The sequence below is a fragment of the Mesorhizobium sp. WSM4833 genome, assembly GCF_055811095.1.
Window position 1 is genome coordinate 61521 of the sequence record NZ_JBVVQG010000014.1, and the last position, 57671, is coordinate 119191.

Here is a 57671-nt window from a genome sequence, read left to right on the forward strand (position 1 = left end):
GCGTCCTCGCTGATGCTGTTGGTGTCGTTGACCGCATTGGGCACGTCGTCGACGATGTCGATGACGATGGCTGCCGGAGCCGACGACGAGGTGCCGTCAGAGACGGTGAGCGAGAAGCTGTCGGTCTCGGTGACTGCGGGAACGTCCGTGGTCGGGCTGGTCAGCGTGTACTGATAGGCAGCAACGCCGGTTGCCGGGTTGTAGCCGGTGATCAGCAGCGTGCCGTGGTCGCCCTGGAAGACCGAACCGTTAAGGCTGCCAATGGCAACCGTGACGCCGCCGATGGTGACGCTCTGCACGTCATCGAGCCCGTCGGCGTCCGACACCGTGAAGGTGCCTGTCGCAACCGTGCTGCCGTCGCCGGCCGCCGAACCCGCCGCCAGACCTGCTTCATAGACCTGGTCATGCGCGCCGGCCGGATTGCCCTGGTCGACGACGACCTGTGGCACGTCGTTGGTGCCGTTGATGGTGATCTCGACCGTTGTCGTCGAGGTGTCGCCGTCGCCATCGGTCAGCGTATAGGTGAACGTGTCCGTCAGATGCTGGCCGGTGGTCAGCGCCTGGACCGCCGCAGCGCCGTTGTTCAGCGTGTAGCTGTAGTGGCCGTCCGCATCGATCGTGATCGAACCGTAACTGCCCGCCACGGCCGACCCGACATGGCCCGAGGCCGATGCAACCGTGCCTGCCTCGACGCCCGTTACCGTCGCCCCGTCCGCGCCCTTAACGTCGGCGACGCCGTCCGTCACATTCGCGTCCGCGCCGCCGCTGGCCGTGATCACGTTGCCGTCCGCGACCGTCGCGCCGTCTTCCGTCACGCTGTCCGTATCGGCAACCGCTGTCGGCACGTCGTCGACAATGGCGACGGCAAAGGTGGTGCTGGCCGAATCGCCGTCGACGTCCGTGACAGTGATGCTGAAATTGTCCGGAACCGTGTCGTTGGGATCGAACCCGTTCGTGTGCTCGGGATGAGTGACCGATTCGGTCACCGTGTAGTTATATTCGATGGCGCCGGTGCTCGGATTGTAGGAGACGATCGTCAGAAAGCCGAAATCGCCAGGAATCTGCTGGCCGACGCCGGTGACGGCGACACCGTTGATAACGATCGACCCGATTCCATCCGGTGCGTCGATGCTGATCGTTCCGATGCCTGAGGTTTCGGAATTGCTTGGCGCGTCGCTGCCGGGCGATTGTGTCTGGTTGCCATCGAGGCCGGTTTCACTGGCCGCTTCGGTCGGGGCAAGCAGTGACGTGGCCACCACTGAAACCGGCCTGTCGACGATGGACGGGAACAGTTCGCGGCGATCCAGAAGCCCAAACTGCAAGGCGGTCGGCGGCAGCAATGCCGACAGGTCGAACCCGTCGCCGATGCCGCCGGGGGGAACCGAGAAATCACCGCCTGCGCTTGAATTCGAACCGCCGGGGCCGGCCGAGATGGAACCGTCGGCGCCGAAGGCGACATCGACATGGCTGGCTTCCAGCGCCGCCAGCAGCGCAACGCGCGGCACCTCGACGTCGCCGATGATGAAGGTCGGCACGTTCAGGGCGCCATCCTTGATCACGATCACCGAGCCGTCGGCCTGCTCGAGCACAAGGTTTTGGCCGTCGACCTTAATGTTGTCGATGGAGGCGTTGGCCGGAAGCCTTACCACGTGGCTGGCGTCGGCTACATATTCGTGCTGCGCAGCTGCCGGCAGCGTCTTCGCTTCCGCGGGGGCTTCCGGCTTGACGGGCGCTCCGCCGCCGACATCGACCGGCACCGGTTCGGACGCTGCCGGTGCGGCCTGCTGCGTCGAATTTGCCTGTGCGACCCGGATCTCCGCCGGCGATGCCTGATCGCCGTGTTCACTGGACGCGGAATGCTCGTTCAAGGAACCCGAAAAGCTGTCCAACTCGATATTGTTCGTCATGGCTGAAACCCCTCCGATATTTACCGGATAGAGACAGCGGCCATTTCTACTTTGCAACTGCCCCCTAATCTATTTCATATATTATGATATGCATTGCTCGGCATTTTTTACACGTGGTAAACCGCGACAATATAACCTGATATATGCTGGCTCCCAGAGGCTTCCCTGACGGAGTACTGGCCGGGATTTTTTGGTAAATCAAAGTATAAAATTGAATAGAATTTTAAATAAAATAGATGAAGACAGTTGCTGGATATTTATCCACCTTCCTTTCCAATAATTTGAGACAAGATTGGTAGCGTCCACAGTCAAAGGTGGGCGTTATGAAAAAGCAAAAATCGGTTCCGGGAAAAACCGGGCTCCAGATGCTCCTGCTGGCAATCGGGCTTGTCGGCCTGGCGGGGCCGTCATTCGCCAGCGATATCCCCGCACCCGGCAGGCCTCAGGAGAAGGTCCAGACGCCGCCCTGTCTCGGCGGTGTTTCACTGACGAGGCCCCAGCCCTGGCAGCCTGCGGACGCTTACCGGATCGGCATGGTCACCGGCAGCTATGGCCCGGATGTCGGCCGCGGGGACGGCTCGTCAACGGCGCGAGATGACGCCGGGATAGATCCGGTGCAGACCGCGTCGATTATTCCAGGGGTCTTCGGATCGGTTGCCTTGTCCATGCGCAATTTTCCCGTCGCGGCGCGCTGGGCGCCTGTCTACCGGGCAATCACCGCCTGCTCGGCAGGCAGCCCCTGCGAGCACAAGAGCACGGCTTTTGCCGGCATGATCGCCGCCGCTCAAGGCAAGGGATTCAGCGAGAAGCTGTCCTTCGTCAACAGCAGCGTCAATCGCCTGATCGCCTACAGGAAAGACAGCCTCGTCTACGGCAAGCTCGACTATTGGGCGAAGCCTTCGGAGATTCTCGATCGGCGAGCCGGCGATTGCGAGGATTTTGCCATCCTCAAGATGACGGCCCTGCTGAGGGCCGGCATTCCGACGCAAAGCATGGCGCTTGTCGTCCTCCAGGATCGCAAGAGAGGCTTCTTTCACGCAGTGCTGTCGGTGAGCACAGGCAGCGGCACCTTCATTCTCGACAGCCTCAGCAACACCGTTATGCGTGACAGCGATCTCCCGGATTACGTCCCGCTCTATTCGTTCAGCACCGACCGGGCCTGGATCCACGGTTCAAGACCGGGCGGCGCCCAGATGGCCGACATCAAGGGCGGTTTCGCAACCGTCGCACCCGGCGAAGGTTTTCAGCCATAGGGTTTCGGCCAGTCCAAGCCATAGGTTCTCGCCAAGGACTGGCGGGCATTCAGCCGCCGAAGACGAACGCCATCAGCAGCTCCGGCTCGAGCACCGGAGCCCGCACCGCATTCAATTGCCCCCGGTAACGACGGTCACCCGCGCCGATGACAAAACCGGTGGCCACCGGCGATTCGCCATTGGCGTCGAGCCGCGTGAAGATGTCGGCCACATTGAGATCCAGCGCCAGCTTGAGGTCGTGCCGTGCGTCATCGCTTGGGGCGATCGGCAATTGGCGCTTGACCAGTTGCTGGAACGGCGCGTTGAACGACAGTATCTTCTTCGAAGAAGCCAGGGCAAAGGCCGGAGACGGGCACGCGACCAGTATGGCGTTGATGGTGTTGATCGATGCAAGCCTTCGCAAGGTCAGGTTTTCGTCCCCCAACCCACGCATGCAGGCCACCCGGATCGCGGATGTCAGATTGCCTGTCTGGGCCTGGCTTTCGGCGATCTCGTCGATGAGCATTCCGATCGTGCACTTCCTGCTTTCGGCCATCTGCTTCAGCGACATCCAGAATGCCCGCTCCAGACGAATGCCGCGCCGTATGCCGCCTCGCGCCACGACCCGAAACTCCAGCCCGAAATCCTCGGCGGCGACTGGCGCAAGCAGCCGCTCGCGATCGGAATGATGAGGGCTGGCGCTACCGCTCACTCATCGCCTCCTCACGCGCCTTGTTGATCGGCTTCAGGAGGTAGTGCAGGATCGTCTTGCGCCCGGTCTTGATGTCGACCGAGCAGATCATTCCGGGGATGATCGAATAGGCCTTGCCGTCTCTTTGAAGCGTCGATTTGTCCGTCGCCACGCGCACCTGATAATAGGGCTCCCCCGTTTTCTGATCGACCAGGCTGTCGGCTGTGATGTTGGAGACCTTGCCCTCGATGCCGCCGAAGATCGAGAAATCATAGGCGGTGACCTTGATAAGGGCTTCCTGGTCGGGCCGGATGAAGGCGACATCCCGCGGCGAGACCCGTGCCTCCACCAGCAACGTTTCGGAGGTTGGCACGATGCCGGCCACGACGGCGCCAGGCTGGACGAAGGCGCCGACCGTGTTCAGTTCCAGCGTGTTGACGATGCCGTCCACGGGAGACCGGATATCGGTGCGCGCGACCTTGTCGGTGGCTCCCCTTATGGTCTCATCCACCACCGAAAGGTCCGCCAGCGCCTGGGTAAGGTCGTCCAGCGCCTCCTGCTGCAGTTGCAGGCCGAGTTCCTCGACCTGAAGCTGAGCTTCCGTGATCGACGATTTGATCTTCTTTATCGTTTCGCCGGCAAGGTTCAGCTGGCCGTTGAGTTCGGTCTGCTCGCGCTCTACCCGGAGCTGCTCGGTCCTTGCCATCAGGCCTTTCTTGACCATCGCGTCGACGAGTTTTGCCTCCTGGTCGCTGACGACCAGGTTCTTAGAAAGACGATCGGAATTGGCCTCCGCCTCGGCAAGTTCCTTCTCGCGCTGATCGAGGCGTGACTTGAGCACGGACAGCTTGTTGTCGAAGTTCCCGCGCCGGGCGATGAGCAGCTTCTGTTCATTGTCGCAGATTTGCGGAGCGACCGACTGGATGTCCTGCGGGCACGGAAATGGGCCCGAGAGATTGCCGGCCTGTTCGTATTTCAGCCTTGCTATGCGCACTTCGAGCGCGCGCGCCTTGGCCTGCTGCTCGCCAAGGCTGGACGTGTTGAGCGTGTTGTCCAGGCGGATGATGAGATCGTTCTTCTTGACGACCTGGCCGATCGTCACGGCGATTTCCTGAACCACACCGGCCTCGCTCGCCTGGATGATCTGGGTCTTGGAAGCAGGTATGACCTTGCCGTCGCCGCGTGCGATCTCATCGACTTCGGCAAAGGACGCCCAGGCGACAAAAACGACGAAGAGCGCTCCGATGATGAATATGGACGCCGACGCAAACAGCGGCGGCCGATCTTCCCTGGCAAGCATTTCCCACGCCCCAACGCATTGGATGCAGCAATAATTGTTTTGTCAGGCGCTTGTTTTCTGCAACGCCTGTATGACTTGGTCCTTCGGTCCGTCGGCAACGATTTTGCCCTGTTCGATAACGATCAGGCGGTCGGCCAGTTCAAGCATGCTGAACCGATGTGTGGAGACGATCAGCGTCGTGTCGCGGTCAAAGGCGACTTTGAGCTGCTTGATCAACTGGCGTTCGGAAGCAAGATCCATCGAGCCCGACGGCTCGTCCAGAAAGACGATTTTCGGTTTGGTCAGCAGCAGGCGCGCGATCGCCACCGTCTGCCTTTGGCCGCCGGAAAGATTGGTGCCGCGCTCGCCGACATTCATGTCGTAGCCGCGCGGGTGGCGTGAAACGAAATCATCGACGCCGGCAGCCTTTGCCGCTTCGATGATCTGTTCGTCTGTAGCCTCGGGGCATGCCATCAGGAGGTTTTCCTTGATGGTGCCCGAGAACAGGTCGCCGGCCTGCGCAACGATGCCGACCGCGGCGCGAACCTCGGACGGGTGATACTGGCGAATGTCGATCCCATCCAGCAGCAACTCACCGGAAGTCGGCAGGAAGAGCCGGCCGACCAGCCGACCCATCGTCGTCTTTCCCGATCCTATGCGGCCGATGATGCCGATCCGCTCACCCGGCTTGACCGAGAAATTCAGGCCGGTCAAAACTTCGTTTTCCGAGCCTGGATAGACAAACCCGACATTCCTGAACACCATCGCCCCCTTGCGGATGGGGCGGTTGACGAAGCCCACCGTGTCGGGTCGATCTTCCGGTTGAGCCATGATCGAATTCACCATCCTCAGCGAGAGCATGGCCTGGCGGAACCGGGACAACGTTATGGCGATCTGGCCGAGCGGCGCCACGGCCCTGCTCGCCAGCATCACCGTTCCTATGATTGCTCCTGTCGAAACATGCCCTTCCGAGAAGGCATAGGCGCCGGCCACGACCAGGGCGACGGTCACCAGCTGCTGTATGGACTGGGTGATGTTGCCCGCTGCCGCCGAAAGCTGCTTGATCTTCTCGGACGTGTTGGCGGCGTTCTTGGAGTGCTCTCCCCATTTCCGCAGCAGATACGCCTCGGCGCGCAGCGACTTGATGGTCTCCAGCGTCGAGATGGATTCGACCAGCAGGGCCTGGCGCTGCGATGCTTCGTTCATCGAGGCTGCGACGCGCTTGCCGATGCGGCGCTGGGTGACCAGGCCGACGATGACGGACATCACGAAGGCCAGCGCCGGTATGATCACCAGCCAGCCGCCTATTGCATAGATCACAAGGAGAAAGACGAAGACGAATGCCGTGTCGATGAACACGCTTATGGTGTTGGAGGTGAAGAACTCCCTGACGAACTCATATTGCGTGACCCTGTTTGCGTATTCACCGGTCGAGCCGGGGCGCGCCGAAAGCGACGAGTTCAGCACTTTTTCGAACAGCAGATAGGATATCCGCAGATCCGCCTTGCGCCCGGCATAGTCGATGAGGGAAGCCCTGGCCGTCTTCAAAAGCAGGTCGAACAGGATGACCGCACCGATGCCGAGAGCCAGGACCCACAGTGTCGATATTGCCTTGTTCGGCAGGATCCTGTCGTAGACGTTCATGGTGAAGATCGGCGAGGCTATGGCCAGCAGATTGATGAACACCGCCGCCAGGACGACTTTCGAGTAGGTGCGCCAGAAAGCGCCCATCGTCCCCGTAAGCCAATGTCTTCGCTCGATCCTGGCCGCCGAGCCGACCGACATGGTCTCGGCGGCATTGGCATAGGTGATCGAAAAGGAAGCGCCGCCGCTGATGTAGCTGGCGGCCAGTTCCGACCGGCCGATCGTGGTGCGGCCGTCTTCCTGGGGCGCGGTGATATACGCATCGCCTTCGCCTAGAGCCAGCAGGGCGACGGGCAATTGGCTGACGCGAAAAACGATGGCCGGCAGGTCGATACGCCCCCTGAGAAAATCGCGATGATTGAACTCGGTGACTTCCAGGCCGATGCGTTCGGCAAGGTGCCTGATGTCGTCGGCCGCAATTCGCGTGTCCGAGAGCGGCACGCCGGCAAACAGCACGGTCTCCGCGCTCGGCCTGCCGAGATATCCGGCAACGGCCGAGAAGCAGGCCTTGAACGCCTCCTTCGGGGAGAGGATGTTGGGTTGCTGGTTCACGATCTGCCCGTCAGGACGCTCGCTGGACCTTGTGCTGTCCTATTTCTTCCTCACCGGAGCGAGAATATCGAATGGCAGGTCGTTCTTCTGCTCCGATGGCGTCCGCGCATAGGTTTCTGTGTCCGCGGTTTCCGGTGCTGCGAACTCGGTGCGTGCATAGGCCGTCGCTTGCTTTGCCGGCTCGAGATTCATCGTTTTCAGCAACTGTCCGGTCGCGGCCAGGAGCCGGTACTGGGCAAACAGCGATGCGTAGGACGCGGTATCCGCCAGCGTTGCCGTGTTGAACCGTGTATTCTGCGCATCGAGCACGTCGAGCAGCGAGCGCTGTCCGACCTTGAACTGCTCGCGATAGGAAGCAACCAGCTTCTCATTGGCAGCGGCTTGTTGCCTCAGGGTCTTTGCCAGATCGGCTTGCCGGAAACGGCGATCCCATGAGGTGCGAACGGCTTCCTCGATTTCACGCTGGACCTGATGCAGCGCGAGACGCTGTTCACTGGTGCGGCGGATCTGTTCCTGCTCGTTGGCCTTGTCGATGCCACCGCGGTAGAGGTTCCAGCGCAGGACCACGCGCGCCTGCAGGTCGGTGGTGTCGCCATCGTCGCCGTCAATGTCGGTTCCTGCCCGGGCCCGACCTTCAGCGATGATGGAGGGGCCAAATTTTGCCCGCGCAGCGTCCACGAGGGAGGCCGCCGCGTCGATGTCGCTGTTGGCCATGTGTACGCGCGGATTGCTTTCCCGCGCCAACCCTATCGCGTCGTCGAGCGAGCGCGGGAGTGCGGCCGAGACATCGCCGGGCCTCGAAGGGCTGGTCAGTGGCTTTCCGACGGTTTTGAAGAAGCGGATCTTGGCCGCTTCCAGTTCCTCGGTCGCCTCCTGCATGCGCGCCTTGGCGGCGAACAGCCGTTCCTCGGCCTGTTGCCGGTCGGCCTCGTTCAGCGCGCCGCCCGAGATGCCTTGCCGGATGTCGCCGAGAATTGCCTGGTGGAAGCCGAGATTCTTCTTCGCTTCGGCAACGATCGAGGCCTGCAGCATGTATTCCAGATAGTCCTGGACAACGGACAACCCGATGAATTCGGACCGTTCCAGAACGCGGAACGAAGCGCCGTCGACGCGCGATGCCTGACGGTTCAATTCGGCCCGCCTTCCGCCGCTGTCATAAAGCGTCTGCGAAACGGTAAGATCCGTTTCAGCCGGATAGAGCGCATCGCCTTCGATGGAAAGAGAGCGCCGGGACGGATTGTCGAGCCGGCGAACGCCAGCCGATGCCTCGACATCGACACTGGGAAGATAAAGGCCCTTGGCCTGCCGCAACTCGAACTCGATGGCTTCGCGATTTTCGATCGCCTGTCCAATCTCGGGATTGGACTCCACCGCGACAGCCATCGCCTCCTTGAGCGTGAGCGCGTGAGCACTGCCGCAGGTCAGCATGGTGGCCGCCATCAAAAGACCAAGGCGCCTGCCTATGGTCGACATGTTTGTCGTATTCATTAATCCCACCCTAACGTTTCCCCAGCGTCCTTTTCAGAGCGCTAACCAAGCCAAGGCCTGCCCGTCGGTGGATTATTCACAGATTCACGAAATATGTGAGCGATTATTGATTTAGATATCGCTAAATAGCCTTTTTGGGCAACAAGGCTGCGAGATGTAGCAAAAATAGCACATAACGTCGGCTCGCTGCGGTTGTATCCGGACGCCGCATTCAGTGGGAAAGCACAAAAAACGGCAGGCCAGTGGGCCGGTATGGCCAGAATCATGGCCGGTTCGGATAGCGGCTGTCGATGATCCAACCTGAAGTTGAGCCCTTTTTCAGGCGCGTCCCTTTGGATGCCGCGTCCAAAAATACTCCATCGCGGCGGCCGGCGTACGTTTCATGTGGCTCACTGCGGCCAAAAGCTGGTCAGCGCGCACCCTAATTTGCGCTCAACGCCACCATGCGGTCGAGCGCCGCGGTCAGGCCGCGAAGCGACACAGGGAAGCTCAGCGGGGTCTCGGCGTCCGTCGTGACATTGAGCTTCAGCACCGAGCCTCCCCTCAGCTTTCCAAGCGTCGGCCGATCGACCGTAAAGACGGAGACGCAACCCGTCGGCAGGCAGGTCCTGAAGCGCTGCGGGGACAGCGGCGGTTGATCGTCGATCTGCAGCGTCACGCCCGGATCAAGGAGGATGCCGAAGGGCAGAAGCAGGGTAGCCGTCGTCGAACCGTCCGGGCGTGCCGCGATCTCCATGGCAAGAAGCCTCTGCCCGTTCTGCTGGACCTGGTCTTGCGCAAGCGAGCACACTCTCGCCTTTTCCCGTACCGAACAGGTCACGCTCCAGTCCTGATAGACCTCACGCAGCGATGAGGGTCCATCCGGGACAGCCGCCACCTGTTGCTGGGCAGACGCCGGCGACATCAATGAGAATAGAATTGCTCCACATGCGGAGACGGCCTTCGGGCCAAGCTTCATGTGCAGACCCATTCGCGGATCTTGCATTTCTCTCCCGTCGCCTCGCAGGCCTGCAAAGCGAGATCCTCCGCTTCCCGACGGGTCTCGGCCGAGTTCACGCCCCAGGGCGTGAAACGGTTCTCCACTTTGTCTGCCACGGCAAGCGCACCGCAGTGCTTGTAGGGAAAGCCGGTCTCGTCGTCATCATTCCAATGGCGATGGTTGCGGAAGACGGTGACGACGTTGCAGGCCTTTCCGCCTGCGTTCTCGCAATATTTCTGTGCGATGTCCTTCGCTTCCTGCCGCTTGTCGGCGCCCCAGAAGAAGCCGTATTTGCTATCGGCCTGCGAATAGGCAATGGCCGCCCATATGCCTTTTTCCTCCTGTTGCGGTTCCGATGGGGCCACAAGGTCGGCTGAGACGACTTGTCCGCTCCACAAAAAGGTCAAGCCCAAAACTGCCAAAGCCTGCAATCTCATGGTCGGCATCCTTTCCTTGACCTCACTCGCTTCGCGTCCTACTTCGCCGCCGAAGCAAGGGAGATCACCACACAGCTTTTGCCCGTCGGCAGGAGAAGCGCTTCACCGGCATTGCCGCCGAGCTCGTAGACCTCGACCTGCCCGAGATGGTCGGTGATCTTGCTGCCCTGCGGCAGGATGGATGGGATGTCGGCGCACGGGCTGGCGAATGGCGCCACCCGCACCATCGCCCCTTCGCAACCCGTGGCGGTGGGCGATGCGAAGACGATGCCGGCGGCCGGGCCGCTATAGCGTTCCGACGCATAGTCCATGCCGACAAAGGCCTGGATGGCGTGCTTGTCGGCGGCCTGGTCGTTCCACAGGGATTTGACGCTGTATTTCGTGCCGGTCGTCAGGATCTGTCCGAGCACTGGATAGACGGTCGAGCAGGCCTGCACACCGGCCTGCTTGACATGCTCGAGGAAGGGCGTGTCCGGAAGCACGGGGGCCGCCGCTGTTGCTGCAGGTGCGGCCGTCGCGCCGCCGACCAGATTGGCGACCGCGGCGTAATTCCCGGCGGCGAAGCCAAGCCCCGCCACGACCAATCCCAGCAGTGAATATCCGGCCGCGCGTGGCCAGCGCCTTGGGGGCTCGGCCCGCCTCTGCCGATCCGCCTCGACGCTCGGAGTGCGTTTGGCGGACGTGAACTGGTCCTGCTGGCTCATGGTGGCGCCTCGGTTATTTGAGTGGTGAAAGGGCGTCTGACAGCCCCTTGAGCGTTGCGGTAACGGTGATCGTCTGCCCATCGACCGTCGAGTAGGAGATCGCCGGCGTCGCGTTCTGCGATATCTGCCGGCGCATGACGGGGCCGACCGGCAACATGCCGACACAGACCATTTCGTTGCAGCCGTTCAGCTGCACGTCGATCGGCTGCTTCTGTCCATCGAATTTCACGGACACAAGGCCATCGCTCCTGGCGTTCGGGGCGGTGCGCAGGATCATGTACGGCTTGCCGTCCTGGGTGGCGGCAAGCGACCAGCTGAAGGCCATCTTGCCGGACGCGTCCTCGATGATCTGCGAGACGTTGCAGACCTTCTTGCGGGCTTTGAGGTTCTCGTCGCAGATCAGCGTCCAGTTGTCGAATGGGCGTATGGTGCGCTGGTAGTCTCCGAGCTTCACCTCGGGCGGGAGCACCACGTCCGAAGGCTTGATCCTGTAGGTCGACGCAACCTGCCCGGCGGCAGGCACGAGGCCGCCGCAAAGCGCCAGGCAGGTCAGGGCAACAAGTCCTTTCATCCCTGCCTCAGTTCAAGGTGAAGCTGATGCCGGCGCCGACGCCGACATGCCCACCCGCTGCCGTGCCCGACAGGTTGCCGCGGATGCGGCCGTCCTCGCTGGTGTAGCCCGCACCGAAGGCGAATGCGCCTGCGTCGCGCCAGAGGCCGCCACCCGCCGCGACGCTCAGCTTTCCGGGCCGGTCGTCGTAGCGCAGCGAGGCGGCGGCGAGACCTATCGCGGCCGCCTGCCTGGCCTCGTCGCGGATGCCGTTGATGTCCGAATTGAGCTGACCGAGCTTCTGGTCGGTATAGTCGTTGGCCTGCTGCAGGGTCGTGGCGGCTACCTTGTCGGTGTAGTCGTTGGACGTATCGATAGCGTAAGCCACGCGGTTGTCCGTATAGCTCTTGCCGGCGGTCAGGCCCTGGTTCATCTGGTCGACATTGACCGCATCGGTCCCTTTGACGCCGGGGCCGACATTGGAGATGACGACCGGCGCGTTGACGTCGCCACCCTGCAGCGTGATGGTGTTCGACTTGACGCCGCCCGGGGCGTCATAGGTCACCGCGTTCTGGGTGAGGTTTCCGACGCCGGCTTTCAAATCCTCGATCGCCGTGTTGGTGGCGTAGAGCTGCGAGCCGTTGATCGCATCCGTGCTGCCGGCATCGACGCGCCCGGCGGCGACATTGGTGATCGTCCGCTCGGCGCCGGCATCGCCGACGCTGACGGTTCCGGTCGGAGTCGTTCCGGCGAAGGTGTAGGTCTTGCCGCCGATTACGGTGCTGGAGGTGCCGACGGCTGTCTGCGTCACCGAGCCGGAGCCGAGCGCCACATCGTTGGCGTTGTTGGCCTGCGCACCCTGGCCGAGCGCGACGGCGCCCGCCCCGGTAGCCGTCGAGCCATGGCCCGCAGCCACGCTCTCGGCGCCGCTCGCCACGCTTTCCGGCCCGATCGCCACCGCGTTGGTGCCGCCGGCGATGCTGTCGGCCAGCGTCGAATTGGCGTGGAAGTATTTGATGCCGCCGCCATTGCTGATGGTGGTCAGGGCATTGTCGACGGCCGTCAGGCCGTCATAGACGGTCGAGTAGTTGTTGCCCTGGATAGTGTAGGTCGGGCCGGTGATCGAGCCGTCGGGATTGATCGTGGTAACGCCGCCGAACAGGTCGGTGACGTTTTTCGTCACGCCGCGCAACTGCGAGACGTTGACGCCGTCGGTATCGGCCGAACCCGCTGCGACATTGGTCAGCTTGCGTTCGGCCCCGGCGGCGCCGATCGACACCTCGCCGACCGAGGTCTGCGGACCGGCGAGCGCGAAGGCCGTGTAGCCGGCCTGCGCGCCGACCGTGGTGATGGATTGCGCACCGAGCGCCACGCTGTTGATGAAGGTGCTCTGGGCGCCGGCGCCGAGCGCCACCGACTGGACCCCGGACGCCAGCGAATTGGTGCCGAGCGCCAGGCCGTCGGCCAGCAACACATGGGCGTTCTGGCCGATGGCCGTTCCGCCGGGCGCTGTCAGGTCGACGATGGCGCCATTGCCGATGCCGATGCCATTGTCGCCGTTGACGACAGTCGTCGGGCCGACCGCGACCGATTCCGCGCCGACCGCGAGCGAGTCGCCCGCCGCCGAATTGGCGTGGAAGTATTTCGTCGAGGTAACCGATACGGCAGCGATGGCGCCGGCGAGCTGGCGCACCGTCACTGCGTCCTGGTCCTGCGTGCCGTCGGCCACGTTGGTGATCTGCCGGTAGGAGTTGACATCGCCGACCGAAACGGCGCCGAGCAGCGTCTTGTCGCTCGTGTTGTACTGGATGAAGTTGGACGGACCGGCCGCGATCTGGCCGGTGGCCGGAGCGATCGCGCGATCGGAGATCGAACCCGAGCCCAGCGCCACGCTGCCGTCGATGCTGGCCTTGCTGTCGCGGCCGAGCGACAGCGCGCTGACGCCGGTCGCGGTCGCATTGTAGCCGACCGCTGTGGACCCGACGCCTTGGGCGAAGGAATCGGTCTGCGCCAGCCCGGCCTCGTTGGTGCGGGCGTAGCGGATGCCTATGCCATTGGCATCGGTATAGGCCGTCGAGGTGTCGCCGGCGATGTTGTTGAACGTGTTGCCGAGATTGGTGACGCCACTGCCGATATTGGCGATATCGGTGGTGTTCTGCGTCACCTGCTGGTTGGTGGCGAAGAGCTGCGAGCCGTTGACCGCGTCCGTCGAGCCGCCGTTCAACTGTCCGGCCGCGACGTTCTGGATCTGGCGCTCGGCTCCCGCCGACCCGACAGAGAAAGCGCCGGCCGGCGTGGTGCCCGCGAAGGTGTAGTTGACACCGCCGATCGTCGTTCCGGCGACATTTGTCGTTGCGCCAGACGTGGAATTCAGGCCGATCGCCACATCGCCGGCATTGTTGGCCACCGCATTCGGGCCGACGGCGACGGAATCGGTTCCCAGTGCCTGGGAATCCGCCAGCGTCGAGTTGGCGTGGAAGTACTTGATGCCGCCGCCGACATTGATGTTGTTGAGCGTGACGCCGATGGCGTCGACTGCCTGGTTGGTGGCGAAGAGCTGCGAGCCGTTGATCGCATCGGTCGAGAGCGCGCTGATCCGCCCCGCCGCCAGATTGGTAATGGTGCGCTCCGCGCCTGGTGCACCGATACTGACCGTCGAGGTCGGGTTGGTGCCCTGGAAGGCGTAGGTGGTGCCGTTGACCACCCCGCTGGCCGTGCCGACCGCCGTGGTGGTCACAGAGCCGGAGCCGAGCGCCACGTCGCCGGAGCTTGCCGCCGCCGTCGCGCCATCGCCCAGTGCGACATTCCCGGCGAGGCCGGCCGCACCCGCCGTCGAGCCATTGCCCAGCGCCACGGAACCTTGCCCGATCGCCTTGTTGCTGTTGCCGATGGCGACAGCGCCGTTGGCCATATTGGCGGCGGTGGCCGTCGCCGTGCCGTCGCTGTTGGCGATGTTGTTGGCGCCGCCGGTGAAGGCGCCGGTGCCGCTGGCGTAGCTGGGATCGCCGATCGAAACCGCGCCATCGCCGTAAGCGACGTTGTCGGCGCCGATTGCGACGGCCTTCCCCCCGCTTGCGAACGCCCTGGTGCCGATGGCGACGGAGTCGGCGGTCTCAGCAAAGGACTGGAGACCGACCGCGATGGCGTTGGTTGCAGTCGCAAAGCTTTCGCGTCCCATCGCGATCGCGTCGTCTCCGGATGACGTCACGTCCGTGCCGACGGCGATGGCGCTCTGTCCGCTGGCGCTTGTCGCAAAGCTGCTCTGGCCGACATAGACGGAGTTTATCCCGGACGCACTTGTCCCAGCGCCGACAGCGACGGCATTCAGGGCGGTGGTTCGGGCACCGTTGCCGAGCGCGGTACTGCCGGCTCCGCTGGCACCGGAGTTGATGCCGGCCGCGAGGGTATTGTTTCCCGTCGCGCTGGACAGGACGCCGACCGCGGTCGCGTTGACGCCCGACGCAGTGCTGCTCAAGCCGAGGCCGGTGGACCAGGTGCCCGTTGCCTTGCTCGCGACGCCGACAGCCGTGCCGCCCTGCCCCGTGGCGACCGAGCTGTTGCCGATCGCGGTCGCTTCGAAGGATGTGAAGCCGCCGGGAAGCGCCGTGCCCGAAGCGCCGCTCGCATTGGCGAAAGCGCCGATGGCGGTCGGTGAACCGCTGCCGGTGGCAACCGCATTGGCGCCGATGCCCATGGCGATCGCCCCAGCGCCGGGGACGCCGCCGGAGGCGGTCGCCTGGGCGCCGATCGCGATCGCCGCGCCTGTCTGCGCATTGGCCTGGTTGCCAAGCGCCACCGATTGCGCGCCGGCCGAGCTGGCGCTGACGCCGGCAGCGAGAGAATTGTCGCCTGCCGCGATCGTCCCGGACCCGAATGAAGAGGCGTTTGCGCCGCTGGCAACGGCCGTGTTGCCAATCGCCGTGCTGGCTGAGCCACTCGCAACCGAGGTTGCGCCCATCGCGGTGGCGAAAGCGCCGGAAGAGAGCGAATTGGTGCCGATGGCGATGCTGTTGGGCAGGGCCGTGTTGGCCTGCACGCCTGCCTGCGCGCCGACACCGAACGCGATCGACTGGTTGCCCCAGGCGCTGGCGGTGTTGCCCATCGCCGTTGCGCCCGTTCCCGTTGCTTTGGTCAGGACGCCTATGGCGACGCTTCTTACCTGGGATGCCACCACATCCGTACCAAGAGCGATGGCGCCCTGTGCAGTAGCGCCCGCTCCTGCAAGAGTGCGTCCGCCGATGTTGATAGCGTTGATATCGGACGCCACCGCCTGAAAGCCGATAGCGATGGCATTCTGGTTGCTTGCGCTGGCCGAGTTGCCCTGGGCGAAGGCATCCAATCCCGATGCGTTTGCCTGAAACCCAAGCGCGGTGGCGCGCAGCCCGGTCGCCCGGGTAACATAGCCGATCGCCGTCGAGCTCGTTCCGTCGGCACGCGCATTGTTGCCAAAGGCGGCCGCGCCTGTGGTTGCAACCGAATTGACGCCAATGGCGCTTGCCGCGTCCCCGTTGGCATGGGCGTTTCCGCCCAGGGCGAGGGCATTGACGCCAGTTGCGCCTGCGAAGACGCCTATGCCTATGGAATTGAGGCCATTGACACCCATCGCATAGCCGATGGCGATCGTGCCGTCGCCCGTTGCACTGTTGGAACTGCCCAACGCCACGCTGTTATTGCCATTCGTCGCGGTGCCGTTACCGATGGCTACGGCGTTGCCGCCGGTCGCCGAACCGCCACCGGCCTGATATTGCGCCAGGGCCGGCGTCGCAGCCATGCCGATCGCGAAGGCGCTCAGCACCGCGGCCGCCGCCGACATCCCGCCGACGCCGAGCGTTCCCAGGCCAAGGCGCCTGCGCCCCATGCCGAGCACGCTATGCGCCATCCGCAGCACCGCCATCAGACGGCGGCGAACCGAGCGAGAGCTCAGATCGGCCCCCGCGATCCACTGCCCGGCGAAATGCGCCGTGCGACGCCGAACAAACGAACCGCTCGAAATCTGGCCGTTCGAAATCTGGTTGTCGGTCATGGTCCCTCTCCGCTGGCCGGCACGAAATGTCTGACAATTCCGCTCCATCGCAGGAAGACATGATTCCTGCGTGCGGTATTTCACGATATTGCTGTCTTGTGAGAAAAGAGGCGAGCAAACGGGCATAGGTTAACGGCTCGTTACCCCTGCCAATGCTTTAGAAACAAGTAATCAAGCAACTCCCTAAGCGCCGTCTCATCTAAACTTGGCGCTAAGCTTTCCCATCCGCGCCTGCAGCGGCGTCATCTGCCGGTATTTCTTCATCACGGTGGTAAAATGGCTCTGGCTCGAAAATCCGCTGGAGTGAGCGATGTCGGCGATCGTCATGCCGCTGTCGGCAAGCAACCTTTCAGCGAAATCCAGCCGCAGACCGAGCACGTACTGATGCGGCGGCATCCCGAACGTCCTCGAGAAAGCCCGCACAAAATGATAGGGTGAAAGACCGCAAACCGCGGCCATCTCGGCAAGCGCCAGCTTGCGCGTAAAGTTCTCGTCCAGGAATTGCCGCACGCGGCTCGCGGCGCGGACGGAAAGCCCGCCTTTTGCGTTGAGCGTCGGTTGTCGCGAATTGGGTCCGGAAACCGGTCCGGGGACACCATCCTCACCCGGCATTTCTTGGCCTCCTGATTCGTCCCGGATGAGGTTCAACCCTAGGCTTCCTTCCGCGTTCCCCTGAAAAACAATTCGTGATTGATCGAAGCCGACCGGCATCGCCAACCCCATTCATGAGAGCGTTCCGGTCGGACGGCGTACAACGCGCGGACTGCATGACATTCCAGACGATTCCTGCGGAGCTTGGGGCGGATTTGCAGCAAGATGTATTCTGGAAAACGCCGCAAGGCGCCTGTTGCGGCCTGGGTGGGTGCGCAGCAGATCGGCCGGGTCGACCGTGCCGAAAGCAGGCGGATCGAGTTCGGCGAGATCGAATTCCTGCGCGGCCAATTGCGCCAGCGCTTCGGGAGCGATGGAAACGACGGCGTTCTCCCGGGTCAGGGACCAGGCCGGCTTGCTGTCCACACCCGCCGGATTGACGACGCGACATCCGGTCGGCGTATCGTACCGCGTGATCCGGTCGCTGCCGAGCAAGGCTCTCGATCGGCGTGCGGGCCGCAGCGCAATTCCAGTGGAATGCTCTTTGGCCGGGAATGTCTGCGAGACGGGATCGCGGGCGGAGTCTATGACACTCCGCGCCGCGGTGGCCCTCCAGGGGCCTGCGCTTTCAGGGATTATGTCCAGGACATATCGAGCTGTCCGTTCTCGATTGACGCCCTGGGAATTGCCGCCTTCCCGAGCATCGTCCGTATTTTCCATTGCTGGCCTCAGCCGCTTGTCTGTCGCCTGAAATCCCCCTTAGCCGACCCGGATCCAACGTAACGCACATGCTGCGGATAGTGAATAACATCCGTACGCAAACAAAAAATTTTGTTCGGGATAAAAGCCCCTCGGGGCGAGGAACCCAGGCCTTTAGGTCGCGACTACGGGTCAACAGGTCCCTTTTGACCCTTCGGCGCATTGGCTGACGGAGCATCAAACGAAAAACCCGCCTGCTCGGCGGGTCACTGGCGCAAATCAGCACCATGCACGAATATATACCTTAGCTGAGATCACCGTGTCAAGAAAAAATTCCTATCGCGAAAAGCTGCCGACGCAAAAGCCGCGACACCGCCAGCAATGCAGAGCTACCAGATTGGCTACCGGTCATTGCAGATCGTCGCGACGATTCTCATACAAATCCCATGCAAGTTCGACAAACCCCAGAAGAACGTCCTCCTCGCTCCATCCGGCAGCGACGGCCGCCTGGACGATCTCGCGGACGAGAGGCAGCAATTGGCGTTGGCATTCTGCCGACGTGTCGGCAACTATGTCATCGCCGGGAGGTTCATCGAAGTTGAATTTCATCGTTAGGCGCCCCCCTCGCCATCAATCAAAGTGTTCATATCATTAAGTTCATTCATCCTGATATACAATAGAGGTCGCACCAAAGCATAAGAGGCTTCGGAGGCTCTGAGCAGAACAGGATGATGCCAGGCTCTATGCTTCCGCTAGGTCAGGTTTGTCCTTCTGAACAGGGTCCGTTGGGAAGCTTCTACCCATCAATCTCTGCGGCTGGTCGAAACCTTCGGCCAGGGCCGCATGCCACCATCCGGCGAATGCGCGGCAGGACCGGCCGCATTGCCTTCTGCAACCGCTCGCTGGATAGTCTCGGCATGTTGGCGACCCTGGCGACTCACTGGCCGCAAATTCTGGCGATCATCTCCGTGGCGATGGCGACGGTCGGCATCGTCCATGCCGTCATGACCAAGGAAGATGTGCGCGCCGCCACCGGCTGGGTCGGCGTGATGGTGCTGTCCCCAATCCTCGGCGTGCTGATCTACGCCGTCGCCGGCATCAATCGCATCCGCCGTGCCACGATCACCGCCCAGCGCCCGTTTGCCGACGGCGTGGTGTCCGCCAAGCATGAGCGCGACGTCGCTGTCGAAGAGGCCCTGATCGTCGAGCGATACGGGCAACGGTTCACGGGCTTGCGGACACTCGGCGACAGGGTGGCGCGGCGCGCGCTCAACCCTGGAAACGCAATCGATGTGCTGGAGACCGGCGACGAGGCCTATGCCGCCATGTGCGCGGCGATCGACGGCGCCGAGCGCAGCGTCCTGCTCGAGACCTATATTTTCGACAATGACGCCGTCGGCCTGCTCTTCGTCGAGGCGCTGGCCGGCGCCGTCCGGCGCGGCGTCACCGTCCGCGTGCTGATCGATGCCGTCGGCGCCCGCTACTCGGTGCCGAGCATCCTGGGGCATTTGCGCGAGGCCAACATCCCCGCCGATGTCTTCAACGGCAACATCGTCATGGGCCTGCGCCTGCCCTACGCCAATCTGAGGACCCACCGGAAGATCCTGGTGGTCGACGGCATCGCCGCCTTCACCGGCGGCATGAACATCCGAAAAGGCTTCTCCGCCGAATTCGCCGGCTCCAACAGCGCCAGGGACACACATTTCCGGGTGACCGGCCCGATCGTCGCCGACCTCTTTTCGGTCGCCGCCGAGGACTGGCGCTTCGCCACCAACGAGGCGCTGAAGGGCGACGCCTGGCGCATTGCCCCGCTGTCGCCGTCGCCAGGCGCACCGATGATGGTGCGGGCGGTCGCTTCCGGCCCGGATGCCAGCAACGAGACCAACCACAAGCTGCTGATCGGTGCGTTCTCGGTCGCCCGCAAGTCCATACGCGTGATGTCGCCCTATTTCCTGCCGGATCGGGAACTGATCAGCGCCCTGATCACCGCCGGCAGGCGCGGGGTCGAGATAGACATCGTGGTGCCGGCGGTGAACAATCTTTTCCTCGTCGACCGCGCGATGATGGCGCAGTTCGATCAGGTGCTCAAACACTATTGCCGTGTCTGGCGAACCGAGGGACCATTCGACCATTCGAAGCTGCTTTCGATCGACGGCGTGTGGGCCTATGTCGGATCTTCCAATCTTGACGCCCGATCGCTGCGGCTCAATTTCGAGATCGACTTGGAGGTGGTCGATGCCGGCTTTGCCAGCGAGATCGAGGCGCGGATCGGGTCGGCGATTGCCTCCGCCGTGCCGGTAACGCTGGAAGCCTTGCGAGCCCGGCCGTTCCTTATCAGGCTGTTCGACCGGGCATTGTGGCTCGGTTCACCCTATCTCTAAGGCGGAGGTGCGCTTGAGGAACTCGTCTGTCATGGAACATACGCCGAAATTGCCTATTTTGACTGTATCCGGCTTCTGAATTGAAGCCAGCGAGAACGAGCAGCACAGATGCACAGAATTGGACGCAGCCTCCCGGCAAGCATGCTTCTGTCCCTTCGTGACCGCCGGATGCAGAAAGCTAACGCCGCCGCACTCAAGACGACAGCCACCACCGGCACGCTGGTTGCCTCCTACAATGTCCACAAATGCATCGGCGTCGACAGGAAGTTCGATCCGGACCGGACCATCCGCGTCATCCGCGAAATCGATCCGGATGTCATTGCCCTGCAGGAAGCCGACAACCGCTTCGGCGACCGTGATGGTCTTCTCGACCTGCCGCGGCTCGAACGGGAAACCGGACTGGTTCCGGTGCCGATTTCCGCCACCGGCAAGGGCCATGGCTGGCATGGCAACGTCTTGCTGTTCAAGAAGGGCGTCGTTCGCGACGTGCACCAGATCAAGCTTCCGGGGCTGGAGCCGCGCGGCGCGGTGGTGGCGGAGATCGACCTCGATGGAAGCCGGACGCTGCGCATCATCGCCGCCCATCTTGGCCTGCTGCGTCGCTCCCGCTCCCAGCAGGCGCGCGTCGTGCTCGACCTGATGAACAGCCCGGACGAAAGACCGACCCTGCTGCTCGGCGACCTCAACGAATGGCGGCTCGGCAACCGCTCCGCTCTCAACACGCTGCATGCGACGTTCGGCCCGCAGCCGCCGGCGGTCCCCACCTTCCCGTCGAACCTGCCGCTGCTGGCGCTCGACCGGATCATGGCCAACCGGCATGGCATGATTGCCGCCATCGACGCGCATGACACGCCGCTTTCACGCGTTGCCTCCGACCACCTGCCGCTGACGGCTTTCGTGCGCCTGGAGCGGGTGGACGATAACGCCTTGATGTCTCCCGCGTCGCAAAGAGTGTAAAATTAGTCGGAACGCCCAGTTCTTCCGCGAGTTACCATGTCTTGAACGTGTAGGAGGACGAGATGAAGAAGTTGATTCTGGCTTCCCTGTTGGCATTGGCCGCGACAGCGGCGATCACTGCGCCGACGCGAGCGGCAAGCGTGACCATCCAGTCCGACGACGATCGATATTTGCCGGACGACGATTCCGACAGTGGGATCGTTATTCGCCGTCATCACCGCGATCGCTATTCCGACAATCAGTATGATGGCGACCGGAACGTTCAGTATGACGATGGCGAATACCGGTACGGCGAATATCGCCGCCACCACCGGCATCATCGCTGCCATATCGAACTGGTCAAGCACTGGCGCCACCACCACAGGGTGATCGAAGAGGTTCGCGTCTGCGGCTGATCCCGATCGTACCAACCGGCCGGCGAAAGCCGGCCGGTTTCATCGCGTATGGTGGCGAGAGATGCCGCCATCGACAGTTGGAAATGCTACTGCAGACGACTGACGCGCAGCGCTGTCGCGCAGCTGGATTACCTGGCTGATGTTGTCGCGATTGCGCTTCGCTGACTCACTCTCCACCATCCCCGTCAAGCCGCACCGGCCCGCTTCCCAGGGCATAGCAATCGGTTAGCGGATCCCACCATGCACCGGTCGTTGCCCGACCCGTGTTCGGGTTGGGCTTGCTCTTCGCATTTGGTGCCTCTGGACACAGCCGTGGAAGGCTGAAAAATGTGGAGCGCAACTCGGCTTTTTGAGTTGAACCGGAACACCAGGAGGATGGCGCTGAAGTTCGAAGAGATTGCCGGCCATCCGGCGTTGCATCGCTACGTTCAGGAACAGTCCCTGGCGCTGATCCGAATCTATGAGGAGAGCCCTCGCCTGGCTTCCATTTTCGCCACGCAGCAGCGTTGGCTGATGGGTCATGTCGGCCTCGCCATGCATTTCAGGCGCGATCCGCACGACCGCCGCAAGGAACTGACGGTATCGCGGTTCATCGAGTTCGTGCACCAGCATGCGGTCGCCAGCCGCAACACGGCGGACGCTTTCATCAAGGAGATGCTGCACTACCACATCGCCGAGTATGTGTCGGGTGGCGACGGCCGTACGCACCCTTTGCAGCCGACGGCGGCAACCGTGCAGACCTTTACCGGCTGGGTCCTTGCCCATCTGCGGACGCTGGATCGCCTCGACGGCGCTGACCGCTTGACCAGGTTCCTCGAACACCCCGAGATGGTTGCCGGGCTGCAGCCTCTGGTGGCGGACGGCCTGCTTGCCTCCAAGCCGGTGCGCGAACCCAACCAGACCTTTTCCCTGTTCATCTGGCTCAACAATGGCGGCATCGTCATGGACTGGCTGATGTCGGGCATCGACCCCGATCACGCCGGCCTGGACCAGATTCCGACCAGCGTGGTTTCGATCGGAGATTTCGCCAAATGGCTCAAGCTCTCGCGGACCCATCTGGCCCGCAAGCTGCGCGCTGCCGAGAATCTCGGCAGCATCGGCTGGCTCGGCCAGCGCGGCCATTCGGTGATGTGGGTGTCGAATACATTCTACCAGGAATACATGACAGTCCAGGCGGCCAAACTGGCCATCGTCGACACCGCTTTCAATGCCTGTTTTCCGCCGGCTGGAAGCTGATCGGTGCGGCATCCCCGTAACGGGGATGCCTTTCAATGCGGGCGATCAAAATCCCGAAGTTTTCAGTCGATGTCGAACGACACGCCCTGGGCGAGCGGCAGCGCCTTGGAATAGTTCACCGTGTTGGTGGCGCGCCGCATATAGGCCTTCCATGCGTCGGAGCCGCTCTCGCGGCCGCCGCCGGTTTCCTTTTCGCCGCCAAAGGCACCGCCGATCTCGGCGCCCGAGGTACCGATGTTGACATTGGCAATGCCGCAATCCGATCCGTCGACACCCAGGAAACGCTCGGATTCCTGCAGGTCGCGGGTGAAGATCGACGACGACAGGCCTGCGCCCACGGCATTGTGCTCGTCGAGCACGGCGTCGAAATCCGAATATTTCATCACATAGAGGATCGGCGCGAAGGTCTCTTCCGTGACAGGGGCCACCTGCTTGGGCATCTCGACCAGCGCCGGGTGCACGTAATAGGCATCCGGATGACCGTTCTCGACCCGCGTGCCGCCGGTCACCTTGCCGCCATGGGCGGCGGCTTCCTTCAGCGCCTTCTGCATGGCCTCGTATGCCGCCTTGTCGATCAGCGGCCCGACCAGCGAGGAGGTCTCCAGCGGATTGCCGACAGACACACTCTCGTAGGCCTTCTTGAGGCGCGGAACCAGGGCGTCGTAGACGCTGTCATGCACGAACAGGCGCCGCAGCGTCGTGCAGCGCTGGCCGGCCGTGCCCATCGCTCCAAAGGCAATCGCGCGCAGCGCCATGTCGAGATCGGCGCTCGGGCAGACGATGCCGGCATTGTTGCCACCGAGTTCGAGCACTGCGCGGGCAAAGCGCTTGGCCAGCCGCGGGCCGACGTCGCGGCCCATGCGGGTCGAGCCGGTCGCCGAAACCAACGGCACTTTGGGGTGATCGACCAGGATCTCGCCGACGGCGCGGTCGCCGATCAGCACCGGCGCCAGGCCATCAGGTGCGTCCGCGCCGAAGCGCTTGACCGCACGCTTGAAGATGGCCTCGCAGGCAAGTGCGGTCAGCGGCGTCTTTTCCGACGGCTTCCACACCACCGCGTCGCCGCAGACAAGCGCCAGGGCGGCATTCCAGGACCACACGGCGACCGGGAAATTGAAGGCGGAAATGACGCCGACGACGCCGAGCGGATGCCAGGTTTCCATCATCCGATGGCCCGGGCGCTCGGTGGCGATGGTCAGGCCGTACAATTGCCGGGAGAGGCCTACGGCGAAATCGCAGATGTCGATCATCTCCTGCACTTCGCCGAGCCCCTCGGACGGGATCTTGCCGACCTCGATCGAAACCAGCCGGCCAAGCTCGGCCTTGTGCGCGCGCAGTTCCTCGCCGAGCAGCCGCACCAGTTCGCCACGCCGCGGGCCCGGCACCATGCGCCAGGCCTGGAAGGCCTTGTGCGCGGCATCGATCACCTTGGCCGCGTCAGCCGGTGAGATCGTCTTCAGCGCCGCGATCTGCTCGCCCGTCACCGGGCTGCGCACGATCAGGTCGCCGCCGACGAGCGCCTCCTTGGCCACGCCCAGTTTCGCCAGCAGTTCGGTCGTTTCCTTGCCTATCGTCATTCTTGTCCCTTTCAGATCCCGTCGCCATCATATGGCGCTGGGTTAAGCCTTCGCCGTGTCGCCCGTGTGCCGAAAGGCACTTCAGGCGCAGTCATGGCGTGGCATTACTCGTTTCAGGGGAAAATCGCCACCCCGGCATGGTCCAAGCCCAAACTACACGATTGAGCCAGATGGGGAGGTGACGCTCAGTTTGCCTTTTTCGCCGGTGGGCGCACCGCACCGTCCTTGATCAACCGGTCGATATGCATGCGGATATGGGCAGCCTCTGCCGCCGTGTTCGCAAGCGCTATGGCGCGGTCGAAGGCGACGCGCGCCTCGTCGCCCCGGTCGAGCTGCATCAAGAGGCCCCCCTTGAGCCCGAAAAAGTGGAAATAGCCGGAAAGCCGTTCTTCCAGCGGCTCGATCATGGCCAGCGCCTCCCCCGGTCCACGCACCTTCGAGACCGCGACGGCCCGGTTGAGCGTGACCACCGGCGACGGCTGCATCTGCTCCAGCAAGCGGTAGAGCAGGTCGATCTCGTTCCAGTCGGTATCCTCGGCCTTTTCGGCCCGCGCATGCAGCGCGGCAATCGCCGCCTGCACCTGGTAAGGGCCGGGCTTGCGATGGCGCAGCGCCTTGTCGACCAGTGCCAGCCCCTCATCGATCATCTTGCGGCTCCACAGGCTGCGATCCTGGTCTTCGAGCAGCACGATCTCGCCGCTCTCGTCGAAACGGGCCGGTGCGCGCGCATGCTGCAGAAGCAACAGCGCCGTCAGCCCCATGATCTCCGGCTCGGTCTGGAACAGCCGCAGCAACAGCCGTGCCAGTCGGATCGCCTCCTCGCACAGCGGCGCGCGCGCCGGCGCCTCGCCGCTGTTGGTCGAATAGCCCTCGTTGAAGACCAGGTAGACCATGGCGGCGACGGCGGCGAGCCGTTCCGAGCGCTCGACCGCGCCAGGCGTCTCGAACGGCACGCCGGCGTCCGCAATGCGCGCCTTGGCGCGAGTGATGCGCTGCTCCATGGCGCTTTCGCCAACCAGGAAGGCGCGCGCGATCTGCTTGACCGTGAGACCGGAGACGATGCGCAGCGCCACCGCGATCTGCTGCGTTGCCGGCAGATCGGGATGGCAGCAGATGAACAGCAGCCGCAATATGTCGTCGCGGTAGTGCGCCCCGTCCAGCCGCTCGGCGATATCGCTCTCGGCGTCTTCCAGATCGGAAACCTGGTCTTCCTCCGGCATCGGCGCCTGCTTGGCGCGCTTGCGCACCGCATCGATGCCGCTGTTGCGGCCGACGAAGATCAGCCAGGCCGCCGGGTCGCGCGGCGGCCCGTTCTGCGGCCAGTTCTTCAACGCCCTGAGGCACGCGTCCTGGAAAGCTTCCTCCGCCGTATCGAGATCGCGGAAATAACGCAGCAGCGCGCCCATCGCCTGCGGGCGGGCGGCGCTGATCGCGGAGCTGATCCAGGCCATTTCGGTCATGCGGAAACCGTTGTTGGGTTGAAGACCGAAACCGGCCGGATTTCATAGGAGCCGCCGCTCGGGTTGACCTCGGAAAGTTCGCGGGCGAACTCCACCGCCTCGTCGAGATCGGCGCATTCGAGCGTGTAGAAGCCGAGAAACTGTTCCTTGGTCTCGGCGAACGGCCCGTCGATGACGACCGATTCGCCTTTGACCTTCCTCAACGTCGTCGCGGCCGTGGTCGGCAGAAGCCGTGCCACCGGGCCGAGCCGACCAGCCTTGGCGTACTTGTCCTGAACGTCGAGGAGATTGGCCATGACCTCGTCGTCCTGTGCCTTGCTCCAGGAGCAGACGACATCTTCGGAGGCATAGCAGAGGATTGCGTAGAGCATGGCTGGTCCTTTTCTCTGTCAAAGGACGAAACAGTAAGACCGATCCCGACATGACGTCGATAAAAAAATCCAGATGTGACGGATTTGGCCACCGTCGGCCGCGTCGGTTAGCTTTCTCCCAGTTTCAGCCATCGCAGCACGAGAGCTTCCTCGTCATCGAGACCGGCAATCGCCCGTTTGCGCTTGTTGGCCTGCGCCATTTCATCCAGCAACCGTCCCTCGGACCACGCTTCGAAGACCCGCGGATGGATATAGCATTTGCGGCAGACGGCACGCGTATTGCCCAGCCGTTCGGCAACCTTGTCGATGACGCTGTTCATCGCCCTGTTTCGCTGCGCCTGGCTTTGCGGCAGTTCCGTTTGCGCAAACAGCGACGCGGCGTGAATGGTGCCGCCCCAGGTGCGGAAATGCTTCGAACTGAAGGCGTCACCGACCGCCTCACGGATATAGCGGTTGACGTCCTCGGAGCGGACCGGCCGCCTGTCGCCGTCCTCATTGAGATACTGGAACAGCTTCTGGCCTGGCAGGTCCTGCGCGCCACGCACAATCCTGGCGATGCGGCGGTCGGCCAGCTTCAGCTTCCACTCCTTGCCCGACTTGCCCTTGAAGGCAAAGCGCAGGCTTGAACCGACAATATCGACATGCCGGTCGCGCAACGTGGTCAGCCCGAAACTCTTGTTGTCGCGGGCGTAGGCGGCATTGCCGACGCGGATCATCGTGTTGTCGAGCAGCCAGACAACCGCGGCGACGACCCGCTCGAACGGCAAGCCACGACGGCGCAGATCGCTGTCGATCCTGTGCCGCAGGTCCGGCAGGCTCTCGGCGAAAGCGACAAGGCTCGAATATTTGGCACCATCGCGTTCTTCGGCCCATTGCGGATGATAACGATATTGCTTGCGTCCCCGCTGGTCCCTGCCTGTTGCCTGGATATGGCCGTCCGCGTCGGGCGAAATCCACACATCCGTCCAGGCCGGCGGAATGACGATCGCCTCGATGCGGGCCTTGGTGGCGTCCGAAACCGTCCGTCCGTCCGGTCCCTTGTAGGAAAACCCCTTGCCTGTCTTCAGCCGCCGGATACCAGGCTCGGCATCGCTGACATAACTAAGCGACGCATGATCGGCCGAGCTTTGTGCCCCGTTTTTGAACACACCATCTGGCGATACAGCGTCCTCGCCAGCCGGTCGGCCGGGCGACATTCCGGATTTCTGCAACATGTCGGCTCCACGCGAATTCCGTAGATAAGCCACTGGCCGACCGCTGGTTCCACGCGCCGTCCGAAAACGGTGTCGAGCCTGCTTTCAGGCTTTCTCGAGCACAACCGGAATGACATCGACAGCCTGCTCGCCGACCTGTCCCCCCGTGGTCTTGAGCACGCCGACGATCGGCGCCACGTCCGAATAGTCGCGGCCGTAGCCGACGGTGATATGGTCGTTGCTGGCCCGCATGCCGTTGGTTGGATCGAATTCCTGCCAGCCTGCGTCGCGCCCGCACCAGGCCTTGACCCAGGCATGCATGGCATCGGCGCCTTCCAGCCGGGGCTTGCCCTTCGGCGGGATGGTGCGCAGGAAGCCGCTGACATAGCCAGCGGGAATGCCGAGCCCGCGCAGGCCGGCGATCATGATATGCGAAAAGTCCTGGCAGACACCGCGCTTCAGCCTGAAAGCATCGCTGGCCCGGGTCCGCACCGTCGTCGCCTCGCCGTCATAGGTGAAATCACGATGAATGCGATGGCACAGGTTCATGGCCGTGCTGGCGGCGGAACCGGCGATGCTGCTGCGTGCGTAGGCAGTGATCGCATCGTCGATGCCGGCATGGGTGCTGGCCGTCAGGAAATGGTGCGGTGCATCAGGTGCCAGAGACCGCACCGCGGCGAGTTCCTGCCTGAGCCGGGCGATATCGGGCGACACGTCGAGCCCGGGCTCGGGCCGAGACACCGACACGCGGGCGCTCATCCTGATGTCGAGCGCATCATGCGCATCGCGAAAGGCGATCGAGGTGACGTTGTTGCCGAAGAAATCGGAAAAGTCGGAACGCTCGTTGGGCGCCGGCGCAAAGGACAGTGATGCGGCGATGACGCGCTGCACGCCTGATATCGTCGACGGCAGCACGCGCACCTGATGACGACCGCCGCCGGCAGCGGAAGCGTAATCATAGTGGAGATGAAGCCTGATATCGTAGAGCATGATTTATCCGAAATAGGCTTTGGCGAGGCTGTTGTAGAGGCCGCCGATTTCGTGGGCGAGCTCGTCCAGCGCCTTTGCCGTCATATCCGAAGGCTCCTTGATGGCGATCTGGGTGTTGAGCTGCAGGATTTCCTTCGCCGCCGGCGACATTTGCCCCTCCCCGCCGAGCGACGGCAACAGGCCGATTTCGGCTTTCAGCCTTTCGAGCTGGAACAGGATGGAGCGCGGGTTAAGCGGATCGAGCGCCAGCAGGTCGATCACCGTGCGCCGGCCGGCCTGCACCGGATATTGGCGGCGATGGGTCATCACGCTGTCGCCGATCTCCAGCATCATGTCGAGCGCGCCGTCCGGCGCCTTGGCGCTGGTCAGCCGCGACAGCGTGCGGGAGATCTGGATGCCGCGCTCCAGCCGGCGGCCGATCTCGAGGAAGCGCCAACCGGCGAAGCGGTACATGTTTTCGTGCAGCAGGCCGGAAAAGCCGGCGAGCTTACGCAGGATGACTGTCATCGCCCGGGTCGCGTCGTCGCCGGGCGCGACCGTCGTTGCGAACTGATGGATGGTTTTCGACAGGTCCTTCAGCGCCAGCCAGCCATCGGGCGAGAAGCGGTCGCGAATCTGCCCGGCGCTGTAGACCGCGCTATCCAGCGTGCCGATCAGCCCTGACGGGATCGCCGTCTCGACGTCGATGCCGAAAGGTTCGAGATAATCCCTGATGTCGGCGAGCAGCGGCATGTCCGGGTCGGACGTTTCGGCGAGCCGCACATGGTAGGCGCGCAGGATGCGCACCGTGTCTTCCGAGCGCTCGATGTAGCGGCCGAGCCAGGTCAGGTTCTCCGCCGCGCGACTGGGCAGGCTGCCGGGCCTGGTGCGGCTGAAACTGTCGCCTTCCTGCGGCAGCAGCGTCTCGCGCTCCACCGGTTTGTCGCTGACAACCCAGACATCCGCCGCCTGGCCGCCACGCTGCATGCGATCGCCGTCGGGTCGAGCGACAGTCCGATGCGGGCAAAACCGCCCGGCATCACCGTCCAGCCCTCCGGCGTTCGCGCCAGGTAGACGCGCAGGCTCGCTGGCCGCGGCTCCAGCCACCCGCCGACATAGACGGGCGTCGTCGAAAGCGTCACCGCTTCCTGGCCGACGAAATCGCCGCCATCGCGTTCGATGCGCGCCACCAGCTCCGCCCGCTCTCCGGCCGACAGCGCCGAGCCGAGCTTCGTTGAATCGTCATCCTCGAAGGCAAGTCTCGTCGACAGCGCCGGCCCGATCACCATGCGATCGATGTTGGCCAGCACATGCGCGCGTTCGGTTGCTTGCCCGCACCACCATGTCGCGACGCTTGGCAGCAGCAATTCCTCGCCCCGCAAGGCCCGTGAAATCTTGGGCAGGAAGGCGAGCAGCGCACGCGTCTCCATCAGGCCGGAGCCAAGCGCATTGACGGTAGCAACCGCGCCCTGGCGGATCGCCTCGACCAGGCCCGGCGTGCCGATCTGCGAATCCGGGCGCAGTTCGAGCGGGTCGGCGAAGGCGGCATCGAGCCGCCGCCACAACACGCTGATCGGCATCAGGCCGGAAACCGTGCGCACCATGAGCCGGCCGCCTGAAACGGTCAAATCCTCGCCTTCGAGCAGCATGATGCCAAGGTAGCGGGCGATGTAGGCGTGTTCGTAATAGGTTTCGTTGAGCGGCCCCGGCGTGAGGATGGCGACGCGGCCGTCGGTCTCCTTGGCCATGCCGATCAGCGCGTCGCGAAAACGGCGGAAAAAGCCGGCAAGGCGGTGCACATGCATCTCGCCATAGATGTCGGACAGCGCGCGTGTGGTGGCGACGCGGTTTTCCAGTGCGAAGCCGGCGCCGGACGGCGCCTGCGTGCGATCGCCAAGCACCCACCACTGGCCGTCAGGTCCACGGCCGAGCTCGAAGGCGCAGAAATGCAGGAAGTGGCCGCCGGCCGGCTTGGTGCCGACGACAGGCCGCAAATATTCGGGGCTGGCGGCGATCAATCCCGCCGGCAGGATGCCTTTTTCGACCAGCCGGTTCGGCCCGTATATATCGGCGATGGTTTCCTCGAACAGTTCGGCGCGCTGCACGAGGCCGGCGCTGATCGCCGCCCACTCGCTCTCTTCGATGAGAACCGGGACATGCGCCAGCGGCCATTCGCGTTCGTTGGCGCCGGCCTTGTCATAGACGCGGTAATAAACGCCGGCATCGCGCAGATACTGGTCGGCGCGGGCAAAGCGCTGGCCGAGCTTTTCAGCACCGAGTTCCTCGAGCGCCTCGACAAAATGCTTCCAGGCCGGGCGAGGATTGCCCGATGCGTCGACCATCTCGTCGACGACGCCGTCTATGGGCTGGTAGTGCTCCAGCAGGCTGTGGGTCTGCGGCTTGCCGCGTCCCCTCTTGTGATTCCCCTTTGCCATTGCTGATCAGAGTCTTGCCGGCCGCCGAAGGTCAAGGGTCATCGGGAAATCTTCCGCCGGTTGTTCTTCACGGATCACATAGGCGGATGGCGTATGGCCACGCGGTTCGAAGCGGGCGAGCCGCCGAGCTTCCGCCTCGTTGCCATTGACCGGAAAGGTGTCGTAATTGCGCCCGCCGGGATGGGCGACATGGTAGACGCAGCCGCCGACCGCACGGCCCGACCATCGGTCATAGATGTCGAAGACCAGCGGCGTGTTGACCGGCAGCGCCGGATGCAGGCCCGATGCCGGCTGCCAGGCTTTGAAGCGCACGCCTGCCACCGCCACTTCGCGATTGTCAGTGACCTTCATCGGCACGATGCGGCCGTTGCAGACGACTGCGTGGCGCTCCGGGTTCAGCCCTTCGGTCTTGACCTGCAGCCGTTCGACCGAGGAATCGACGAAGCGCACGGTGCCGCCGATGGCGCCTTGCTCGCCCATCACATGCCACGGCTCCAGCGCCTGGCGCAGTTCCAGCTTGATGCCGGCATGCTGAACCTCGCCGCAGAACGGGAAGCGGAATTCGAGCTGGGCGTCGAACCATTCGGGACGGAACTCAAAACCATTGAGCTTGAGGTCGTCGAGCACGTCGAGGAAATCGGCCCAGACATGATGCGGCAGCATGAAGCGGTCATGCAGCGATGTGCCCCAACGCACGAAACGGCCGTCGAGCGGGCTCTTCCAGGCACGGGCAATGATAGCGCGGACCAAAAGTTGCTGCGCGAGGCTCATGCGCGCATTGGGCGGCATCTCGAAGCCGCGGAATTCGACCAGCCCCAGCCGGCCGGTCGGTCCGTCGGGCGAGAACAGCTTGTCGATGCAGATTTCCGAACGATGCGTATTCCCGGTGACGTCGGTCAACAAATTGCGGAACAGCCGGTCGACCAGCCATGGCAAGGGTGCGTTGCCCTGGTCTGGATGCGGCACCTGCGCCATAGCGATCTCAAGCTCGTAGAGCGAGTCGTGACGTGCCTCGTCGAAGCGTGGCGCCTGGCTGGTCGGCCCGATGAACAGGCCGGAGAACAGGTAGGACAGCGACGGATGGCGCTGCCATTGCAGCACCAGGCTCTTCAGCAGGTCCGGCCTTCGCAGGAACGGGCTGTCATTGGGTGTCGCACCGCCGACCACGACATGGTTGCCGCCGCCGGTGCCGGTGTGGCGGCCATCGATCATGAACTTGTCTGCGCCAAGCCGTGTCTGCCGCGCCTCCTCGTAGATCGCCGTCGTCGTCGCCACGCAATCCTGCCAGTTGGAAGCAGGATGGATGTTTACCTCGATGACGCCTGGGTCAGGCGCGACGCGGATGACGTTGAGGCGCGGATCGTGCGGCGGGCCATAGCCTTCGATGTGCACGGGAAGGCCTATCGCCTTCGCCGCGTTCTCGGCCGCCGCGACCAGTTCGAGATAGTCTTCCAGCGCCTCGACCGGCGGCATGAACACGCAAAGCCGCCCATCACGCGGCTCGACCGAAAGTGCGGTGCGCACCGCGCCGCCGATCTCGGTGATCTCCTGCTCGACCCGCTCCTGCTGGCCGGTCGCAGCGGTGAACGATGCCGCCTGCTGGCGGCGCGCCATCTCGTCGGCGCCTTCCAGTTCGGCTGGAGCCGGTCCGGCCAGTATGGCTTCACGCGCGGGCAGCGGGCCGCGTGGCAGTGACGGATCGACCGGCACGATATAAGGGAATTGCTCCGGCGGCACATAGGGCAACGTGCCGAGCGGCAGCCGGTAGCCGACCGGTGAATCGCCTGGCACCAGGAACAGCCGGCCACGCCGCGTCTTCCATTTTTCCGAACGCCAGCGCGGATCCGATGCCTGGCTGTTCCAGCGCTGGACGGGGAGCACATAGCCGGACGGTTTGGTCAGCCCGCGTTCGAACACTTTCGCCATGCGGCTGCGTTCTTCCGGATCCTCCAGCCTGGAGTTGGACGGATCGACATTGTCGGGCAGCTTGCCTTCCTTGAGCAGCCATTCGGCCGGATCCTCATAGGCTTCGCTGACCATGGCTTTGTCGATGCCGAGCTCGCCGGCAATCGCGGTGAGCAGGCTTTCAGCCTGCTTCGGGCCGATATCGGCCTCGCTCTTTTCGCGTGCGATCAGCGACGGATCGCTCCACACCGGCTGGCCGTCGGCACGCCAGTAGAGCGAAAAGGTCCAGCGCGGCAGGCTTTCGCCCGGATACCATTTGCCCTGGCCGTAATGGAGAAAGCCGCCCGGCGCAAAGCGCTCGCGCAGTTTACGGATCAGTTCGTCGGCCTTTTCGCGCTTGGTGGGACCGACGGCGGCGGTGTTCCATTCGGCCGACTCGAAATCGTCGATCGACACGAAAGTCGGCTCGCCGCCCATCGTCAGCCGCACGTCGCCGGCGGCAAGTGCTTTATCGACCTTGTTGCCCAGAGCGTCGAGCGCCTGCCAGCTTTCGTCCGAAAATGGCTTGGTGATGCGCGGATGTTCGGCGATGCGGTCGACCCGCATCTCGAAGCCGAATTCGACATTGGCGAAGCTCGCCATGCCGGAAATCGGGGCCGCGTTGCGGAAATGCGGCGTGGCGGCCAGCGGCACATGGCTCTCGCCGGTGAGCAGGCCCGAGGTCGGATCGAAGCCGATCCAGCCGGCGCCGGGAAGATAGACCTCGCACCACGCATGCAGATCGGTGAAGTCGACGGCGGTTCCGGCTGGACCGTCCAGCGCCACCAGATCGGGCTTCAACTGGACCAGATAGCCGGAAACGAAGCGCGCCGCGATGCCGAGATTGCGCAGGATCTGCACCAGCAGCCAGCTCGAATCCCGGCACGATCCCTTTTTCGCGGCCAAGGTCTCTTCCGGCGAGAACACACCGGTTTCCATGCGCACGATATAGGCGATCTCGCGCTGCAGCCGCGCGTTGAGATCGACCAGGAAATTGACGGTGTTGGCAGCGCTGCGATCGATGGTCTTCAGCAGCGCCGACAGCAGCGGTCCCGCCGGCTCCGGAGTGCGATAGATGGCGAGATCGTCGCGTATTTCTTCCGGATACTCGAACGGAAACGCCTCGGCCGACGGCTCGACGAAGAAATCGAACGGATTGTAGACCGTCATGTCGGCGACGAGGTCAACCTCGATCTTCAACTCCGTCACCGGCTCCGGAAAGACGAAGCGGGCGAGGAAATTGCCGTAAGGATCCTGCTGCAGATTGACGAAGTGGTTCGCCGGCTCGACCTTGAGCGAATGGCTCAGCACCTTGGTACGGGAATGCGGCGCCGGCTGCAGCCGGATGATCTGGGGCCCGAGAACCACCGGCCGGTCGTATTTGTAATGGGTCAGGTGGTAGACGGCTGCCAGAATTGCCATGGGGCCCCGGAATTCAGCGTTTCAAACGATTTCGCTGAACCCTGACACATCTGGCGACCATTCTCCAAGCAGATGTTGCGGTGCACCTAATTTAAGCAACGGTTACCGGCTCAGAAAAATGCCTGCAACCCCGTCTGCGCCCTTCCCAGGATCAGCGCATGCACGTCATGCGTGCCTTCATAGGTGTTGACCGTCTCCAGGTTCTGCGCGTGGCGCATGACGTGGTAGCCGATCTGGATGCCGTTGCCGCCATGCATGTCGCGGGCCTGGCGGGCGATGTCCAGCGCCTTGCCGCAATTGTTGCGCTTGACGATCGAGATCATTTCCGGCGCCATCTTGCCTTCATCCAGCAGCCGCCCGACGCGCAAGGACGCCTGCAATCCCAACGCAATTTCGGTCTGCATGTCGGCAAGCTTCTTCTGGTAGAGCTGCGTCCCGGCCAGCGGCTTGCCGAACTGCTTGCGGTCGAGACCGTATTGGCGGGCGCGGTGCCAGCAATCCTCGGCGGCGCCCATCGAGCCCCAGGAAATGCCAAAGCGAGCCCGGTTGAGGCATCCGAACGGTCCGCCAAGGCCCTTTGCGTTGGGCAGCAGCGCGTCCTCGCCGACCTCGACGCCTTCCATCACCACTTCGCCGGTGATCGACGCCCGCAGCGACAGCTTGCCGCCGATCTTCGGCGCCGAAAGCCCTTTCATGCCCTTTTCCAGCACGAAGCCACGGATCTCGTCCTTGCCGTTCTCCCCCTTCAGCTTCGCCCAGACGACGAACACATCGGCGACGGGCGCGTTGGAAATCCACATCTTCGAACCGGACAGCTTGTAGCCGTTGGCGGTCCTCTCGGCGCGCGTCTTCATACCGCCCGGGTCGGAGCCTGCATCCGGCTCGGTCAGGCCGAAACAGCCGATCCACTCGCCGCTGGCGAGCTTGGGCAGGTACTTCTTGCGCTGTTCGTCCGAGCCATAGGCATAGATCGGATACATCACCAGCGACGACTGCACTGACATCATCGACCGATAGCCGGAATCGACGCGCTCTACTTCGCGTGAGACCAGCCCATAGGTGACGTAGTTCGCGCCAAGCCCGCCGAATTCTTCAGGGATGTCGATGCCGAGCAGGCCGGCCTCGCCCATTTCACGGAAGATCGCGGTGTCGAAGGTCTCGTTGAGGTAGGCGTCCTCGATCCGCGGCGCCAGTCTGTCGGCGGCGAAGGCGGCCGCCCCGTCGCGCACCATGCGCTCGTCTTCCGAAAGCTGGCCCTCGATCAGGAACGGGTCTTCCCAGACGAATGCGTTCTTGTCGGCGGCCATGACGTTCTCCCAAACCAATGCATGTCGCTCAAAACGATGACACGCATGAAGCAAAATGTTGGCCCGTTCTATCGGCCTGTGCCTCGAAAAAATCAAACGAAATTGATTCACCGATCAATGAGCATTAAGAATGGATCATGAGTGTCCAGCGCCGCCTTTTGCCCAACATCAGCGCCCTTGCCGCCTTCGAGGCTGTGGCCCGGCTCGGCAGTTTCACCGCCGCCGCCCAGGAGCTCGATCTGACCCAGGGCGCGGTCAGCCGCCAGATCAAACTTCTGGAAGATCAGTTCGGCCGCCGGCTGTTCGAACGCGACAGCCGCAATGTCAGGCTGTCGACATCGGGCGAGATCTACGCCGAGGCGGTGCGTTCAGCACTTGGGCAATTGCGTGACGCAGCCCTTGGATTGATGAGCAATCGGCATAGTGGTATCCTGAACCTTGCCATTTTGCCGACCTTCGGCACGCGCTGGCTGATGCCGATGATCCCCGATTTCGTCGAAAACAATCCCGATATCACCATCAACTTCGTCACCCGCGTCGGCCGCTTCGATTTCGCCAGGGAGAGGCTGGATGCCGCCATCCACTACGGCCTGCCGGACTGGCCGGAGGCCGACTCGACACTGTTGGTGCGCGAAACCGTGGCGCCGGTCGTGTCGCCCGAATTCCTCGCCGGCCGCGCCATCGCCTCACCGGCCGATATCGGCCGCCTGCCGCTGCTGCACATGGCGACGCGTCCTGGCGCCTGGACCGAATGGTTCGAGCATCAGGGCCTGAGCGCGCCGACCGGACCCGGCATGCAGTTCGAACAGTTCGGCACCGCTGCCCAGGCCTGCATGGCGGGGCTCGGTGTGGCGCTGCTGCCGTTGATCCTCATTGCAGGCGAATTGCAGCGCGGCCAGCTGGTGCCGGCGCCAGGCCAGCCCATGCAAAGCCGCAGTGCCTACTATCTCGTCGTCCCGCACGACAAGCGCGGCCATCCGCCGGTCGCCAGTTTTCGCGACTGGCTGCTGGGTCAGGTCGCACGTCAAATTTGACTTGGCCGGTTTATCAAAAATTGATAATATTGGATAAAGCGAAAGGAGAGACCATGCCTGCAAGCTACAGCATCGGCACCCGCTATGAGACATTGGTTCGCGAGTTGGTGGAAAGCGGCCGCTATGCCAGCGCCAGTGAGGTTATGCGCGATAGCCTGCGCCTGCTGGAAGAGCGCGAAGAACAGCGCAAGGCAAAGCTTGCTGCGTTGCGCGCGGATATCCGCAAAGGCGTGGAAAGCGGCCCAGGTATCCCTGCCGAAGAGGTATTTCAGCGGCTGGAAGCAAAATACCGCGGCGGAAAGCCGTGAACTATGGCGGTCATATTTGCGCCAGCCGCCGCGCAGGACGTCGAAGAGATCAGCGACTACATCCATGCTGAAAATCCGGCTGCGGGTCGGCGCTTCATTGCCGCGCTCAGGGAACGCTGTAGCCGCATTGCAGACGTGCCGCATGGCGGCGTCCCCCGCCCGACCCTATGGCCCGGCCTGCGCTCCTTTGCATTTCATCGCTATGTTATTTTCTACACCACCGACGGCGATGAGGTGCGTGTCGAGCGCGTCTTGCATGGTGCCCGCGACATCCCAACTATTCTTGAGGGAGGACAGCCACTCAATGGCTCTTGAACTCCACGCCTCCCTGTCTCGTTGGGCTGGAACACTCATAGGGCTCGTCGCAGAATAGCTACTTTCGCTTCAGCGCATCCGCCAAAGCAGCACCGAACGCTCCCTGTTGCGCCGGCCGCTCCGGCTGGCGTTGCTGGGGTGCCGGCGAACGTGGTGCCGGCCTGCCGCCACCATTGTCGCGCGGTCCGCTGCGCGGAGCACCACCCTCGCCGCTATCCTTGCGCATGGAAAGCGCGATGCGCTTGCGCTTGATGTCGACATCGACGACCCGCACCTTCACCACGTCGCCGGCCTTGACCACCTCATGCGCATCCTTGATGAACCGATCGGCCAGCTGCGAGACATGCACCAGCCCGTCCTGATGCACGCCGATATCGACGAAGGCGCCGAAGGCGGCCACGTTGGTGACCGTGCCTTCCAGCAGCATGCCGGGCTTCAGATCCTTGATGTCGTCGATGCCGTCGGCGAAGGTCGCCGTCTTGAAGCCTGGGCGCGGGTCGCGGCCGGGCTTTTCCAGCTCCGCCAGGATATCGCGCACCGTCGGCAAGCCGAAACGCTCGTCGACGAAGACGCGTGGGTCGAGTGCCTTGAGCGCGGCGCTATCGCCCATCAACGACCGCACATCGCGCCCGCAGGCAGCGACGATCTTCTTCGCCACGCCATAGGCCTCCCGGATGCACCGACGAGGCGTCGAGCGGCTCGCTGCCATTGGCAATGCGCAGGAACCCGGCGGATTGTTCGAAGGCCCGAGGTCCGAGCCGCGGCACCTTGAGCAGGTCCTTCCGGCTGGCGAAGGGCCCGGTCGCATCGCGATGCGCAACGATCGCGTCGGCCAGCGATGCGCCCAGACCTGAAACGCGCGCCAAAAGCGGCGCCGAGGCAGTGTTGAGATCGACGCCGACGGCATTGACCGCGTCCTCGACCACCGCTTCCAGCGAGCGGCCGAGCCGGTACTGGTCGACATCGTGCTGGTACTGGCCGACGCCGATCGATTTGGGTTCGATCTTGACCAGTTCGGCCAGCGGATCCTGCAGCCGCCGGGCGATCGACACGGCGCCGCGCAACGACACGTCGAGGCCGGGGAATTCCGCCGCCGCCGTCGCCGATGCCGAATAGACAGAGGCGCCGGCCTCGCTGACGATCACTTTCAGTGGCTTGGGGCCACCGTCCGCCGGCATGTCGGAAAGCATGTCCGCCACCAGCTTTTCCGTCTCACGGCTGCCGGTGCCGTTGCCGATCGAAATCAGCTCGACCTTGTGCAGGCGGATGAGCGTGGCGAGTTCCGCCTGCGTGCCACGCACATCGTTTCTGGGCGGAAATGGATAGACCGTCGTCGTTGTCAGCACCTTGCCAGTGCCGTCGACCACCGCCACCTTGACGCCGGTGCGGATGCCGGGGTCGAGCCCCATCGTGGCGCGCGAGCCGGCGGGAGCGGCCAGCAGTAGATCCTTGAGGTTGCGGGCAAAGACGTGGATCGCTTCCTCCTCCGCCCGCTCGCGCAGATCGCGCATCAAATCGAGCGTCAGGTGCAGCGACAGTTTTATACGCCAGGTCCAGCCCGCCACCTCCATCAGCCATCTGTCACCCGGAAGGCTGCCGCCGATGGCATAGGCATTGGCGATCATCCGCTCGACCGGCTTCACCGGTGAGGTGTCATCGGCATCGACCTCGATGTCGAGCGACAGCACTTCCTCGTTGCGGCCGCGCAGCATCGCCAGCGCGCGATGGCTCGGCACATTTGCCCAACGCTCGACATGGTCGAAATAATCGGAGAATTTCGCGCCGGCCTCCTGCTTGCCGTCGACCACCCTGGCCCGCATGAAGGCGCGCTCCTTCATGTAGCTGCGCAATTTGCCGACCAGATCGGCATTCTCGGCGAATTGTTCCGACAGGATGTCGCGCGCGCCCTCGAGCGCCGCCTTGGTATCGGCCACCTCTTCGTTGACATAGGCCAGCGCCAGTTCGGCAGGCACCAATGAGCGGTTCGCCAAGATGGCTTCGGCCAGCGGCCCCAGCCCGCGCTCCCTGGCGATCTCGGCCTTGGTCCGGCGTTTGGGCTTGTAGGGCAGGTAGATGTCCTCAAGTTCCGCCTTGGTGGTGGCGGCGACGATCTTGCCTTCAAGCTCCTCGGTCAGCTTGCCCTGTTCGCGGATCGAGCCAAGAATGGTGTCGCGGCGCGCGTCGAGCTCGCGCAGATAGGCAAGGCGTTCGGCAAGATCGCGCAATTGCGTGTCGTCGAGCCCGCCGGTGACTTCCTTGCGGTAGCGCGCCACGAACGGCACTGTCGCGCCCTCATCGAGCAGTTCGATCGCCGCGGCCGCCTGTTCGGGCCGCGCGCTGATCTCGGCCGCGATGATGGCTGCAATGCGCTTGATGTCGGATGCCATGTCGTTCCTGCTCTCATCCAAAGAGCGGCGACCATAGGCGCAGACGTCCGGCCCGCCAACCGCCGCGCTTCGATCAGCCCGGCGGGTCCACAGGAAAGCGTGCGCCAATGTGGCGATCGCGGCGCGCCTAGATCAGCCGGCTCAGCGCCTCGAAGAACGCGACGATCTCGATATCGAGCGGATCGTCGACAGGCTCCGGCTGCGACGACATCTTGGCGATCACCACTTCGGTCCTGGGATCGACATACAGCCACTGGCCATGAATACCGATGCCGCAATAGGCGCCGTTCTCGTGTCCAGTCTGGTACCATTTGTTGCGGTAACGGCCCTTGGGAAACAGTGGCAGCATCGCGCCGCGCTGCCAGGCGTCCGCACTGCCGCCAGTGCTGGTCGTGTCGCGCACCCAGGCTTCCGGTACGATGCGGCGGCCATTGGCCATGCCACCTTGCCGCATCATCTCGCCGACACGCGCCAGATCGCGCGGCGTCACCGAAATGCCGCCGGCCGTGCGCGCCGTGCCTTCCATGTCGACGCCGATCGAGGCTTCGCTGACAGCGCCGAGCGGCAGCCACAGCTTCTCGCGCATCAGGTCGGTGAACCGCTGGCCCGACGCACGCTCGAGCAGCAGGCCGAGCAGGTCGGAATTCGGCGAGCGGTAGCGGAAGGTCTGGCCATGCGGCTCTGCAAGACGTTGCAGGGTCAGGATGAATTCGCGCAGGCTCTCCGTACCGCCGCCCGGATTCCACAGCGTGGCACGGCGATAGCGGGCGAAAGCACTTTCCGGATCGAGATAGGCTTCCTCGAAATCGAGACTGACGCTCATATCGAGCACATGCCGCACGCTCGCATCGCCATAGGCCGAGCCGGCGGCTTCGGGGATGTAGGCCGTCACCGGCGCTTCCGGGTCGAACACCCCCTCGCCTTCTAGTATGCCGGCAATGATGGCGGTCAGCGACTTGCTGATCGAAAAGATGATGTGGCGGGCGCCGAAATCCATATGCGGCGCGAACCAGTCGCCGACGATCCTGCCGCCTTTCATCACCGTCAGTGCGTCGGTGCTCGAACGTGCGAGAAAATCAGCCACCGTCTCCGGTGTGCCGGCGATCGCGACCTTCTCGCCGAGCAGGCCGCCCATATCGCGCACGGGGATTTCGACAACGCTCGACGTCGCCGCCACCCGGGCGGTCGGCACCAGTTCGCCGAGATTCTGGAACGACCATCGGTTGAACGGGTTCTCGCGCCAATTGGCGAGCACCACCTGGTTGCGCCGGAAGCCGTAGCGGGTCTCGAACACGGTTTTGCCGGTCATGGCGTTTCCTTCCGGGTCGTTTCTTCTTTGTGGGGCTCAGCGAAGCGCCGTGGCGATAGCGTGCACGGCTTTCAGCGTCGCTATGGAATAGGCACCATTGGCGAAATCCGGCCATGTCGAAAGCTTCACCACGACCATTCCGGTGTTCCAGTCGATATGGATCATCTGACCGAACACGCCACGGCACATCAGTGCGCGCGAGCGCGGGTCCTCGATCCAGAACTGGTTGCGATAGCTGCCCTCCGGCAGGCTGGGGCTGAAGTCCGGCCCATGCCTGCCGTTGCGCGTCGCCTCGACCCAGCCGGCCGGCACGACGCCGCCACCATTGTCGAGGATCAACTGGCCGAAGCGGCCATAATCGCGCAGCGTCGCGTTGAAACCACCGTCGGCCACCGCATAGCCGGCGCTGTCGACCGTGAAGCAGGCGCTTTCATCAGCACCGAGCTTTTGCCAGAGTTCTTCCGAAACCAGTTGCGGCAGCCGTTTGCCTGTCACCCGCTCCATGATGAAAGCAAGCACGTCGGTCTCGATCGACCGGTATTCGAATTGAGCCCCGTGCGGGCGGATCGTGTCCTTCAAGCCCAGGATCAGCTCGAACATGTGCGAGGGCCAGCGAAAATCCGGATCGCTGCCCGGCGGCACCGGCTTCCAGCCGGTGGCGACATCGACCTGGCCGATGTCGGAATAGCGGTCGGTATATTCCTCGGAGAAACGCACGCCGCTGGTCATGTCCAGCACATGCTGCACATTGGCGCCGGCCCAGCCGGTAGCGCCGAGTTCCGGCAGGTAGTCGCTTACCGGTCTGGCCGGATCGATCAGGCCGCGCCCGACCAGTATGCCGAACACCGAACCGGTGACGGACTTCGCCATCGACTGCGACAGGTGCAGCGTGCGCTCGTCTATGCCGTTGAAATAGCGCTCATAGGCGATCTTGCCGTCCTTGAGCACCAGAAAACCGTCCGTATAGGTCTCGTCGAGCAGCCCGGCGAGTGTCGTCGGCTTGCCCTCGCTGTCCTCGACCGCCAGCCCGTCAAGATCGACCTCGGCGCGTTCGAGACGGCGGCGATGGCCGTTGCCGCGCCAGACTTCGGCGGTCGGCAGAATTTCACGGATGTGCTGGAACGCCCAGCGGTTCCACGGCGGCCGGTCCCAGTCGAGCTTCGGCGGCACCATGGCGGGCGGCGAGCCCTGCATGATCGGCGGCCGCGGATCGCTGTTGCGATAGGAGTCCATGAAAGGCCATTCCCGGAAAAGAAAAGACCCGGCGGCATGTGCCGCCGGGTCTCTCATGCAGCGGTTACTTCTGCAGTTCGGTCCAGATCTTGGTGTAGAGTTCCTGCGTTTCCGGCGGGCACATCTTCTGGAATTCGCCTTTCGGCTTGGCATCGGCCGGAATGACGACTTCCGGCGCGTCCTTCATGTCGGCAGGCATGTACTTGTCAGAGCCGTTGATGGCATTGGCATAGCGGTGGAAGGCCGAGAGGCCCGCCGCGTTTTCCGGATCCATGATGAAGTTCTGGAACAGCTTGGCATTGTCGACGTTCTTGGCTTCCTTCAGAACGACGACGTTGTCGCTCCACAGGCCAAAGCCTTCCTTCGGATAGTTGTAGTGGATAGCCGGATTGGCCAGCCGCTGGCGCAGCGCCGAGCCGTTCCAGTCGCTGGTCGCCTTGAAATCGCCGGCGCCCATCTTCTCGATGGTGTTGTATTCCATCGCGATCCAGTTCGGCTTGGCCGCCACCAGAAGGTCGCGCACCTTCTTCAGCACCGCCTTGTCGTCGGTGCACTGCTGGCCGCCGACATATTTGATCGCCGCGAAGATGACGTCGCCCATCTCCGGAACGACGTTGACCTTGCCCTTCAGCTCGTCTGGCGTGTTGAAGACGATGCCCCAGCTGTCGGCCGGACCCTTGTAGGCATCGGTGTTGACGACGACGCCGATCGTGCCCCAGGCCCACGGCACCGAATATTTGCGGCCCGGATCGAACTCGGGATTGGCCCATTCCGGCGCGACGTTCTTGAAGTTCTCCATCTTGCCCGGATCCGTCTCGAGCAGGAGACCTTCCTTGATCCAGATCGGCACGTAGGTCTGCGACGGCACCGCGATGTCGAAGCCGGTGCCGCCCTGGCGAACCTTGGCCAGCGCGGTGTCGTTGGAATCGTAATCGGTGATGGTCACCTTGACGTTGTATTTGGCCTCGAACTTCTTGATCACGTCGGGGCTGGTGTAGTTGCCCCAATTGTAGATGTTGAGCACGCCGTCGGCGCGGGCCAAGCCCGTCGAGGCGAGCAACGCCAACCCCATGGCGGTTGCTGTTGTCTTCCAGTTCATGGTTTTAACTCCCATTTTTCGGTTCAGTCTCGTTTCCTGCTGACGAAGAAAAACAACGTGACGATGGCAACCGAGAGCAGCAGGAAGGCGGTCGATATCGCGTTGATCTCGGGTGTGATGCCGCGGCGGATCTGGCCGAGCATGTAGGTGGGCAGCGTGTCCTGGCCGCCCGATTTGACGAACTCGGTGATGACGACGTCGTCGAGCGAAATGACGAAGGCCAGCATCAGCCCGGCCAGGATGCCGGGCCACAGGAGCGGCAGCGTGATGCGCCGGAACGTCTTCCAGGGCGTCGCGTAGAGGTCGGCTGCGGCACGCTCCAGCGTCAGGTCCATATTCTCAAGCCGCGCCCGGATCGGCAAATAGGCAAAGGGAATGCAGAACGCCGTGTGCGCGGCGACCAGATAGCCGATGCCGGAATAGCCGGTGAAGATCTTGATGCGCGAGAAGAAGATCAGCAGCGCCACGCCGGTGACGATCTCGGGCACCATCAGCGGCTGGTTGATCGCCGCATACTTGAAGGTGAGGCCGGGATAGGACGCGGTGCGGGTGGTGGCGAGCGCCGCCATGGTGGCAAAGATCGTGGAGAGCACCGCCGCAATGGAGCCGATCTGGAAGGAACGCAGCGTGGCATCGACGACCTGCGTGTTCTGCCATGCCGACTGGAACCATTTCAGCGAAAAGCCGCCCCATTCGGAGGTCGAGCTCGCCGCGTTGAAGGCATAGATGACCAGCACGATGATCGGCAGATACAGCACGATAAAGCAGGTCGCGGCGATCGCGCTGAATCCTGGCTGGTGCTTGATGGAAAAGTTCTTAGCCATGACGCACCCCCGACTTGCCGGCATTGCGCACATAGGCAAGCAGCGCCACCATGACGATGATCATGACGGCGATCGACAGCGCCGAGCCGAGTGGCCAGTTGCGGCCCTGCCCGAACTGCAATTCGATCAGGTTGGACAGCATCATGTTCTTGCCGCCGCCAAGCACGCTCGGCGTCACATAGGCGCCAAGCGCTGGAATGAAGACCAGGATGGAGCCGGCGATGACGCCCGGCTTGACCATCGGAAAGATAATCCGCCGCAGCACCTGGAAGCGCGTGGCGTAAAGGTCATAGCCCGCCTCGACCAGCCGGAAATCGAGCTTTTCCATACTGGCGTAGATCGGCAGCACCATCAGCGGCAGGTAGACATAGGCCATGCCGATCAGGATCGCCGTGTCGGTGTAGAGGATCTGGATCGGCGCCGAGATGATGCCGAGCTTGAGCAGCATTGTGTTGATGATGCCTTCGTTGCGGATGATCTGCAGCACTGCGAAGGTGCGGATCAAAAGGTTGGTCCAGAACGGAATGGTGATCAGGAACAGCCAGAGATCGCGGGTCTTTTCGCTGCGCGTCGCCATGAAATAGGCGGTCGGGAAACCAAGCACCAAGGTGGCGATCGTCGTCACCACCGAGAGCTTGATCGAGCGCAGGAAGATGGTGACGTGGGCGGCGGCGATCGAAAGCGTGTCGTCGAAGATATCGCGTTCCAGAAACACCGCTATCCAGGCTTCCGGCGAGAACTGCCACTTCACGTCGCCATAGGAGCCTGGCGTCAGGAACGAGTACACGAGCACGATCAGCAAAGGGCCGGTCGCGGCGAGGAAAATGACCAGCAGCGCTGGTGCTGACAAAAGCCAGCGGTCACGGACATCGCGCCGCTCCGCTGCCTTGGCGACTTCTTCCGCGGTCGCCATCGTCAGTCCTTCAGGACCTGGGCGGCATCGCTGCCGATGAGGATGCCGACCGCGTCGCCCTTCTCGAAACCGCAGCCCGCGCTGCGCGTGTTCTGCTGGCGTACGGTGAAGAGTTCGCCGCTGTCGAGATGAACATGGATGTGGGTGTCGGTACCGAAATAGACGATATTATCGACCCTCCCCGACAGTTCGCCCTTGGCCTTGGTCAGCTTGGCGTGTTCAGGCCGAACCACGACCGTGGCATTGGGCTTGGGCTGGAAACCCTGGGCCACGGTCGCCTCGATGGTCGCACCGGACTTGAGCGTGGCGCGCGCCTTGCCGTTGGCCATCTCGCTGATGGCGGCCGTCAGGAAGTTGGTTTCACCGATAAAGTCGGCGACGAAGCGTTCGGCCGGCTTGTCGTAGATATCCCAGGGCGAACCGACCTGGAGGATCTTGCCCGATGACATGACCGCGATGCGGTCGGACATGGTCAGCGCTTCTTCCTGGTCGTGGGTGACGAAGATGAAGGTGATGCCGGTCTCGTGCTGCAGCCGCTTCAACTCGATCTGCATCTCCTTGCGCAGCTTGTAGTCGAGCGCCGACAGTGGCTCGTCGAGCAAAAGCACCTTCGGCTGCGGTGCCAAGGCGCGGGCCAAGGCCACGCGCTGCTGCTGGCCGCCGGAGATCTGGCTGGTGCGACGACCGGCGAGTGCCTCCATCTTGACCAGCTTCAGCATCTCGGCGACGCGCGCCTTGATCTCGGCCTTCGGCTTACCCAGCATTTCCAGGCCAAAGCCGATATTGTCGGCGACCGTCATGTGCGGGAACAGCGCATAGGACTGGAAAACGGTGTTGACCGGCCGCTTGAAGGGCGGCAGCGGCGCGATGTCCTGGCCGTAGAGAAGGATTTCACCGGCGGTTGGAAAGTCGAAGCCGGCGATCAGCCTGAGCAACGTCGTCTTGCCGCAGCCGGATGGCCCCAGCAACGTGAAGAATTCGTTCTCGCGGATAGATACCGAGACCGTGTCGAGGGCAGCCACCTGCCCCTCACCTGATCCGAAAATTTTGCTGACGTTTACTACTTCAATCGCATTCCGATCCGGTTTGTCCGGCACGATTACGCCTCACTGTTGACCCCGCTCTTGCTGGCGGAGCTCTTCCCCTGTTCGATGTGACCACATGGCCGGTGGGTTGGCAAGCCCGGCATTGGGTCACAGTTCAGTCAGTCATTGAGACCTGCAAGCCCCATGCCATAGTCAGGCCTGATAGGTGATCTTGCCGCCGCAAATCGTCGTCACCGGCCGCACCTTGTGCAGATCGGCCGGGGCGGTGTTCTCGATATCCATCGACAAAACCACCAGATCGGCCATGTAGCCCGATCTCAGCGTGCCCTTGCGGTGCTCGGCGAATTCGGCGTAGGCGCCCTCGATCGTGTAACCGGCGATCGCTTCATGCAGTGAGAAACTCTGGTCCGGGTCGCTTTCTGCCCATGGTTTGCGCAACACTGCCGCCTGAATGCCCAGGATCGGATCGATCGGCGACACCGGCCAATCGGATGCGAAGACGACATGCGCGCCGGCATCCTTCAAGGTCCGCCAGGCATAGCTCAGCGGCCAGCGTGCCGGCCCGATGCGCGACACCGTCGGCTCCAGCGGAAAATCCATGGCGCCGGGCGGATGCGGCGGTTGCATGGAGGCAATGACGCCGAGTTCGGCGAAACGCGGCACGTCCGAGGCGGTGGTGACCTCGATGTGCTCGACCCGGTGACGGCTGTCGCGCTTGCCGTTCGCCTTCTGCGCCGCCTCATAACCGTCGAGCACCGCGCGCACGGCGCCGTCGCCGATCGAATGCACGGCGATCTGCAGCCCGCGCCTGTCGGCCGCGACGGCCAGATCGATGAATTGTTGCGGCGTGAACAGCGGCTCGCCCACCCAGTCGGGCCGGTCGGCGTATGGCTCGACCATGACAGCTGTCCAGGAGTCGAGCACCCCGTCGTAGAACACCTTGACCATGCCCGACGACAGCCATTCGCTGTTGTAGCTTTCGGCCATACCAGATGCCTTGTCGAGCATGTCGAGCGTCATGAAATTCTTGTAGTGGAACGGGATCTTGACGCGGCAGGGCAAGCCTTCCTCGGCTTCGATCTCGGCCAGCAGCTCAAGCTGATAGAGGTTGCCGTCCATGTTCTGGATCGAGGTGATGCCGTGGCGGGCGCACCAGGCGAGCCCGCGCCGCATAATGTCGCGATCGGCGTCCCGCTCGGCCGCCGTCGGCATCGGGTCCGGCTCGCCGCCGGTCGACAGCCCCAGCCGCACCCGGCTTTCGCCGGCAAGGTCGAGCACCGGGCCAAAGGCCTCGCCTTCGCGCAATTCGCCGGCGGCCAGTCCATCGTCACCCATGACAATCTCATTGCCAGGGCCGAGCGTGCGCCCCTGCAGGATGCCGGCCATTTCCAACGCCTTGGTGTTGGCCCACATGGTGTGATGGTCGGGCGCCGCCATGCAGAACGGACGATCGGGCAAAATGGCGTCGAGGTGATGGCGCGTCACGCGCTCGCTGCCGAGCACGGTGTAGTCGACGCCTTGGCCGACCAGCATCTTCGCGTCGGGCCGGGTAGGCGCATAGTCGCGGATCGCCTTCTGCAGCGCCTCGAAGCCATGGATACCGGTGAGTTGAAGGTGGGCAAGTTCAGCCCCGCCCGAAAACAGATGCATGTGGGCTTCGATGAAACCCGGCAGGACGGAGCCGCCCTTGGCGTCGATTACCTTGGTGGCCGGTCCCTTGAACTCTTCGATGGAGGCGCGGCTGCCGATGGCGATGATTGCGCCGTCCTTGACGGCGACGGCCTCGGCGGTGGGATTGTCGTCGTCGATGGTCAGTACACGACCATTGATGACGATCAGATCCGCATTGTGACCTGCACCTGTGACAGACATCGCGACTCCGCGCTTTTGACGACTGACTGAGACCGACAACCTCTTGGCCAACGACCTGCCACTCCACCGGAGCGGCGCCATGGGACGAAAAAGAATGCCAGCGCGCTGTCTTGGAAATTCCCCTTGTCATCCCAAGAGGCAGCGTGGATAAAGAATGCGACTGATTATTCGCGTTTGTCAACATACCGAATCTGGAATGTGTCGTGGACAGCAAGCTCCCACCATGTTGAGACCGGGCGGGGAACGAGGACATCGGACGGTGAAGCGCAGTCTCGACCTCAAAACCAGGATAGCGCTCGAACCGCGCAAACAGCCGCGGCAACAACGCTCCAGCAAGGTGGTCGACCGGATTCTCGACGCAGCGCTGGTCTTGACGCGGGAGCAAGGAACCAAAACGCCGACGACGCTCGCCATTGCGCAGCGCGCAGGCTTGTCGGTTGGTTCGATCTACCAATACTTTCCCAACAAGGAAGCCATTCTTCTGGACCTCGCCCGGCGCTGGCTGTCATCCTTTCCCGAGGTGATCGCCAAGCGTATCAAGGTCGCCCCGCCCACCAACCGTGAAGAGTTTCGGCAGGAAGTGCGCAAGCTCTTCATCGACACGTCCAGACTCTACCTCGAAAACGCCAGCCTGATGCCGGTGATCGAGGCCATTTCAGGCAACGCCGACCTCAGGCCGATCCAGAACGAATATGACGAGCAGATCATCGCGCTCTACGCCGCATGGCTGCAGCATGTGAACCCGGCGCTTGAAGACAAGATCGCCAGCCGGCTCGGCGTGCTGATGATGGACGTCGGGCACGCCTGCCGGCTTGTCGGGCTGAAAAGAGACCGCAAGACATACGACCTCATCGAGGACGATGTGGAAAGAATGTGGCTCGCTCTGGTGAGCCCTTATCTCAATCTTGAATCTTGACTGATTTCGCACTTCGAGAGGAATTTATGAAGACTGTTTTCTCCCCCCTTCACGCCGGCCATGCCGGTCAAATGGAATTGGTCACATCAGCCATCGTGCCGGGTTTCGAGAAGCCATCGAGGGCCGAATTCATCAAGGCTCGGGTCGAAAGCGAGAAACTGGGTCCCATCATCGCGCCGCACGAACATGACCTCGCCGCCGCCAAGCGCATCCACAAATCAGACTATATCGACTTTCTCCCGACGGTCTGGCCGCAATGGCTGGAAGCAGGCCTCACAGGCACGGCGATGCCCTTCACCTGGCCGACGCGCGGCCTGCGCGGCGACGTGCCGCCAAAGCGCGTCGACGCGCTGCTCGGCTATTATTCCTTCGATGCCGGCGCCACTTTCGTCGAAGGCACGTGGGCCGCGATCAAGTCTTCCTACGACGTAGCGCTGACCGCCGCCGGCCTGCTCAAGGATGGCGAGGCTTCCGCCTTCGCGCTCTGCCGTCCGCCCGGCCACCATGCCGGGGCTGGCTTCATGGGCGGCTATTGCTACATCAACAACGCCGCCGTCGCCGCGCAATGGTTCCGCGACCACGGCGCCAAACGCATCTCGATCCTCGATGTCGACTACCATCACGGCAACGGTACGCAGGAGATCTTCTACGACCGTGCCGACGTCCAGGTGCTCAATCTGCATGGCGATCCGATGGTCGAGTACCCGTTCTTCCTCGGCCATGCCGACGAACGCGGCGCGGGTGCCGGCGAAGGCTTCAACATCAACTATCCGATGCCCTTCGGCACCGACTGGGATGCCTGGAACGCCTCGCTCGAGGATGCCTGCGGCAGGCTCGCCGCTTATGCACCGGATGTCGTCATCGTCTCGCTGGGTGTCGATACGTTCGAGAAGGACCCGATCAGCCAGTTCAAGCTGAAGACGTCTGATTATCCCAAGATCGGCCGCCGCATCGCCAGGCTCGGCCTGCCGACGCTGTTCGTCATGGAAGGCGGCTATGCCGTCGAGGAGATCGGCATCAACGCGGTCGGCGTGCTGACCGGGTTCGAGGATCGGTAAATGCCTGTCGTCCAGGAGCATCTGGCGGTTTTGGGACAACGACAGGCATAAGCAAAGGACCACCGGGACCGGGCGGCAACATCGCCCGGCTCCCACTATCGGGCCAAGGCACCAGTCTTCGGCACAGCAACCGGCGCGCCCGTCTGTCCAATGCTCCCGACCCTGGCGAAATCGACCAGCCGCCGAGGTGGCCGGCGAAGATTTTCGCGTCCCGGTCTTCTGTCCAGGGTGCGAAAACCGACTTGTGAGTCGCACATGAGTCCACCGGATTCGATTTTGTCAAATCGCGTTTGATGTCAGATTCAACTGCGGGTAGATTAGACCCGAATCAGCCGGTCCTGGGGGGCGCGGCGACCACCCAAAGTCTTTTGTTCCGGAGCTTTTCCGGCACCAGACGCGGACGGCTTCGCGTTCCCTGAATGGATTCGGGATTTGGTTCGGTGCAGCCCTGCGCCACGCGTGTGTCTTCGTCAAAGTAATGCGTATTCGGGTTCGGCGGCTGGCTTCCAGTATCCGGACAGCAGAAACGATTCCGGCCAAAAGCAACAAGAATGAGCAGTCCCGCCGCACGTCTTCAATCCGACACATTGGGCTCGCGCCTGACGTCGCGCGGCGATCTCACCAGCTTTTTCATGCAACTGACCGCCGAGATCGGCGCCGACAGCTACATGTTGGTCGCCATCGTCCACGACCAGGACCGCAACGATGCGCGCATCGTCTCCTCCAACTGGATTTTCGATGCCATCGAGCTGATCGGCAAGCGATTGATCGCCGGGCTTGCGCAAGGCGCGCTCACCGTCGCGCCAGGCATCCGCCCACAGCCGCTGGTGGCATCTCAAGCACCAGAAGCAGACGGATTGGTCACCGGCGAGGAAGCCCGCCTTCTCGACGTGCTCGGCCATGCCGAAATCTATTCGCTGCGCCTCAATGTCGGCCGCCAGCGCCTGTTTGCCCTGTTCTCTGCGGCGACCGCCGGCAGCATCGACCAGCCGGCGCTGATGCGCGCGCAGCTGAAATGCTGCTACGCGCTCTCGCACATCCCGCAACTGATTGCCGCCGCCGCCATGCAGGACCCGTTGTCGGATCGCGAGCGCGAATGCCTGTTCTGGGTTTCCGAAGGCAAGACCACCGACGAGGTCGCCGTCATCCTTGGCGTCTCCTCCAACACCGTCAACAGCTACATCACCCACGCCATCCAGAAATTCGCGGCCAGCAACCGCGCGATGGCCATCGCCACGGCGATCAGGAGCGGCATCATTTGAAACACGCCGATATCAAGGAAACGGCCGAAGCCCTTTTCAACGAGCAGCGCAACCCGTTCGGGGCCTTCACCCTTGGCTCCGAAACCCATCACGCGGTCACCATTCCCGATGCCGTGCGCCGCTGCCGCTGGATCGCCGTTGACATGAATGCCTCGGCTTTCGGCCTCTTCTTCGTAAGCCCCTCGCCCGAGCGGGCGCGGCTCGTGCCATGCTTCGATTCCGATTATCCCGGCATTGCCGTGGCGACCAAGTTCATCTCAGGCGCCAACGGCGAGGAGATCGTGCGCCACACCCGCATCTCGACCGAACCGCGCTGGTGGACGGATGACGGCGTCCCTGCCACGGCGGAGCTGTTTGGCGATTTCGCCTGGACCGAGCGGATGGCGGCGCTGGTGCCCGGAACCAGCGGCATCGCTTTTCCCGTGCACGCCGACCGCGGCCAATGCGGTCTTGTCGTGTTCCTGGGCTCGGAGATGACCTTGCAGCAGGATGCGCTCTACGAAATACACGCCCGCTGCTTTTCGCTGTTCGCCGCCGTCGCCCGCATCCGTCCGGGCGATGCCGGCCGCATGCGTGCAATCTCCAAGCGCGAACTCGAATGCCTGAAGCTGACCGCCAACGGCAACACCAGCGAAGAGATCGCGCGACTCCTGAAATTGTCGGTGCACACCGCCAACCAGTATCTGACCCAATCGACCCAGAAGCTCAACGCCGTCAATCGCAACCAGGCCGTTGCCAAGGCGCTGCGGCTGGGCTTGATCGAATAGAGAAATTCGAAAGCGATCAGCGATAGGCCAGCGGCTCGACCTTGCGGATACGCGCCTCTTCGATCACCGCTTCGAGCAGCGCCGTGTTGCGCTCCGGGTCTTCGCCCGGCTTCTCGAACGATACGTAGTTGACCGCCACCGACGCGCCGAGCTCGCTCAGCGTCAGCTGGAAATAGACGGTGACGCCGGGCGGCCTCAGTTCCAGATCGAGCACGATGCGCGGACTGCCGCTCCAGTCGACATGCGCCTCACCACCATGGCCGAGCCGCAGAGTGCCCGGCATGAAGAACAACTCAACCGCTGAATCGACCAGGTCCGACAGGCATGCGAAATGCTCCAGCCGGATAAAGGCGATGTAGTCGGCGACATCGATCAGCCTCAGTTCGCCCACCACCTGCTCGATGGCGCTGGCGACGATGATCTCGCGGGATTTTGCGTGCGGTTGCCGGTTCATGAAATCTGTCTGCGCTCAGCCTTTTTCGAGTAGACGATCCGCACCAGTTCGGCGACGGCCTGGTAGAATTGTGACGGGATCACATTATCGACCGAAACTTGCTTGTACATGGAGCGGGCGAGCGCCACGTCCTCGAAGACCGGGATGTTGTGTTCCCGCGCGATCTCGCGGATCTTGAGCGCCACCAGATCCTGGCCCTTGGCCAGCACCATGGGCGCCGAGTCCTCGTCGCGCACATATTTCAGCGCGATCGAGAAGTGCGTCGGGTTGGCGATGATCAGCGTCGCGCGCGGCACCGCCGTCATCATCCGTTTGCGCGCCCGGTCGCGCGCCAGGGAGCGCAGCCGCGACTTGACGATCGGGTCGCCCTCGGACTGTTTGAACTCGTCCTTGACCTCCTGCTTGCTCATGCGCAGATCCTGCTTCCAGTGGAAGCGCGACCAGACGATGTCGACTGCCGCGATCAGCCCCATGACGAAGACGATCGCCACCAGGATGTCGACGGCGATGCCGCGGATGACGAGACCGAAGGCGACCGGATTGGTGATCATCCCGGCGAGCAGCTTGCGGTGGTCTTCCGACAGGGTGAAGCTCAGCACGACGATGGCAAACCCGACCTTGCCGAGTGACTTCAGGAACTCGACCCAACCCTGGATGCCGAACAGCCTGTTCCAACCCTTGGCGATCGAAATGCGCGAGAGTTGCGGCCGGACCCGCTCGCCTACGAATTGCGGCATGTTCTGGAACACCGAGGCGCCGACGCCGGCGACGGTCAGCAGCACCATCAAGCTCAGGACGGCGCGGCCGACCTCGAGCAGGACGATCTTGTAAAGCGCGATGACGTCGGTCTCGGTGTCCATCGGCCAGGCTTCCGGCTTCTCCAGGAACATCGACAGGAACATGCCGAGATCGATGATCGCATCCTTGGCGTAGAAGACGGTGAACACCAGTATGGCAACGAACGAGGCAAAGAGCGCTGTCTCCCGCGAATGGGGCAGCTTGCCCTGTTCGATGGTGTCGCGGATCTTCTTTTCCGTCGCCTCTTCGGTTTTCGAATCCTTGTCGACCGCGTCAGCCATGGCGCGGTCCTAGGCGGCGTCTTGGGTCGAGGGGAGTTCGAAGGCGCCTTCGCGCGACAGCCGGATCGTCGTCGTGACGATCGTCTTGCGGGCCGCCATGATGTCGGCGAGGGGGATCCCGTCCGAGCCCTGCCCGAGCTCGGCTTCGATCATGCGCCGCGAGCGGGCGCCGATGGCCGAGAGCACCGATTCCGCAAGGGCGGCCGACGTGCCACGCAAGGCCAGCGTGACCAGCTCCGTCGATAGCCCGTCGAACAGCAGCACCCGCGCTTTCTGGGTGAGCAGCGGCAGATCGTCGAAAGCAAACAGCCGGGCTCGCACGCCGTCGAGATCAGGCGTGCCGGCGGCTTCCAGATCCTGCATCACCTCCTCGAGCAGCGGCTTGTCGAGTTCGTTGAGGACGCTGGCGACACGCGCCTGTCCGGCCGAGGTATCCTTGGTCGAGGTCTCCGCCAGCACACTGGTGCGCAGCCGGTTTTCGACGATCCTGGCGGCAGCGTCGGGAACATTGGCCATCGTCACCATGCGCTTGATGATTTCTCCACGCATCGGCTTGGTCAGTGTCAGCAGCACGCTCGCCGCCACCTGCGGCACCAGCTTCGACAACACCATGGCCGCTGTCTGCGGATGCTCACCGGCCAGGAAGGCGCCAAGCCGCGCCGGCTCGAGCTTTTCGAGCTCGGGCCAGATCGGCGGCGGGCCTTCCGGTGCGACCTCGAATTTCCTGTCGCCCATGATCGCGCTCATCTCTTCGGGCGAGAGCGATTCGTTGAGGATGGTGTCCATCCTGTCGGCGGAATCGAGCAATCCCGCCCCTTCGGTGAACTCGGCCTCGAACTCGGCGACGATGCGCTCAAGATCGCTTTGCGGAATCGTCCGCAGCAGCCGGGCGCCCTCGATCAGGGCCTTCAGTTCTTCCTGCTTGAAGAATTTCAGCAGGCGGCTGGCCGACGGCTTGCCCATCGCCACAAGTATGGCGGCCGCCTTCTGCGCGCGGGTCAAGGTCACCGGCGTCGTCATGCCACTCGCCTCCGCTGCCACCGGCAAGCCCCGCAAACCATGTCTAGGCGCCCTTCGTGCCGGCGATGATTTCGGTCAGCCTGATGCCGAAGCGCGAAGGATCGCTTTCCAGCACGGTGATCTCGCCGCGCGCGATCTTTCGGCCGTTGACCACGACGTCGACAGGTTCGCCGATGCGGCGATTGAGCGCCACGGTCGACCCTTTTTGCAGCGCCATCAGATCGGAGACCGGCATCTCGGTGCTGCCGAGGATGATCTGGACATCGACGGGGATGTTCATGATCACGCTCGAATTGGCCGATGAGGCCGCCCTGAACGCCGCATCGGGGCGTTGCTCCTCTTCATGCAGGACCCCGCGCAACTCTTCGATGGCACGGTCGAGTTGCTCGTCCGGCTGGTCGAGGTCGGCTTCCGCCTTGGTTTTGGCCATGATCGTCTCCAAATGCTCAGGCGCGTCCGGCGGCAGCCGGCATCAGCCCGTCGATAAAGTCCTGCCCGGCATCGTAAGGTTGCCTGATCCGGACGGTGTAATTCTGTCCCAGTTTGCCGAACTCGCATACGAACAGCGTCTTGCCCCGTGCGCTGAGACGCGCCTGGGACTGGGCCGTTTCCTCGAATTCGATGACGTCGCCGATTTCGAAACCGGCGAGGTCGCCGAGCGTCAGCCGCGCCAGCGGCATCGTGGCCTCGAGCGCCACGGTGGAGCGCATCACCTCTTCCGAAAAGCGGGCGCGCCAGCTGGGGCCGTGATCGTCGTCGCTGACAGGCACGGCTCCGTCGCGGCTGGCCAGCACGACGCGCTGCGGCATCGTCACCGTCACGGTGCCACTGTCGGCCGGCGTCGAGATGCCAAGCACGATGCGGATTGCCGCGCCATCGCGCAGCACGTACCGCTTCGCCTCGGTGCCCGACATTGCCCGCGGCGCGGGCAGGCGCAGGTCGAGCGAACGCTTTCCCGATCCGTTGAGGGCCTGTGCGACCTGCTGGAACAGCATGGTCGAAACATCGATTTCGATTTGCGACAGATCGCGTTCGATCGGCGATGCCGGCAGATCCGGGTCGCCGCCGAACAGCGTGCAGACCATGATGGCGATCGCCGGAGCATCGATTACCAGGGTCATCGCATCGGAGGACGCCGACGAGCTGATCACGGTCATCGCAAACGTGTCGCCGGCACGCGAACGCGCCTCGGGAACGCGGCTGACCTCGATCGCTTTGAGATCGACGACGACCGGAACGCCAAACTCGCTGGTCAGGCTTTTCTGCAGCAGCGGCACGGCGCGTTCGGCCATGGCGCGGCCTGCGTCGATGACCTGCGCGGCCTCGCCGCTGTCGCCGACCAGACGCTCGATGATCAGCGAGCGCGCTTCCGCTGGACTGCCCAGGCTGGTCATGACAGTGCCGGGACCGATCTGTCGCGCATCGTTCAGGCGGCCTTCTTTTCGACGGTGCCGGTATTCATCGTGCTCTGCTCGACCGCGTCGATCGTCGGCCGTTCATAGGACGAGATGGTCTTGCGGCCGAACTCGATCGCCACCTGCGGCAGCGCGCCGTTCATGTAGGCCAACAGCGTCTGCTTGACGATGATATAGAGGCGGTTCTTCTTCTCGCGCACTGTCTTGATCTTGGTGGCGACCGGTCCGACCACCGAATAGGACAGGAAGATGCCGAGGAACGTTCCGACAAGCGCGGCACCAATCAAACCGCCGAGAATTTCCGGCGACTGGTCGAGCGCGCCCATCGCCTTGACCACGCCGAGCACGGCGGCGACGATGCCGAGCGCCGGCAGGCCATCGCCCACCGCCACCATCGCGTGATAGGCCTTCATCTTGTCGGACCTGATGGTCTGGATTTCTTCGTCCATCAGCGCCTCGATCTCGTGCGAGCGGGCATTGCCGATGATGATGATCCGGCAGTAGTCGCAGATGAAATGCGTCAGATCGTGGTTATGCAGCACGGTTGGGAACGCCTGGAAAATCGCCGACTCTTCCGGATTGTCGATATGCGCCTCGACCTCGCTGCGGGATTTCGAGCGCAGCTCGCGCATCAGCGAGTGCAGCACGCCGAGCGTTTCGAGATAGTCCTGTTCCTTCGGCACCGCCTGCTTGAAGGCTTCGAGAATGCCCTTGCCGGTATCCTTGACCGTCTTCATCGGATTGGCGACGAGGAAGGTGCCAAAAGCCGCACCACAGATGATCACCGCCTCCCAGGGCTGGATCAGCACGTGAAGATGGCCGCCCATGGCCATGAAGCCGCCAAGGACGCAGCCGAGCGTTACCACCAGTCCAATCAGAATGCCCACGACAGGTCCTTCCGCATTTCACATCAGGAGCTAGGGATAGCCCCCGTGCCTTGTGTGAGGCTTGAATCGAAGGCGTCGGAGACGATTCAGTTTCGCGCAAGGAAGTAGGGGTATTGTCCGGACATAGCTTCGGCCGGAGGCACCTTTTTGCTTAATACCTTTACCAGCTACCAGCTCATCACCAGGGACATTTCAAAGTCGATCGACAGGATCGAGCAGCAGCCCGTGGTTGATCGCGACACCAAGTATTATCTGGACAACATCACCAAGGTGAAATCGATCGACGATTTCGTCAAGAATGACCGTTTGTTCAAATATGCCATGAAGGCCTACGGGCTCGAGGACATGGCTTACGCCAAGGCCTTCATGGTCAAGGCACTCAAGGAAGGCGTCTCCGATCCCAACAGCTTCGCCAACAAGCTGACCGACAAGCGTTACGCCGAATTCGTCAGGGCCTTCAATTTCGCCGCCAACGGCACCAGTACGACTGTCTACAACAAGGCGCAGCAACTGGTGACCAGCAACTATGCGCTGCAAGTCCAGATCGGCGCCTCGCAGAAGGGGCTCCCTTACTACCAGAGCGAAACCGCCTACTACGTCACCAACATCGCCAAGGTTAAATCGGTCGACGACCTGATGGGCGACAGCCGCCTGCTGACATATGCGATGGCCGCTTTCGGACTCGACGCCGCAACCGAACCTGCCGCAACCGTCAAGGCGATGCTCGAAGGTGGCGTCAGCGACCCCGACAGTCCCGCCAACAAACTGCCCGACAAGAGCTACGCCAAATTCGTCGCAGCCTTCGACTTCGCCCAGTATGGCGATCAGACGACCATGCGCGACGATGTCCAGCAGGCGGTGCCGAAAGGATACATGGCCGGAGCCGGACTGACATTGGTCGAGCCAAGCGCGCAATATATCAAGGGCGAGGCCGATTATTACGCGGCAAACATTTCCAAGGTGACGTCGATCGACAACCTCATGGCGGACAAGCGCCTGCTCACCTTCGCCATGGCTTCCTACGGACTTGATGCGTCAACCGAAACGCCG

General features: G+C 63.1%; 46 protein-coding genes and 2 pseudogenes (1 of these 48 only partly in view). 13 read left to right on the plus strand and 35 right to left on the minus strand.

Features of this window, described 5'->3' with window-relative positions; translation table 11 throughout:
* Positions 1-1907 (minus strand): VCBS domain-containing protein (locus AC0L2D_RS24900; RefSeq protein WP_473542844.1); only part of this gene is annotated, 1907 nt, incomplete at its 3' end.
* 323 nt (positions 1908-2230) lie between these two features.
* Here AC0L2D_RS24900 and AC0L2D_RS24905 point away from each other — a divergent pair.
* Positions 2231-3160 carry a transglutaminase-like cysteine peptidase gene (locus AC0L2D_RS24905; RefSeq protein ID WP_473542846.1) on the plus strand — a complete coding sequence of 310 codons (930 nt, stop codon included), beginning with the start codon at positions 2231-2233 and terminating at the stop codon, positions 3158-3160.
* Positions 3161-3209: 49 nt separating this feature from the next.
* Here the strand turns inward: AC0L2D_RS24905 and AC0L2D_RS24910 are convergent, their stop codons facing one another.
* The 12 genes from AC0L2D_RS24910 to AC0L2D_RS24965 form a co-directional block, all read right to left on the minus strand.
* Entirely contained in the window at positions 3210-3851 is a 642-nt protein-coding gene (locus tag AC0L2D_RS24910) for a ribbon-helix-helix domain-containing protein (protein WP_024502654.1), read from the minus strand.
* Positions 3841-5130 carry an HlyD family type I secretion periplasmic adaptor subunit gene (locus AC0L2D_RS24915; protein ID WP_013529846.1) on the minus strand — a complete coding sequence of 430 codons (1290 nt, stop codon included), beginning with the start codon at positions 5128-5130 and terminating at the stop codon, positions 3841-3843. Before AC0L2D_RS24915 ends, AC0L2D_RS24910 begins: the two co-directional genes overlap by 11 nt.
* Positions 5131-5172: 42 nt before the next feature.
* Positions 5173-7305, minus strand: coding sequence for a type I secretion system permease/ATPase (locus tag AC0L2D_RS24920; protein ID WP_013529845.1), 2133 nt, complete (start codon positions 7303-7305; stop codon positions 5173-5175).
* A gap of 39 nt (positions 7306-7344) precedes the next feature.
* The gene (locus AC0L2D_RS24925; RefSeq protein WP_013529844.1) at positions 7345-8793 is read right to left on the minus strand and encodes a TolC family protein; all 1449 of its coding nucleotides are present in this window, start codon (positions 8791-8793) and stop codon (positions 7345-7347) included.
* A 421-nt stretch (positions 8794-9214) separates the two neighbouring features.
* Positions 9215-9763 carry an invasion associated locus B family protein gene (locus AC0L2D_RS24930; RefSeq protein WP_027161456.1) on the minus strand — a complete coding sequence of 183 codons (549 nt, stop codon included), beginning with the start codon at positions 9761-9763 and terminating at the stop codon, positions 9215-9217.
* Positions 9748-10209 carry a DUF4189 domain-containing protein gene (locus AC0L2D_RS24935; protein ID WP_063173787.1) on the minus strand — a complete coding sequence of 154 codons (462 nt, stop codon included), beginning with the start codon at positions 10207-10209 and terminating at the stop codon, positions 9748-9750. Before AC0L2D_RS24935 ends, AC0L2D_RS24930 begins: the two co-directional genes overlap by 16 nt.
* 38 nt (positions 10210-10247) lie before the next feature.
* Entirely contained in the window at positions 10248-10913 is a 666-nt protein-coding gene (locus AC0L2D_RS24940) for a hypothetical protein (protein ID WP_013529841.1), read from the minus strand.
* Positions 10914-10926: 13 nt separating this feature from the next.
* On the minus strand, positions 10927-11484 hold the full coding sequence (locus AC0L2D_RS24945; RefSeq protein WP_013529840.1) for an invasion associated locus B family protein: 558 nt from the start codon (positions 11482-11484) through the stop codon (positions 10927-10929).
* Between the two features lie 7 nt (positions 11485-11491).
* Positions 11492-16486, minus strand: a complete 4995-nt coding sequence (locus AC0L2D_RS24950) for a beta strand repeat-containing protein (protein ID WP_473542850.1) — start codon at positions 16484-16486, stop codon at positions 11492-11494.
* Between the two features lie 195 nt (positions 16487-16681).
* Positions 16682-17197, minus strand: a complete 516-nt coding sequence (locus tag AC0L2D_RS24955) for a helix-turn-helix transcriptional regulator (protein ID WP_064995671.1) — start codon at positions 17195-17197, stop codon at positions 16682-16684.
* A gap of 12 nt (positions 17198-17209) precedes the next feature.
* Complete coding sequence (locus AC0L2D_RS24960; RefSeq protein WP_473542852.1) at positions 17210-17797, minus strand: hypothetical protein; 588 nt, start codon at positions 17795-17797, stop codon at positions 17210-17212.
* A 387-nt stretch (positions 17798-18184) separates the two neighbouring features.
* On the minus strand, positions 18185-18385 hold the full coding sequence (locus AC0L2D_RS24965; protein ID WP_082826544.1) for a hypothetical protein: 201 nt from the start codon (positions 18383-18385) through the stop codon (positions 18185-18187).
* 308 nt (positions 18386-18693) lie between these two features.
* Here AC0L2D_RS24965 and AC0L2D_RS24970 point away from each other — a divergent pair, with 308 nt between their 5' ends.
* The 4 genes from AC0L2D_RS24970 to AC0L2D_RS24985 all read left to right on the plus strand — a co-directional run bounded on the left by AC0L2D_RS24970 (position 18694) and on the right by AC0L2D_RS24985 (position 22745).
* A complete protein-coding gene (locus tag AC0L2D_RS24970; RefSeq protein ID WP_473542854.1) occupies positions 18694-20157 on the plus strand; it encodes a phospholipase D-like domain-containing protein in 1464 nt (487 codons plus the stop codon).
* A 108-nt stretch (positions 20158-20265) separates the two neighbouring features.
* A complete protein-coding gene (locus AC0L2D_RS24975) occupies positions 20266-21114 on the plus strand; it encodes an endonuclease/exonuclease/phosphatase family protein (protein ID WP_013529834.1) in 849 nt (282 codons plus the stop codon).
* A gap of 62 nt (positions 21115-21176) precedes the next feature.
* Positions 21177-21509: a hypothetical protein gene (locus tag AC0L2D_RS24980; RefSeq protein WP_024502663.1), complete on the plus strand. Its 333-nt coding sequence runs from the start codon at positions 21177-21179 to the stop codon at positions 21507-21509.
* Between the two features lie 375 nt (positions 21510-21884).
* On the plus strand, positions 21885-22745 hold the full coding sequence (locus AC0L2D_RS24985; RefSeq protein ID WP_473542857.1) for a hypothetical protein: 861 nt from the start codon (positions 21885-21887) through the stop codon (positions 22743-22745).
* A 62-nt stretch (positions 22746-22807) separates the two neighbouring features.
* Here the strand turns inward: AC0L2D_RS24985 and amaB are convergent, their stop codons facing one another.
* The 8 genes and pseudogenes from amaB to AC0L2D_RS25025 form a co-directional block, all read right to left on the minus strand.
* Positions 22808-24322: an L-piperidine-6-carboxylate dehydrogenase gene (gene amaB, locus AC0L2D_RS24990; RefSeq protein WP_027161453.1), complete on the minus strand. Its 1515-nt coding sequence runs from the start codon at positions 24320-24322 to the stop codon at positions 22808-22810.
* A 185-nt stretch (positions 24323-24507) separates the two neighbouring features.
* Positions 24508-25782 carry an RNA polymerase sigma factor gene (locus tag AC0L2D_RS24995; RefSeq protein WP_013529830.1) on the minus strand — a complete coding sequence of 425 codons (1275 nt, stop codon included), beginning with the start codon at positions 25780-25782 and terminating at the stop codon, positions 24508-24510.
* Complete coding sequence (locus AC0L2D_RS25000) at positions 25779-26153, minus strand: YciI family protein (protein WP_013529829.1); 375 nt, start codon at positions 26151-26153, stop codon at positions 25779-25781. The genes AC0L2D_RS24995 and AC0L2D_RS25000 overlap by 4 nt, the downstream gene beginning before the upstream one ends.
* Before the next feature lie 107 nt (positions 26154-26260).
* Positions 26261-27367: a DNA topoisomerase IB gene (locus AC0L2D_RS25005; RefSeq protein ID WP_473542860.1), complete on the minus strand. Its 1107-nt coding sequence runs from the start codon at positions 27365-27367 to the stop codon at positions 26261-26263.
* A gap of 84 nt (positions 27368-27451) precedes the next feature.
* Positions 27452-28336 (minus strand): transglutaminase family protein, encoded by an 885-nt coding sequence (locus tag AC0L2D_RS25010; RefSeq protein ID WP_473542862.1) that lies wholly within the window; start codon positions 28334-28336, stop codon positions 27452-27454.
* 3 nt (positions 28337-28339) lie between these two features.
* Positions 28340-30750 (minus strand): annotated as a pseudogene (locus tag AC0L2D_RS25015) (circularly permuted type 2 ATP-grasp protein).
* 6 nt (positions 30751-30756) lie between these two features.
* The gene (locus AC0L2D_RS25020) at positions 30757-34116 is read right to left on the minus strand and encodes a transglutaminase family protein (protein ID WP_224675616.1); all 3360 of its coding nucleotides are present in this window, start codon (positions 34114-34116) and stop codon (positions 30757-30759) included.
* 110 nt (positions 34117-34226) lie between these two features.
* Positions 34227-35423 carry an acyl-CoA dehydrogenase gene (locus tag AC0L2D_RS25025; RefSeq protein WP_473542864.1) on the minus strand — a complete coding sequence of 399 codons (1197 nt, stop codon included), beginning with the start codon at positions 35421-35423 and terminating at the stop codon, positions 34227-34229.
* A gap of 137 nt (positions 35424-35560) precedes the next feature.
* Between AC0L2D_RS25025 and AC0L2D_RS25030 the strand changes: the two genes are divergently transcribed.
* The 3 genes from AC0L2D_RS25030 to AC0L2D_RS25040 are packed head-to-tail and all read left to right on the plus strand — an operon-like array spanning position 35561 to position 37080.
* Positions 35561-36457 (plus strand): LysR family transcriptional regulator, encoded by an 897-nt coding sequence (locus tag AC0L2D_RS25030; RefSeq protein ID WP_473542866.1) that lies wholly within the window; start codon positions 35561-35563, stop codon positions 36455-36457.
* Between the two features lie 53 nt (positions 36458-36510).
* Positions 36511-36765: a type II toxin-antitoxin system ParD family antitoxin gene (locus AC0L2D_RS25035; protein ID WP_013529822.1), complete on the plus strand. Its 255-nt coding sequence runs from the start codon at positions 36511-36513 to the stop codon at positions 36763-36765.
* Between the two features lie 3 nt (positions 36766-36768).
* Positions 36769-37080, plus strand: coding sequence for a type II toxin-antitoxin system RelE/ParE family toxin (locus tag AC0L2D_RS25040; protein WP_024502672.1), 312 nt, complete (start codon positions 36769-36771; stop codon positions 37078-37080).
* A gap of 58 nt (positions 37081-37138) precedes the next feature.
* On the opposite strand, the pseudogene AC0L2D_RS25045 reads toward AC0L2D_RS25040, so the two are convergent.
* The 8 genes and pseudogenes from AC0L2D_RS25045 to AC0L2D_RS25080 form a co-directional block, all read right to left on the minus strand.
* Positions 37139-39467: pseudogene (locus AC0L2D_RS25045) on the minus strand (Tex family protein).
* A gap of 127 nt (positions 39468-39594) precedes the next feature.
* On the minus strand, positions 39595-40776 hold the full coding sequence (locus tag AC0L2D_RS25050; protein ID WP_473542869.1) for a serine hydrolase domain-containing protein: 1182 nt from the start codon (positions 40774-40776) through the stop codon (positions 39595-39597).
* 36 nt (positions 40777-40812) lie between these two features.
* Positions 40813-42009, minus strand: coding sequence for a serine hydrolase domain-containing protein (locus AC0L2D_RS25055; protein ID WP_473542871.1), 1197 nt, complete (start codon positions 42007-42009; stop codon positions 40813-40815).
* A gap of 64 nt (positions 42010-42073) precedes the next feature.
* Positions 42074-43108 carry an ABC transporter substrate-binding protein gene (locus AC0L2D_RS25060; protein WP_024502676.1) on the minus strand — a complete coding sequence of 345 codons (1035 nt, stop codon included), beginning with the start codon at positions 43106-43108 and terminating at the stop codon, positions 42074-42076.
* A 23-nt stretch (positions 43109-43131) separates the two neighbouring features.
* Positions 43132-43932 carry an ABC transporter permease gene (locus tag AC0L2D_RS25065; protein WP_013529816.1) on the minus strand — a complete coding sequence of 267 codons (801 nt, stop codon included), beginning with the start codon at positions 43930-43932 and terminating at the stop codon, positions 43132-43134.
* Entirely contained in the window at positions 43925-44845 is a 921-nt protein-coding gene (locus AC0L2D_RS25070) for an ABC transporter permease (protein WP_013529815.1), read from the minus strand. Before AC0L2D_RS25070 ends, AC0L2D_RS25065 begins: the two co-directional genes overlap by 8 nt.
* Before the next feature lie 2 nt (positions 44846-44847).
* On the minus strand, positions 44848-45942 hold the full coding sequence (locus AC0L2D_RS25075) for an ABC transporter ATP-binding protein (protein WP_013529814.1): 1095 nt from the start codon (positions 45940-45942) through the stop codon (positions 44848-44850).
* A 141-nt stretch (positions 45943-46083) separates the two neighbouring features.
* Positions 46084-47763 (minus strand): amidohydrolase, encoded by a 1680-nt coding sequence (locus AC0L2D_RS25080; protein ID WP_275954442.1) that lies wholly within the window; start codon positions 47761-47763, stop codon positions 46084-46086.
* A 154-nt stretch (positions 47764-47917) separates the two neighbouring features.
* Here AC0L2D_RS25080 and AC0L2D_RS25085 point away from each other — a divergent pair, with 154 nt between their 5' ends.
* From AC0L2D_RS25085 to AC0L2D_RS25100, 4 genes are all read left to right on the plus strand, one after another.
* Positions 47918-48679 (plus strand): TetR/AcrR family transcriptional regulator, encoded by a 762-nt coding sequence (locus AC0L2D_RS25085; protein WP_473542875.1) that lies wholly within the window; start codon positions 47918-47920, stop codon positions 48677-48679.
* Positions 48680-48705: 26 nt separating this feature from the next.
* Entirely contained in the window at positions 48706-49737 is a 1032-nt protein-coding gene (locus AC0L2D_RS25090; protein ID WP_024502679.1) for a histone deacetylase family protein, read from the plus strand.
* 551 nt (positions 49738-50288) lie between these two features.
* Complete coding sequence (locus AC0L2D_RS25095) at positions 50289-50999, plus strand: helix-turn-helix transcriptional regulator (protein ID WP_024502680.1); 711 nt, start codon at positions 50289-50291, stop codon at positions 50997-50999.
* On the plus strand, positions 50996-51766 hold the full coding sequence (locus AC0L2D_RS25100; protein ID WP_027161441.1) for a helix-turn-helix transcriptional regulator: 771 nt from the start codon (positions 50996-50998) through the stop codon (positions 51764-51766). Before AC0L2D_RS25095 ends, AC0L2D_RS25100 begins: the two co-directional genes overlap by 4 nt.
* Positions 51767-51782: 16 nt before the next feature.
* Here the strand turns inward: AC0L2D_RS25100 and AC0L2D_RS25105 are convergent, their stop codons facing one another.
* Genes AC0L2D_RS25105 through motA form a run of 6 tightly spaced genes read right to left on the minus strand, consistent with a single transcriptional unit; the run spans position 51783 to position 56621 of the window.
* The gene (locus tag AC0L2D_RS25105) at positions 51783-52220 is read right to left on the minus strand and encodes a hypothetical protein (RefSeq protein ID WP_024502682.1); all 438 of its coding nucleotides are present in this window, start codon (positions 52218-52220) and stop codon (positions 51783-51785) included.
* The gene (gene flhB, locus AC0L2D_RS25110) at positions 52217-53299 is read right to left on the minus strand and encodes a flagellar biosynthesis protein FlhB (protein WP_027161440.1); all 1083 of its coding nucleotides are present in this window, start codon (positions 53297-53299) and stop codon (positions 52217-52219) included. The genes AC0L2D_RS25105 and flhB overlap by 4 nt, the downstream gene beginning before the upstream one ends.
* A 9-nt stretch (positions 53300-53308) precedes the next feature.
* The gene (locus tag AC0L2D_RS25115) at positions 53309-54319 is read right to left on the minus strand and encodes a flagellar motor switch protein FliG (RefSeq protein ID WP_275954444.1); all 1011 of its coding nucleotides are present in this window, start codon (positions 54317-54319) and stop codon (positions 53309-53311) included.
* Between the two features lie 43 nt (positions 54320-54362).
* Complete coding sequence (gene fliN / locus AC0L2D_RS25120; protein ID WP_023809994.1) at positions 54363-54749, minus strand: flagellar motor switch protein FliN; 387 nt, start codon at positions 54747-54749, stop codon at positions 54363-54365.
* 16 nt (positions 54750-54765) lie between these two features.
* Positions 54766-55713: a FliM/FliN family flagellar motor switch protein gene (locus AC0L2D_RS25125; protein WP_473542879.1), complete on the minus strand. Its 948-nt coding sequence runs from the start codon at positions 55711-55713 to the stop codon at positions 54766-54768.
* Between the two features lie 32 nt (positions 55714-55745).
* On the minus strand, positions 55746-56621 hold the full coding sequence (motA, locus tag AC0L2D_RS25130) for a flagellar motor stator protein MotA (protein ID WP_013529803.1): 876 nt from the start codon (positions 56619-56621) through the stop codon (positions 55746-55748).
* 147 nt (positions 56622-56768) lie between these two features.
* Between motA and AC0L2D_RS25135 the strand changes: the two genes are divergently transcribed.
* Positions 56769-57671, plus strand: partial view of a DUF1217 domain-containing protein gene (locus AC0L2D_RS25135; RefSeq protein ID WP_024502684.1) — the beginning only. Its footprint extends 909 nt past the window's final position; the window shows 903 of its 1812 coding nt (coding positions 1-903); it begins with the start codon at positions 56769-56771; its stop codon lies beyond the right edge, outside the window.

Bases quoted from the DNA above. Each gene is read 5' to 3' on its own strand.
- AC0L2D_RS24905 (WP_473542846.1), top strand. From the start codon at position 2,231: ATGAAAAAGCAAAAATCGGTTCCGGGAAAAACCGGGCTCCAGATGCTC.
- AC0L2D_RS24915 (WP_013529846.1), bottom strand. From the start codon at position 5,130: ATGCTTGCCAGGGAAGATCGGCCGCCGCTGTTTGCGTCGGCGTCCATA.
- AC0L2D_RS24925 (WP_013529844.1), bottom strand. From the start codon at position 8,793: ATGAATACGACAAACATGTCGACCATAGGCAGGCGCCTTGGTCTTTTG.
- AC0L2D_RS24930 (WP_027161456.1), bottom strand. From the start codon at position 9,763: ATGGGTCTGCACATGAAGCTTGGCCCGAAGGCCGTCTCCGCATGTGGA.
- AC0L2D_RS24935 (WP_063173787.1), bottom strand. From the start codon at position 10,209: ATGAGATTGCAGGCTTTGGCAGTTTTGGGCTTGACCTTTTTGTGGAGC.
- AC0L2D_RS24940 (WP_013529841.1), bottom strand. From the start codon at position 10,913: ATGAGCCAGCAGGACCAGTTCACGTCCGCCAAACGCACTCCGAGCGTC.
- AC0L2D_RS24945 (WP_013529840.1), bottom strand. From the start codon at position 11,484: ATGAAAGGACTTGTTGCCCTGACCTGCCTGGCGCTTTGCGGCGGCCTC.
- AC0L2D_RS24950 (WP_473542850.1), bottom strand. From the start codon at position 16,486: ATGACCGACAACCAGATTTCGAACGGCCAGATTTCGAGCGGTTCGTTT.
- AC0L2D_RS24955 (WP_064995671.1), bottom strand. From the start codon at position 17,197: ATGCCGGTCGGCTTCGATCAATCACGAATTGTTTTTCAGGGGAACGCG.
- AC0L2D_RS24960 (WP_473542852.1), bottom strand. From the start codon at position 17,797: ATGGAAAATACGGACGATGCTCGGGAAGGCGGCAATTCCCAGGGCGTC.
- AC0L2D_RS24965 (WP_082826544.1), bottom strand. From the start codon at position 18,385: ATGAAATTCAACTTCGATGAACCTCCCGGCGATGACATAGTTGCCGAC.
- AC0L2D_RS24970 (WP_473542854.1), top strand. From the start codon at position 18,694: ATGTTGGCGACCCTGGCGACTCACTGGCCGCAAATTCTGGCGATCATC.
- AC0L2D_RS24975 (WP_013529834.1), top strand. From the start codon at position 20,266: ATGCACAGAATTGGACGCAGCCTCCCGGCAAGCATGCTTCTGTCCCTT.
- AC0L2D_RS24980 (WP_024502663.1), top strand. From the start codon at position 21,177: ATGAAGAAGTTGATTCTGGCTTCCCTGTTGGCATTGGCCGCGACAGCG.
- AC0L2D_RS24985 (WP_473542857.1), top strand. From the start codon at position 21,885: ATGGCGCTGAAGTTCGAAGAGATTGCCGGCCATCCGGCGTTGCATCGC.
- amaB (WP_027161453.1), bottom strand. From the start codon at position 24,322: ATGACGATAGGCAAGGAAACGACCGAACTGCTGGCGAAACTGGGCGTG.
- AC0L2D_RS24995 (WP_013529830.1), bottom strand. From the start codon at position 25,782: ATGACCGAAATGGCCTGGATCAGCTCCGCGATCAGCGCCGCCCGCCCG.
- AC0L2D_RS25000 (WP_013529829.1), bottom strand. From the start codon at position 26,153: ATGCTCTACGCAATCCTCTGCTATGCCTCCGAAGATGTCGTCTGCTCC.
- AC0L2D_RS25005 (WP_473542860.1), bottom strand. From the start codon at position 27,367: ATGTTGCAGAAATCCGGAATGTCGCCCGGCCGACCGGCTGGCGAGGAC.
- AC0L2D_RS25010 (WP_473542862.1), bottom strand. From the start codon at position 28,336: ATGCTCTACGATATCAGGCTTCATCTCCACTATGATTACGCTTCCGCT.
- AC0L2D_RS25020 (WP_224675616.1), bottom strand. From the start codon at position 34,116: ATGGCAATTCTGGCAGCCGTCTACCACCTGACCCATTACAAATACGAC.
- AC0L2D_RS25025 (WP_473542864.1), bottom strand. From the start codon at position 35,423: ATGGCCGCCGACAAGAACGCATTCGTCTGGGAAGACCCGTTCCTGATC.
- AC0L2D_RS25030 (WP_473542866.1), top strand. From the start codon at position 35,561: ATGAGTGTCCAGCGCCGCCTTTTGCCCAACATCAGCGCCCTTGCCGCC.
- AC0L2D_RS25035 (WP_013529822.1), top strand. From the start codon at position 36,511: ATGCCTGCAAGCTACAGCATCGGCACCCGCTATGAGACATTGGTTCGC.
- AC0L2D_RS25040 (WP_024502672.1), top strand. From the start codon at position 36,769: ATGGCGGTCATATTTGCGCCAGCCGCCGCGCAGGACGTCGAAGAGATC.
- AC0L2D_RS25050 (WP_473542869.1), bottom strand. From the start codon at position 40,776: ATGACCGGCAAAACCGTGTTCGAGACCCGCTACGGCTTCCGGCGCAAC.
- AC0L2D_RS25055 (WP_473542871.1), bottom strand. From the start codon at position 42,009: ATGGACTCCTATCGCAACAGCGATCCGCGGCCGCCGATCATGCAGGGC.
- AC0L2D_RS25060 (WP_024502676.1), bottom strand. From the start codon at position 43,108: ATGAACTGGAAGACAACAGCAACCGCCATGGGGTTGGCGTTGCTCGCC.
- AC0L2D_RS25065 (WP_013529816.1), bottom strand. From the start codon at position 43,932: ATGGCTAAGAACTTTTCCATCAAGCACCAGCCAGGATTCAGCGCGATC.
- AC0L2D_RS25070 (WP_013529815.1), bottom strand. From the start codon at position 44,845: ATGGCGACCGCGGAAGAAGTCGCCAAGGCAGCGGAGCGGCGCGATGTC.
- AC0L2D_RS25080 (WP_275954442.1), bottom strand. From the start codon at position 47,763: ATGTCTGTCACAGGTGCAGGTCACAATGCGGATCTGATCGTCATCAAT.
- AC0L2D_RS25085 (WP_473542875.1), top strand. From the start codon at position 47,918: ATGCGACTGATTATTCGCGTTTGTCAACATACCGAATCTGGAATGTGT.
- AC0L2D_RS25090 (WP_024502679.1), top strand. From the start codon at position 48,706: ATGAAGACTGTTTTCTCCCCCCTTCACGCCGGCCATGCCGGTCAAATG.
- AC0L2D_RS25095 (WP_024502680.1), top strand. From the start codon at position 50,289: ATGAGCAGTCCCGCCGCACGTCTTCAATCCGACACATTGGGCTCGCGC.
- AC0L2D_RS25105 (WP_024502682.1), bottom strand. From the start codon at position 52,220: ATGAACCGGCAACCGCACGCAAAATCCCGCGAGATCATCGTCGCCAGC.
- flhB (WP_027161440.1), bottom strand. From the start codon at position 53,299: ATGGCTGACGCGGTCGACAAGGATTCGAAAACCGAAGAGGCGACGGAA.
- AC0L2D_RS25115 (WP_275954444.1), bottom strand. From the start codon at position 54,319: ATGACGACGCCGGTGACCTTGACCCGCGCGCAGAAGGCGGCCGCCATA.
- fliN (WP_023809994.1), bottom strand. From the start codon at position 54,749: ATGGCCAAAACCAAGGCGGAAGCCGACCTCGACCAGCCGGACGAGCAA.
- AC0L2D_RS25125 (WP_473542879.1), bottom strand. From the start codon at position 55,713: ATGACCAGCCTGGGCAGTCCAGCGGAAGCGCGCTCGCTGATCATCGAG.